We start from the raw sequence: 56569 nt of genomic DNA, 5'->3' as shown, positions 1-56569 counted from the left end.
CCTCACCAATTGGATCGGTGTCGGCACGTGGCCTCCCTTGACGGACAGGCAGAACAGCCAGTCGTGGATGCGGCGATGGATGAGGTCACGGTGCCCGTCCGCCCTGAGCCGGTCGCTCTCCGGCAGCAGTTGTGCCGACCACTGTCGGAAGTCGGCGGGGCCGGACACCTTCATCGCGATGCTGTCCACGAGGGCGACCGCCGCCGTCTTGGAGACCATTTCCATGGGGTCGCGCAGGGTCGTGGCCACGATCGCGCGGTCTCGGTCACGGTCCGCCGAGGCAGCGGTCGCCAACACGACGCGTCGGCACGCGGACGCTCGCACGTGCTCGTCCGTGACGGCATCGTCGACGTCCACGTCGAGGATGCAGGCTTCCGCCAGTAGCTCGGTCACACGCGCATGCAATGCCATGGCCCTGTTCCTTCGCACCGTCGCGCCGTCGCAGCCCGGGGGCGGACCAGCCCGCCCGCGCTCGCGCCCACGCCGTGCCCCTGGTGTCGTCACCTCGATGCGCGTACGTCTGCACAACGTGCCGACGCTGCTGTCCGGCATGGTGCTGTACCCGTGGGAGCAGGCCGGGTCCGTCCTGGCCGGGCCGGCGGACGTACTCGACGGGAGCCCGGACGAGCTGACCGTCCAGTCTGGGCGCGCACGGCGTCGCCGCCCCCATTCTCCAGCGCGGCACCGAAGCCGTGAGGAGCAGCGACCCCACCGGGCTGACGGGAGTGCTCCCCAACGGAGGGGGCTTCCGCTACTGCTCGGTCGCCTCATCCGTGCCGCACGGCTGCGGGAACGCAAGTCGGCCCGCTGACAGGCACGTTCGGTACGGGGCCCGGAGATACGCGGTGCCGGCAGCGGGCCGAGAGACTGGGCCCGGGAGGCCAGGAGCGCCGGCTGCCGCACCGGACGACATGGTGGTCAGGCGGCGCGGGCGTGGAGAATGCCTTCGACGCCCTGGAGGAACGTCTCGGAGACCAGTTCGGGGTCGGAGAGGCAGCCGCAAGCCATGGCACCGTCCCGCAGCATGACGAGATGCCGGCCGGCGGGTCCGGGAGGCGCGGAGCCGGTCTGGGCCAGCAGCTCCGTGACAGTCTCCTGGAACCACTGCCGGTGAGCCAGGACGGCCTGGTGAACCGGGTGCTCCGGGTCGGGGTACTCGGCCGCCGCGTTGAGGAAGGCGCATCCGCGGAAGCCCGGGGAGCGGATTCCCGCCGTGATGGTCCGGCACACGGCGCGGACCTTGTCGGCCCCCGACTCCTCCTCCGCCTGGGCCGCCTCGGCCTGCGCCCGGAGGTCCCGGTCGGCCTGCTGGAGGTAGGCGAGGACGAGGTCTTCCTTGCCCGTGAAGTGGCGGTACATCGTGGCACGGGTGACCTGCGCCTCCGCCACGATGCGGTCGATGCCGACGGAGTGGATCCCCTCCGCGTAGAAGATCCTGGTCGCTGTGTTGAGCAGCCGCGCCCGCGCTGCCGACGTGCCGCCTTCTTTGGTCCTCTGGCTCATGCGCCCAGGTTATCGAAGAGCGAGAGAGAACGATCTGGCTCCTCATGACGATCGGCCGGCTCCGAGAAGAGCCTGCCGGTCGGTCCTTGCCGGAGGCTGCCCTGTTGCTCCGGCGGCGTGCTGGTTGACCCCGACGGTGTGGTGCCGCCGCCGAGCTCCCAGGTGATCGTGCCGTGCCACACCGCCTCGCCCGCGCCCATGAGGATCTGACGGGCAGTCGGCGGATACGGGTGGAGCCACCGACTGCCCTGGATTATCGGCCAGTTCGTCCGCGGGGCGACCGGAATGACACGTAGCTCTCTCGGGGGTTGGGGGAGGTACGCAATGACCCATGGCGCACCGGTTCAGCTGGCTCTCCGAGGGGACCCAACGCTCGCCTCGACGAGTTGAGCGTGAATGCGCCAGTCGGTCGAGTGATCGTCCCCTCGCCCGGGGCTGGGCGGAATGCCGTCATGGCGCTTGCTGCGGGCCGCTGACTGCTGTGCAGATACCCGCGAGGAGGGTAGAACGTTCGGTCTTGACAAATGGCGACGCTCTCGCGAAGCTGTGAACAGAACGTTCATTCTCCCTGGGTGGCGGGCGCGGACCTGTCCAGCACCGGCTTGAGACGTCATCCGCCACGACTGTCCGAACCGGGCGATCGTGCCGGTCCGGGAGATGTGCACCCGGCCTGATCGAGGAGGCCGGGTGCAGGAACCCCTGAACTCGCTCTCTTTTCCAATTTCACACACCACTGAAAGGCATCATCGTGAGCGCCATTGCTGCTCCGTCCGATACCGCTGGGACGGCCTCTGCCCTGCGGCGGCTCTACTTCGTCCGGTTCGCGTTCGCCGTCGTCTGGGCCCTCGTGATGTTCACGATGACCAAGGAGATCACCCCGGTCGGGGCCGTTCTCCTGGTGCTGTACCCGCTGTTCGACGTGGGTGCGGCCATCTATGACGCGAGGGCCTCGCGCAGCACGGGATCGCCGACGCTGTTGTACGTGAACATCGCGGTCAGCCTTGCCACGGCTGTCGGGCTGGGCGTCGCCTGCGCGTCGGGTATTCCGGCCGTGCTGCGCGTCTGGGGTGCCTGGGCGGTCGTGGCCGGTCTGGTCCAGCTGATTGTGGCCATTCCCCGCCGCAAGATGGGCGGCCAGTGGCCGATGATTCTCAGCGGCGGGATCTCGGTCCTGGCCGGAGGGTCGTTCATCGCATCGGCCGGTGCGGACGACCCGTCGCTGACCAGTGCCGTCGGCTATGCCATCCCGGGCGGCATCTTCTTCCTGATCTCGGCCCTGCGCCTGAAGCGCGCCGCCCAGGAGAGCTGACATGGGTGACGACACGTACGACGTCATCGTGATCGGTGCGGGGCCGGGCCGGTGTGTCGGTGCTCTTCGGTCGGGAGGCCGGCGCTGTGGAACCGTGACGACGACGGCACGGTGCACATCACCCTGACCACCGGTCACCTCGTCGAGTCCGACGAGGTCCTCGTCGGCACCGGCCGCACGCCGCACACGCAGGACGTCGGTCTGGACGCCGTCGGTCTGGAACCGGGTGCCTGGCTCCGGTGGACGACACACCGCGTGTGGTCGCGGACGACGGGGAGTTGGTGGGGGACGGGTGGCTGTACGCCGCCGGTGACGTCAACCGGCGCGTGCAGCTGACCCACCAGGGCAAGTACCAGGCGCGTGCCGTGGGGGGGAGGTCATCGTGGCGCGCGAAGGGAGAGGCGATCGACGGCAGTCGGTGGGGCTGCCACGTGGCGGCCGTCGGCGGCGCACCTCCACGGGCGGTTGTGGGCGCCCTTCCACGAGCCCAAGTGCTCGCAGGTCCATCCACGGCGTCCCCAGTGCGGTACTTGAACGCGATCGCGTCGATCACCTGCCGGTGATCACGCCACCGGCCACCCCGCTTCGGCGTCCCGTCCGGCAGCGGCGGCTCGATCCTCGCCCACTGTGCTTCAGCCAACGGAACAGTCTGTGAGTGTGCATGGAATCAGCCGGTCCGCGAGCGGGGACCGGGTGCGATGAACCCGCGCAGGCAAGGAGCAGCGGGAAGCCACTGTGGTGCCGGATCGGCGTGCCTCTCCAAAACCGGCAGGTGCCCCAGAGGCGGATCATGAGAAGGTGCGGTCAGACCCGGCAGAGGGAGAAGAATGGGGCTCATCTACAGCTACGACATATACCTGCGTCCCCGCAACGTCGCCAAGGTGCTGGCACATCTGGCCGAGCTGGCACCACCGGCCCGTCGCGTGCCGCCGCTCGAACTCACTCTGCCCGGTGGTGACCGGCTCGTCCTCCCGTTCACGTCCCACTTCAAGAGCGAGCCGGTCGACTGCTCCACGAGCAGCACGCTCGAGCTCGACACGTCCATCATGTTCGACGTCGATGACGCACTGCGTGCGTACGCGGAGACGGGCGGCCCCGAACCGGAGGCGGACGGGCGCCTCCAGGTCGGGTACATCTACGCGACGATCCGGTTCGAGTCCTTCCTGCACCCTGGTTACGCGTCGGTGAGGTGCTGGGCAGCGACGTCGGGGATGAGCCGCATGTTCGCGCGGTCGACCAACGTCAGGAAGGTGTTCACCGACCTCGCCGCCGCCAGCGGCGGAGTGTGCTGCCTGTTCGACACCGGCGACGGCGGCCCCGTGCACGTGTGCTGGTTCAACGGTGAGACCACCCAGGAGACGGTCCCCGGCCCCCGCTTTCCGGATCGGCCAGCACTTGTGGCGAGTTGGTCCGACCCCGGGGGGTGAGCGCCGGTGTCCCTTGGCCACTACGCCCCCGGACGGATCATCCGAGTGCACTCTTCAGGGGACCCGTGAAGCTGCCGGTGTCGGCTTCGTTGAGGGTGCCGAGTTTGACCAGGCGTTTCAGCTTGGCTCGGGTGCCTTCGATGTTCTCGGCAGCGGTTCGTGGTCGAGGGCCTGGCAGACATAGCCGGCCCCGCAGCGGCCCGGTCGAGTCGCTGAAGACGGCGAGGACGCCGGGGCTGGTCCGGTGCCTCAGGCAGGTCCGATGGACCGGCCTGAAGCCGGTCGGCCGGGGACGTTGTCGGCTGCCCCCTCGCCTGCCGCGCTGAAGGCCGGACCGTACGACGGTGCCACGCAGCCCGTCCGCCCCCGACGGATGCGAGGGCGGACGGGCTCTGTCCAGTCCGGTCACTCGGACCTCGGAGTGCATGGTGCTGCTCCGGTCCGAGTGCGAACGTCAGTCGGAGACGGTGAGGACGAGCTTGCCGCGGGTGCGGTTGGTCTCACCCAGTCGGTGTGCCTCGGCCGCCTCCTCCAATGCGAAGGTCCGCTCCACCTCGATACGGACCTTGCCTGAGTCGACCAGTCCCGCGATCGTCGTCAGCGCGGCGGAGTCCGGCTCCACCAGGAACGGGCTGGTGCGCACCCCGGCCTGGCCGGCGACCGTGGCAAGGCGCTCCGGAACACCGTCGGGAATCGCGACGACCAGGCCGCCGGGACGGGTCACCGACACGGACCGTACGTCGGTGTCGTCCAGCGCGCCGACCAGGTCGATGACGACGTCGACGTGACCGGTGACGTCCTCGAACCGCTGCCGGGTGTAGTCGATCAACTCGTCCGCGCCCAGTTCCTTGAGCCAGGCGTGCCTGTGTTCGCGGGCGGTCGCCACCACCTCGGCGCCGAGATGCTTGGCGAACTGCACGGCCAGGTGACCGACGCCGCCCGCCGCGGCGTGCACGAGCACGCGCTGCCCTGCCTGCACATGGGCGGTGTCGACCAAGGCCTGCCACGCAGTGAGCGCTGCGAGGGGCAGCGCCGCGGCCTCGACGTGACCGATCGAGGCCGGCTTGCGGGCGAAATGGCGCGAGGGCGCTGTGACGTACTCGGCGTAGGCACCGGCCGGCCGGGGGAACCAGGGCATGGCGTAGACCTCGTCGCCGGGCGCGAGCGTGGTGACCCCGAAGCCGACCTCTTCCACGACGCCGGAGACGTCCCAGCCCAGGACCAGCGGCATTGTCTGAAGTCCGGCCATGCCCTGACCGGCGCGGGTCTTCCAGTCCACCGGGTTGATCCCGGCGGCGTGCACCCGCACCAGCACCTCGGTGGGCAACGGCTTAGGCCGGGTGATCTCCTCGTGCGTCAGAACCTCGGGGCCGCCGAATTCCTTGATGGTGACAGCACGCATCGGGCGCTCGCTCATGCTTCCTCACTCACATCTGTTCCGTACGTCTTCCTGCCGGGGTGTGGCCCGGCGGGAACCACTCTGTCGAGGGTGGACGCATGTGTGTGAGTGGCCTGAGAGACGGCAGTCGTGCAATTCCAGCCATGCCACCTCCTGCTCGTGCCGGAGGCGGGGCACGGCTCTGTGACCGCGACCAGGGCGTCCCGTAACGTGAACTGCCCGATTCAGTCGTGACCGGGCGTCACGCATGCTTTGGCTGTCCCGGCCGTCCGCACGGGTTCGCGGTCGGTCGGGATGCGGCCTCGTCGTAACCGCGAACACGCAGGTCAGCATCAGCCCGGCACGCTGACCGAATCGGCGAGGCGCTGATGTCCTCACCCACGCGAGCCCAACTCCCCGGACGCCGGACGTTGGTGTCAACGCGTACACCCAACGCACCCTGGCCGGACGCTGGCTGTCCACGACGGGCATGCCGGCTGTGCGCCGTTGCGCACAACACCCCTGTTCGCATGCCGAGACGGGCGAGCCGGCGGCTTGACGCGCCGGCGGGATCGGTGAAACATCCACCCCATGCGCACCCGCATTCTCGTACTTGGACAGCGCGTCGGCTGAAGCCGGGACCCTCTGCCTCACGGTCACCGCTCGACGCGCTCCCCTCGGTTGCCCACCGGCACGAGGGGTTTTTTTGTTGCCCCGGCCCAATGCGCCTCGGGCAGTCACGCGCCGGTACCGCGTCCCCATGCCCTCAGCAGTGAACAGAGAGAATGCCCATGCCCGAGCACGCCACAGAGCACCGGACTGTCCAGTCCATCCCGCCCGCGACGGCGCACGCCCCCGCCGCGACGCCTCCCGCCGCCCCTCCTGTCGGCGCTTCCGAGGGTGACCCGGTCACCGGGGCGCAGTCGTTGATCCGCTCGCTGGAAGTGTGCGGGGCGGAGGTCGTCTTCGGCATTCCGGGCGGGGCCATCCTGCCCGCGTACGATCCGATGCTGGACTCCCGCAGTCTGCGCCACATCCTGGTCCGCCACGAACAGGGTGCGGGCCATGCCGCGACCGGTTACGCGCAGGCCACCGGCCGGGTCGGGGTGTGTATGGCGACGTCAGGACCGGGTGCCACCAATCTGGTCACCCCGCTCCTTGACGCGTACATGGACTCCGTGCCGTTGGTCGCGATCACCGGCCAGGTCGAATCCGGTCTCATCGGCACGGACGCCTTCCAGGAAGCCGACATCGTCGGGATCACGATGCCGGTCACCAAACACGGCTTCCACGTGACCGATGCGGACGAGATCCCCCGTGTGATCTCCGAAGCCTTCCGGCTCGCCTCGTCCGGGCGGCCCGGCCCCGTCCTGGTCGACATCACCAAGGACGCCCTGCAGGCGGACACCGTGTTCGTCCCCCCGGCGCCGTGGGAGCCCGCGTCCCCGCCGCTGTCCCGGGCGCACGGCAAGCAGGTCCGTGCGGCGGCCCGCCTGATCACCGGCTGCAAACGGCCCGTGCTGTACGTCGGCGGCGGTGTCGTCAAAGCCGGCGCGACCGCGGAGCTGAGCGAGCTCGCCGAGTTGACCGGCGCCCCTGTCACCACCACTCTCATGGCGCTGGACGCGTTCCCCGGCGGCCACCGCCAGCACCTGGGCATGCCGGGCATGCACGGGTCCGTCCCGGCCGTGGCCGCGTTGCAGAAGGCCGACCTGATCGTGGCTCTCGGGGCCCGCTTCGACGACCGGGTCACCGGCAGGCCGGACACGTTCGCCCCGCACGCCAAGGTCGTGCACGTGGACATCGACGCCGCGGAGATCGGCAAGAACCGCGCCGCCGACGTCTCCATCGTCAGCGACGCCCGCACCGCGATCGCCGATCTTGCCCGGGCGGTCCGGCACCTGCGCGCGGAAGGCGAGACCGGGGCCGCCGCCGAGTCCCGCTACACGGGCTGGTGGCGGGAACTGGACCGCTGCCGCGCTTCCTACCCCCTCACCTACGACCGGCCCGCCGACGGCCGGCTCGCACCGCAGCACGTCATCGAACGGATCGGCCAACTGGCTCCCCAGGGAACGGTCTTCACCGCTGGGGTCGGCCAGCACCAGATGTGGGCCGCCCACTTCCTCCCGCACGGGAAGCCCCGCACCTGGCTCAACTCCGGGGGCGCCGGAACCATGGGGTACGCCGTCCCCGCCGCCATGGGTGCGAAGGTCGCACGGCCCGGCAGCACCGTGTGGGCCGTCGACGGGGACGGTTGCTTCCAGATGACCTGCCAGGAACTGACCACGTGTGCGCTGAACGGCATTCCGATCAAAGTCGCCGTCATCAACAACGGCGCCCTCGGCATGGTCCGTCAGCTCCAGAACATGTTCTACGACCGGCGCCACTCCGCCTCCACCCTCCACTCGGCTCCTGGTCGTGAGCGTCCTGGCCAGGCTCCCGCCGGCACCCGCGTTCCCGACTTCGTCGAACTCGCCGAAGCCCTGGGGTGCGCCGCACTGCGCTGCGAGTCGGCCGACGACCTGGACGACACCATCCGCAGGGCCAACGCCATCGACGACCGGCCCGTCGTCGTCGACTTCATCGTCGAGGAGGACGCCATGGTCTGGCCGATGGTCCCGGCCGGGGCGTCCAACGACGCCATCATGACCGCTCTCGACCTGCGTCCCGACTTCGGGCAGCCGGACGACTGACAGGCGGTGGCCGCGGTAACGGGTCCCGCCGTGGACGCGGGGCCCGAGCCGCACCCACGGCTGCTCAGCCCTTCGCCGAGCCCGGCACGACGACGTCACCCCTCCGCGGGCCGGGCTTCACGACGACATGGTCGACTCCTCCGGCGAGCAGCCGACCGTGACGGCCGGTGACGCCCGGCCCGGCGGGATGGGGCACGGATGCACCTGAGGCCAGGGACAGCACCGCACGAACTCCATGCGTGCGCGCGAAGACGGACGATCAGGCCTCACTTGCCCGGGATGCGGGGCAGAGGCGGCACGGAGGGGACTCCGCAAGAACGGGCCGGGTTGCCAGTAGACACCGTGGAAGTGGTGTCATACCCATCATGACAGGTCAGAGCGTGTTCTCGTAGGACGAACGGCACAGGCGACCAGCCTTGTCCGGTCCGCTGCGGGACACCCAGAATCTCCGTCATGAATCGCTCGGGGAAAGTTGATCAGGACGACATCGTGCGGGCGCGGAATACGCTGCTCGCATCGGGACACCGCACGCCGCACGAGGAAGTCGACGCCTACCGGGTGCTTGCCCAGGTCAGCCCCGCCTCGTACCTGCCGCTCCTGTCCAAGGCGCTGCAGCGTCTGAGTTACGACGCCAGCCGCGGCAGGCCGCATCCGGACAGTCTCGCGCTGTGCGAGGAGGCGGTGGCCGTGGCGCGGTCCATGGACATGGCCGAGACCGCCCGTGCGCATGTTCTGTACGAGGCCCTCGACTCGTGCCAGAGAGAGCTGTACGCCGTGGGCCGACGCGCCGAAGGGCTCGCCATGCGCGCCGAGATGCTCGCCATCGGCCGCGCACAGGCCGAACTGTCCGGAGCTCCCGTGGCCGGACTGGACAAGTGGGCTGCAGGCCTTTCCGAGGAGGGCCGGTACACCGAAGCCGCCGATGCCATGACCGAGTTGGTCGCAGCGGTCCTGCCCCTCGGGCCCGCCGACGGGGGCCTCGCGTGGTCACTCCTGGAGTGGATCGCCGCCCTCCATGACGCCGGCCGGTCCGGCGACGCACTCGCCGCGTTCCAGACACTCGTCAGCATGGAAGCGGCCGAGGCCACGAAAGACGGCGGCCCGATGGCCTGCCACCTCTACTCGCTCATCGGATACGCGCAGATGCTCGACAGGCACGGCCGAGGGGAGCAGGCGGCCCTCGTACGGCAAGAGGCGCTCACCTTGCTGACGGGGTGGGCCGATACCGGTGAGCGGAGATCCTGGAGTAGTTATGAGGCGTCGTTCTGGGCGGTGCTGCTGTCCTTCTCCGGCGCCGATGGCGAGTGGCCCGCGTCCGATGGACCGCGTCCCCCTTCGGGGGCGGCGCCCATGACGTGGTCGCCCGATGCCAGGCGGCGCTACTTCGACAGTCGTGATGTCCTCCGTGACGAGGTGGACACCCTTGCTGCGCGAGCAACCGAGGATCCGGACCGGTATCTGGCCGAACTGGTCCGGCTGCATCGGGTCCTCACCGTCCGCTCCGCCGTCTACTGGGAGCATCGCACCCATCTGTTCGTGGAGCGCGTGCGTTCCCTGTTCGACGAGGGAGTGGTACTCGCCCGCCGGCTGTCTCAGCACGACCCGGCAGACGGAACGCGAACACTGGCCAGGACCCTGATCGACCGATCGACCTTCTGCATCGCCGCCTGCGAGTTCAGGCCCGCGCTCGATGACTTCCGGGAAGCGCTGGGGTATCTGGGGGAGGCCAACTGACCCGAGCCGGCCACGTCCTGCCCAGGACTCGTACACACGAGGAGCTCGCGCCAGGCCGCGGAAGACCGGTGAGCCGGGTCCCCCCGGCCTTCGGCGTCGAACAGTGTCATTCTCATCACGGGCCACGCCTCCCGCCTGCGAGGATGCAGCCGCGTGGTGTCCTCCAACTCGCCGCCCAGGCTGTTGGCTCGTGTGCTCGTCTGTGATGCACCATGCAACTGGTGGATTCCCGTTCGACCCGAAGGACTGAGTCGTGGCCGACCGACCTGAGATCGTCTGCATCTGCGGGTCTGCCCGTTTCGCGGGCGAGATGCGTGCGGCGAACCGTGATCTGACCTTCGCAGGTGTCATCGTCGTAGCGCCCGGCGAGGCAGACGAGTTGATCACCAGCGAGCAGAAGACCGCTTTGGACGCCCTCCATCTGCGCAAGATCGACCTGGCTGACCGGGTTCTGGTCGTCAACCCGGGCGGGTATGTCGGCGAGTCCACGCACAGGGAGATCGCATACGCCCACGCCACCGGCAAGCCGGTCTCGTTCACCGATCCCCCAGGCCGGTAGACGCTTCGTGGTGCGCGCGGGGGACGAGCGCGGGGTGTCCTCCAACGGGGTCGACGGAGGGCAGTGCTGCGCTCGTGGGCCCCGGGCATTCCGCGGCGGGATCCGATTCGTGGGTCAGGCCCGCTCCGTACGGACTCGCTCGGATTCGCGCTGCTGGTAGTCGCGCGGAGAGAGTCCGTGGAAGCGGGAGAAGGCGGCGCTGAACGTGGGCAGGTGGGCGTACCCGGTCCTGCGCGCGACGGCGCTGGGCGGCGCGCCTCCGACGAGCAGGTCGCGAGCGATGCGCATGCGGGCGGCATAGCGCCAGCGCCCCAGTGTCATACCTGTCTCGTCGCGGAAGGCACGGTGGATCTCGGCGCTGACATCAACATTCTGCGTCCCGCCAGGCTCGCCGATGCGACGCAGGCACTCCATCGCGACACCACGCGCGCGCGGATTCGTGGGCATCGGCACCGACAGTGCTCGCTGCGCGGCGACCTGTTCCGTGAACAGGTCGAGGATGTGGCGGGGGTTGTGGCCGTCAGGACGCAGTCCGGACCGGGCGCTGATCGAGCAGAACATCAAGTAGTCGTCCCACGCGGGCGAGAACCGTACCTGCAACGGCTCTGTCAGCTGGAGATCGCCGGTACTCGCGTTGCCCAGCGGCAGGGACACGGAGTTCTCGCGGAGGCCGGTGACATGCTCCAGTTCTGCGGGGATCCAGGTCGCCACTCCCCGCTCCCGCTCGTAGTGCTGGTCGCCGATGTCCAGGTACCCGCTGCCCCGATACATCCAGCTGAGGACGTGGATGTCGTTGGTGTGCGACGGCGTGCTGGCCGCGGGCAGCATCTCGGGCGCAGCGGGAGTGTCCGTCCTGCGCATCATGCGGACCAGGTCGTCGGTCTGCCGTGCCGCCGCTGCCCGTTGCGTGAACCCGCGGGCGCCGGGTCGGGCGGAGAGCCTTCGGCCGAACTCGTGGGGGGTCAGTCCGAACCGTCTCTTGAAGGCCCGCGTGAGGCCGTTGCGGCTGGCGAAGCCCACTCGAGCGGCCACCTGGTCCACGTCGTATCCGGCAGCGAGCAACTCCACGGCAGCGCCGAGTCGGCAGAGCAGCCGCCACTGCTCGAACGTGTGCCCGGTGTCGGTGAGGAAGTCACGGCGAAGGGTGCGCGCGCTGGAGAGCACTCGCGAAGCCCATTGCTCGACGGTGAGGTCGAGCGCGGGGTCGCGCGTCAGTTCCTCGGCAACCTCCCTGGCGCCGAGGGCTCGCGGCATCGGCGGCGAGACGAACTCCTCCGAGCCCGGATCTCGCCCGACGTCGACGGGCGCCGGGGGGCGCGAGCCAGGACGCCGAAGGAGCTCCTCGATCGCCTCGAGTGAGTACCCGCTGCCGCTGAAGGGGGTGACCTGCAGGTTGAAGAGCTGGATGAGCCAGTCCTGCCAGCCACCGGGAACGTCGAACCGCGTCAGTTCCGACAGCCCCCGAGCACCGACGCCGGCGTGGGGCCACAGCGGGAAGGCGACAGTGCCCGGCTCAGTGGTGATCGCCCGTTCCGCCCAGCCGTCTGCGGGTATCCAGGCGCCTTCACCGGCCTTGAGGCGGACCACCGGGCCGCCGTCGAGGCACACCTGCGCCACGCCGGTACGAACCCAGAGCAGCAGCGGTCGTACGGGCGAATCTGCCGAACCCAACTGCGCGGCCGGAATCGGCGGCGGGTCGCCGACGCCTGCGGCGAACGAGGAGGTAACCACCATGTCCTAACCCTACGGCAGTCTGCGCACACCACTTCAGGTAAGGTTCCCCTAACTTTAGCAAGGCGCACCCTTCCGTAGCCGGTGCGCGACCCTCTGCCTCGAAGCGACCGGAAAGGTCAGTTTCCGCATGCCCAAAACCTCGCGCCGACTCACCGTGCGCCCGCCGACCCTGCGTGAGGTCGAAGTGGTCCGCACTGTCGACATCACCCCGGGAATGCGACGGGTCACGCTGAGCGGCGAACACTTGCATGCGTTCACCACCGCGGACGGCCTCGTGCGCCCGGCCTTCGAGTCCCCGGGTTTCGACGACGACCTCGCGTTCTACTTCCCGTACCCGGGTCAGCCCGATCCGGTGCTTCCGGTCCAGGCCGAGGCCAAGTTGATCGTGCCCAAGGATCCTCGACCGCTGTCGAGGGTCTACACGGTCCGTCGGTGGGACCCCGAAGCCGGTGAGCTGGACGTGGACTTCGTCAAGCACGGAGTGGGCGCGGGCACGACGTGGGCCTATCGCGCCCGGCCGGGTGACCGTGTCCACCTCAGTGGCCCGAGCACGTCCAAGGCGTTCCCGACCGGCGCCGACTGGCTGCTCGTGGCAGGCGACGACACCGCACTCCCCGCGATCGGCCGCCTGCTCGACGAGCTCCCGCCCGATGCCCGGGCGCAGGTGTTCATCGAGATCGCCGAGGACACCCACCGCCAGGAGCTGCGCGAGCTGCCCGGGGTCGACGTGACGTGGCTGGTCCGCCCCGGCGCAACGGCCGGGACCGTATCGCTGCTCACCGAGACCGTCCGCGGTACGGAGTGGTGGCCGGGCCAGGCGTTCGCGTGGCTGGCCGGCGAGCACACGGCCGTACGGGACATCCGACGGCACCTGGTCGAGGACCGTGACGTCCCCAAGGAGGACATCGACTTCGCCGGCTACTGGCGTCGCTCCGAGGTCGTCGTACTGGAGACCGACGGGGCGGTACCCGACCCGGAGAGGACGGTCACCCCGTTCCAGAAGCTCCACGACCTGACCGAGCTCGTCGCGCCGATCGCGATCCGCACCGCCGTCGAGCTGGGCGTTCCCGATCTGGTCTCCCGCGGCGTGACCAGCGTGACCGAGCTGGCCGCCAAGGCCGGCGCCGACGAGCGCGCTCTGGGCAAGCTGCTGCGTTACCTGCACACCTTGGACGTGGTGACCGAGACGGAACCGTGTCACTACGCCCTGACGCCGGTCGGCGACGTCCTCACTCTCGAGTTCATCGCCGACCGGCTCCACTCCGCCGGGGTGGTCGGTCGCGAGATGCTCGGGATCCACGGCCTCACGGAGTCGGTCCGCACCGGCCGACCCGCCTACGCCTCGGTCACCGGCCAGACCTTTGCCGACGTGCGAGCCGAGCAGGACTACGAGGACCGTCACCTGGAGCGCCTGGCGAAGTTCCAGCCCGCACTGGCCGAACCCATCGCAACGTCCGGCCTGCTCACCGGAGTCCAGCACCTGGTGATCCACTCCGGAGGTGCCGGGGCCCACGCCCGCGAGTACGTCGCGGCCCACGAAAGCCTGCGCGTGACGATCTGTGCCCTGCCCGCCCAGGCCGACTGGCTGCGCCGCGACCTGCCCGCGACGATCCCCGACGAGCGGCAACGCATGCGGGTCGGTGTGCTGGAGCAGTCCGTCTTCGAGCCCGGCCCGGCAGCCGACGCTGTTCTCATCAGCCGCGCCTTCAAGACCCTGCCCGACGCCGACGCCGCTCACGCACTGCGCCGGGCGGCCGAGAACCTCGTCCCCGGCGGACGGGTGCTGCTGATCGAGGACGTCTTCGACACCGGCGAACTCGACGAGCACGACGGCGAGGAAGACCTGATCGGCCTGGTCTGCCACGGCTCCGGCCTTCGCACCGCAGCGGAGCTGGACGCCGTCATCGCCCGGGCCGGCCTGACGCGCAGGGCGGCTCACACCGTCGGTCTGGGCGCCACCGTCCACGAACTCCTCCGCTCCACCGTCGACTGAGTTTCTCCGCTCCACCGTCGACCAGCTCCTCCACCCAGCGAGAAGAAGAGAAATGAAGAGAACGCCCATGAACAACAAGCCCCTGATGAGACGCGGCGCAACTCTTGCCGCCGCGCTGATGAGCGCGTCGCTCGTTCTCACCGCCTGCGGCGGTGACCGCGACGACACCGGTGACAAGGCTGCCGAGACCCGCAGCGACAAGGCGGCCAAGACCCGCAGCGTCAAGGCTGAGAACGGCACGATCGAGGTGCCCGCCGCCCCCCGGCGGATCGTCACGATCGGCAACACGAACCTCCCCTTCATCGATCTGGGCGGCAAGCCGGTAGGCGTCACCGAGGCGTCCGACTCCGAACTCGCCGTGCTGCCGGAGGAACAGAGGACCGCGTACGAGGCAGCCGAGATCGTCGGCAGCAACGGTGGTGAGGTGGACCTCGAGAAGCTCGCCGCCCTCAAGCCGGACCTCATCCTGGTCCAGTTCCACTCGAATGACTGGGGCAAGGTCGGCAAGCGGCTCGAGACGATCGCCCCGACCGTGTACTGGGGACTCGACACCGAGTGGAAGGCCTTCGCCGACGCCATCGCGGTGGCCGGCAACGTCACGGATGAACTCAGCCGGCAGAAGGCGGAGTACAAGGAAAAGGTCACCAAGATCCAGGAGACCTACGGCAAGATCATCGACAGCACCTCGTTCGTCGACGTCTCCCGCGGAGACTGGAGCGATCCCGGAACGTTCTACATCGCGGACATCGGCTGCTCCGAGATCGCCCGGGACGACATCGGCCTGGACCTTCCCGAGGCGGCCGAGGGCAAGGACCCCCTGGCCTACGAGTCCCTGCCGTTCGAGCAGATCGGCGAGCTGTCCGAGTACGACGTGGTCACTTACCCCGTCGACGCGGACGGCCGCCCGGTGGAGCCGTTCGTGCCGGTGATCGGGACCAACACCTGGAAGGCGCTTCCCGCCGTGAGTTCCGGTCGGGCGTTGGGCGTCTTCTGCCCCGGCAACAACTCCTACGGGCCCGTCATCCAGTACCTGGACTCGCTCGACGGTGCACTGGCGACCCTCCCCGGCAAGCAGTGACAGCCCTCGCCCTGCGGCGGGACGGTCCGGGCACCGAGAGGGTGCCCGGACCGCCTCGCCGTCTGCTCGGTCTGGTCGTCGCGCTGGTGGTACTCGTGGTCCTGCTGGTGCTGAGTGTCATGATCGGTTCGACGGTGATCGCGCCGTCAGTGGTGTGGGACGCGCTGTTCCACTCCTCGGCCGGCATCGACCAGTTCGCGATCCGCGACTTCCGGCTGCCGCGCACGATCGTGGGTCTGGTCGTCGGCGTCGCCCTCGGTCTGTCGGGCGCGTTGATCCAGGCGCTCACCCGCAATCCCCTGGCCGATCCGGGTGTCCTCGGTGTCCATGCCGGTGCGTCCTTCGCGGTGACGGTCGCCGTGGGCCTGTTCGGCGTCCGCGATGTCCAGGGCTACATGTGGTTCGCGTTCGCGGGGGCGCTGATCGTCACCCTCCTCGTGCTCGCCTTCGGGTCGACACGGCAGGGCTCCTCGCCGGTGGTCATGGTGCTCGCCGGGGTCTGCGTCGGTGCCGTGCTCGGCGGTGCCAGGGAGGCGCTCCAGTTGACCGACCCGGACGCCTTCGACGCGATGCGGAACTGGAACGCCGGGTCGATCGCGGGCCGCCCGCTCGAGGCCGTGTGGCCGGTCCTGCCGTTCCTCGCTGTGGCACTCGTCCTGGCCTTCACGGTGTCGGGCCCGCTCAACGCTCTGGCGCTGGGCGACGAACTGGCGGTCGCCCAAGGGGTCCGGCTGGTACGCACCCGTGTTCTTGCGGTGATCGCGCTCACCCTCCTCGCCGGTGGCGCCACCGCGATCGCCGGACCGATCGGATTCGTCGGACTGATGGTGCCGCATGTGGCCCGCTGGATCGTCGGCCCCCACCAACGCTGGATCTTCGCCTACAGCATCGTTCTCGCCCCGAGCCTGCTGCTGGTATCCGACGTCCTGGGCCGCATCGTGATGCGTCCCGGCGAGATCCCCGTGGGGATCATCACCGCCTTCGTCGGCGCCCCCGTTCTCGTCGCGCTGGTGCGGCGGAGGAAGTCGAGCGGACTATGAGCACACACATTCCGCGGGTGGAGTTCGGGCGGCGCGTGCTGGTGCTGCGGCGCCGACGGATCGGCGTGCGGTTCCAGTGGCGCTCGGTCGTCGTCTGCACGGTGCTCGCGGTCGCGATCGCCTGTACGGCGGTGCTCGCGCTGATGACCGGCTCGTACGCGCTGAGCTCCGGGCAGGTGCTCTCCGCGCTGACCGGCCAGGAGACCGGCATCGTCCGCGAAGTCGTGGTCGAGTGGCGGCTGCCTCGGGTGGCCGCGTCGCTGGTGTTCGGCGCGGCTCTGGGTGTGAGTGGGGCGGTCTTCCAGTCCCTGATGCGCAACCCTCTCGCCGACCCCGGCATCGTCGGGTTCTCCCAAGGCTCCTACACCGGCGCACTGGTCGTGATTCTGGTCGTCAACGGCACGTACGCGCAGCTGGTCGGCGGGGCGTTGCTGGGCGGGACGGCCACCGCGGTGGCCGTGTACGTGCTCGCCTACCGGAAAGGGGTGCAGGGGTTCCGGCTGATCATCGTCGGCATCGGCGTCTCGGCGATGCTCGGGTCGCTCAACACCTGGCTGATCCTCAAGGCCGATCTGGACCAGGCGATGTCCGCGGCCGCGTGGGGCGCCGGGTCGCTCAACGGCGTGTCCTGGGACCAGGTCGTCGTCGGCGGCGCCTGCATCGCCGGACTCCTGCTGCTGGCCGGGGTGCTGAGCCGGCCGATGCGCCAGATGGAGCTGGGTGACGACGTGGCCGCCTCGCAAGGGGTCCGGGTCTCGCCCGTACGCCTCGGCCTGATCCTGGTGGGAGTCGCGCTGACGGCGACGGTCACGGCCGCGTCGGGGCCGATCGCGTTCATCTCCCTGGTCGCCCCGCAGATCGGGCGCCGGCTCGTCCGTTCCGCCGGGATCACCCTCGTCCCAGCGGCCTTCGTCGGCGCGCTGCTGTGTCTTGCGTCGGACTACCTCGCCCAGCACGTGGCCCCCACCCCGCTGCCGGTCGGCATCATCACCGTCGTGCTCGGCGGCGGCTACCTCGGATACCTGCTGTTCACCGAAGCCAGGAGACGCCTGTGAGCGCAACCCCGACCGACACCGCGCGCCTCCGCCTGGAGTCGGCGACGATCGGCTACGACAAGCGGATCATCTCCGAGCACCTTTCGGTGGCCATCCCGGACGAGTCGTTCACGGTCATCGTCGGCCCGAACGCGTGCGGCAAGTCCACCCTGCTGCGCAGCCTGTCCCGACTGCGCAGGCCCTCGGCCGGGCAGGTCGTCCTCGACGGTGCCGACATCAACTCCTACCAGACCAAAGAGGTGGCGCGGCGGGTCGGGCTGCTGCCGCAGACCTCGACCGCCCCGGACGGGATCACCGTCGCCGACCTCGTGGCCCGGGGACGGTACCCCCACCAGGGGTTCATCCGGCAGTGGACCGAGGACGACGAGCAGGCCGTGCTCAAGGCGATGCACCGGACCTCGGTCGCCGACCTGTCCGGGCGCCTGGTGGACGAGCTGTCGGGCGGGCAGCGCCAGCGCGTGTGGATGGCGATGGCGCTCGCGCAGCACACCGACATCATGCTGCTCGACGAACCGACCACCTTCCTCGACATCACCCACCAGATCGAGCTGATGGAGTTGTTCACCGACCTGCACCACGTCGGCCACACCCTGGTCGCCGTGCTGCACGACCTGAATCACGCTGCCCGTTACGGCACCCACCTGATCGCCATGAAGGACGGCGTCGTGGTCGCCGAAGGCACTCCGGACGAGGTCGTCACGGCCGAGCTGGTCCAGGAGGTGTTCGGACTGCGCTGCCTGGTGGTGCCCGATCCGGTGGCCGGCAGCCCCCAGGTGGTGCCGCTCGGTCGCGAGCGGACCAGACGCGGGTCCGCTGACCACACCGACGTGGAGAGTACGAGAAATGGCTGATCCGTTGGTCGAGAAACTGGCAACCGGTGAGTGGAGTCCGGAAAGGTTCAGACGGCACCTCGGGGAGAAGAGTGCACCGCTCGTCGAGCGGGTCTCCGCGGACGAGGTGGAGGTGACGTTCGTCGACGAGCCCGGTGCCGACACGACGGTCACCCTCTCTGTGGTGATCGGTCCCAGAATCGGATTCAACCCGATCGACACGGAGTTCGCCCCCGTGCCGGGGACGCCGTTCCGCGCTCTCACCCTGCGGATGCGTTCCGACCTTCGCTTCTCGTACGTGTTCGCACGACGTGGACCGACGGGTGAGGACCTACGGGTTCCGGACCCGTTCAACCCGCCACCGAGGTTCTCGGAATGCTCGGTCGATCGGTTCTCCGGGGCCTCGGTGGCGGTACTGCCCGACGCGATGCCGTTGCCCTGGCTCGAGCAGGCCGAAGCGCGTCCGGCCCCGGCGGTGGAAGCTGCCGTGCTGGCGAGCGAGCTCCTGGGAGACGAACGCCGTATCTGGGTCTCGATGCCCCCGGGAGAGTTCCCGGACGGGAGCGCACTGCCCTTCGTGATCCACCTGGACGGGACACCGGACCACAGCGCACCGAGCGTTCGTGACGCCCTGGTCCGGGCAGGACAGATCCGTCCCTGCGTGGTGGTCCTGGTCGGTCAGCCCGCACCGCAGCGCGACAAGGAACTGCTCTGCAATCCGGCGTTCTCCCGGATGCTGGTTCAAGAACTGCTGCCGTGGCTCCACCGGCGCTATCCGCTCTCCCGGGACCCCGGTGACGTCGCGCTGGCCGGCGAGAGCTTCGGCGGTCTCTGTGCCGGCTGGACGGCGCTCCACCACCCGGCGACGTTCGGCAACGCCATCCTCCAGTCCCCGTCCTGCGGTTACCACCCCGACCTCAGGTGGGGCACCGGCTCAGGTGAGCTGCTGCGCCGCACCTCCGTACCGACACTGATCTCCGACTACCTGGCAGCGGAAACGGAACCGATCCGCATCTTCCACGACGTCGGTGAGCTGGAGGGCTCGAACACCCACAGTCGCTGGCTGGACCACGTGCTCACGGGGAAGGGCTACGACACCCTCTACCGAGAGTTCCCCGGCGGACACGACTACGCGTGGTGGCGAGGGCTCCTCGCCGATGCCCTGCTCTGGTGCTTCCCACTCCGGAGCAGGGATCGGAGCCGGGCATGAGGAACTCCTGGCGTTCCTCGGGCGCCGACACCGCAGGACTGGGCCGGGGACCGTTGACGCGCCGACTGCCCGTGTTCCTGCTCGCTCCCGCCCAGCCGCTCGGTACTCAGGCTTTCGAGTGCGGGCCGGGCACCACCCCGGGACGGTTCCTGCTGCGTGTGATCCTCTCGGTGAGGCGGATCAGTGTTCCCGCGATGCTGCTGGCGATCGTTTGGCAGGTGGGCGAGTCCGCGGTCCCGGTGGTGATGGGACTCGCGATCGACCGGGCCGTTGCGACCGGGGACGAGGGACAGCTGGCCCTGTGGATCGGCGTGCTGGTGGCCCTGTACGTCGCGCTGACGTCCGCGGCGAGGCTCTCGCTGCGGCTCACCGCCCATGTGGTGCAGCTACTGCAGCACCGACTCCGCGTCACCCTCTCCCTGGGCGTGCTGCACCCGGTCGGCGGCACCGGCCGAGCGCCGCAGGGCAACGTGGTCTCGGTGATGACGAACGACGTCGCACGCCTGTCCAACGCGGTGATCCTGACGATCATCCCGGTCTCGAGGATCACAGCCATCGGCTTCATCGCCGTATCGCTGCTGGCGACCCACTGGCTGCTCGGACTCGTGGTGCTGCTCGGGGCGCCGGTCGCGGTCTGGTCGATGGGGGTGCTCAGCGAGCGTCTCGCCCGGGACACCCGCGAGTACCAGGAACTGCTGGCCTCCACGGTCGGACAATCCACGGACCTGGTCGCCGGCTACCGCGTGATCAAGGGGATGCGTGCCGAGACCGAGGCGACCAGCCGGTACCGGCAGGCAAGCCAGAAGACCCTGGTCGCCGCCAGGCGCAACGCGGGCCTGCTGGGCAGGTTCCTCGTGGCCTCGGGCGCGGTCAGCGGCGCGTTCGTCGCCGCCGTGGTGGGGCTGGCGGGCTGGTTCGCCGTGGACCGACAGCTCAGCATCGGCGGGCTGATGACCGCCGTCGGCCTCGCCCAGGCACTGCTGCCGCAGATCCAGGCGATCGCGAGCACGTCCATCCCCAACCTCGCCGGCGCCCGCGCCTCGTCCGTGCGTGTCCTCGACGCGCTGCGGGACAACGCCACGTCACCGGCTGAGCCCGATGCCGCGACCTCACCGGAGGCCACCGCACTGCCGGAACTGGACGTACTCGTGCCGAGCAACTCCGGGCCCCGCGTGACGATCCGGGTCGAGCGCGGCGAGCTCGTGGGCGTGCGCACCGACGACCGGACCGCCGCCCGTGTCGTCGAGGCGCTGCTGGACCCGCGGGCCGAAGGAGAGATCGAGGTGCGTCTCGACGGGATCGCGGCGCAGAAGCTGTCCCCGGCCGAATACCGCTCCCGGGTCACCGTCGCGCCGCACCGCGCCACGCTGTTCACCGGAACCCTCCGCGACAACGTCACCGTGTTCGCGGGCGCGCCCGAGCGGGTGGACGCCGCGGTGCGGGCCGCCGCTTGCGACGACTTCGCGGCCGACCTCGACGTCCCGGTCGGAGAAGGCGGCAACCGGCTCTCGGGCGGCCAGCGCCAGAGGGTCGCGCTCGCCCGCGCCCTGGCGAGCGACGCGCCGGTGCTCGTGCTGCACGACCCGACCACCGCGGTCGACTCGGTCACCGAGCACACGATCGCGAGCCGACTGCGCGAGGTCCGGGCAGGCCGCTCGACGCTGCTGATCGCCTCGGCCCCGGCGCTGCTCGTTGCCTGCGACCGCGTCGTCGAGCTGTCCGAAAACGTACCCGCGACCTCAAGGACGGCGCAGTGAGCGACATTTCCGCCGTACCAGGGACCGCGGCTTCTGATGCCGGGCTGCCGGTCGCGAGCGGCCGCGAGACGGTCAGAGAGGTGTGGCGGCTCAGCCACGGGTACCGGTTGCGGCTCGCCGCGACCGGGGTCCTGGGAATCGCCGGCACCGGCGTCACCCTGATCGTCTCCGTGGCGATCGGATTCCTCGTCGACCGCGTGCAGTCCGGCACCGCGGACCTTGGCACAGTGCTGACGGTCACGGTCGTGATGACGCTTGCCGCGGTCCTCGGTGCCGCGGGCACCGCGTTGACGATCGTGCTCGCCACCCGCGTCTACCACTCCATCCTCGCCGCACTGCGCGAGCAGCTCGTGAGCCGCGCCATGACGCTCCCACAGCACCTCGTCGAGCGCGCCGGCACTGGAGACCTGATATCCCGGTCCAGCGACGACGTCACCGCAGTCGCCGACGCCGCCCCCGCCGTGATCCCGGTACTCACCGTCACCACCTTCACCATCATGGTGTCGCTGGGCGGGCTCGCCGCGCTGGAATGGCCCTACGCGGCCGCCTTCGCCGTCGTGCTGCCGGTCTACATGCTGGCCGTACGGTGGTACCTGCGCACCGGACTGGGGGTCTACCGCGCCGAACGCACGGCGATGAGCTCGCGTACCCAGCAGATCCTCGAGTCCCAGCGCGGCTACGCCACCGTGCTCGGCTTCGGGCTCGCCGAGCAACGACACCGGGCTGTGATGACGGACTCCTGGCGCGTCGCGAGGCAGTCGCTCCGCGCACGCACCGTGCTGAGCATGCTCAATGCCCGGCTCAACCTGGGGGAGTGCCTGAGCCTGGCCGCTGTACTCGTGGTCGGCTTCGTCCTCATCGACCACGACGCATCGACCGTCGGCGGCGCCACCACCGCCACGCTGCTCGTGCTGCGCCTGCTCGGACCGGTCAACCAGCTGCTGCTGGTCATCGACACCCTCCAGTCCGCCCTCGCATCGCTGAGCCGCATGATCGGCGTCGTCACGATGCCGCTCATCTCGTCGGATGTCCCGGCGCAGGCCACGAGCACCGCCGTACACCTCGACCAGGTCTCGTTCCGATACGGCCAGGGGCCACGGGTGCTCGACGGCATCGCCCTGGACATCCCGTCCGGTCAGCGCGTGGCCGTCGTCGGTGTGTCCGGGGCAGGCAAGACCACGCTCGCCGGCGTGGTCGCAGGCACCCACCTGCCCGAGGCCGGGAGAGTAACTCGCCCCGGCCGTACCGCGATGATCACCCAGGAGGTCCACGTCTTCGTGGGAACCCTGCGCGACAACCTCACCCTCGCCGCGCCCGGGACCACCGACAGCGACCTCCGTGCAGCGCTGGAAGCCACCGGCGCCGCACCGATCCTTGATGCGCTTCCCGACCGGCTGGACACCCTGCTGGGTGTCGGCGGACACCCGCTCACCGACGCACAGGCGCAGCAACTCGCCCTCGCCCGACTGCTCCTCGCCGACGCTGATCTGGTGATCCTCGACGAAGCGACGGCCGAGGCCGGCTCCACGTACGCCGGACAACTCGACCGCGCCGCTGATGCCGTTCTCGCCGGGCGCACCGCAGTCGTCGTCGCGCACCGTCTCTCCCAGGCTGCGACCTGCGACCGGATCGTGGTGATGGAGCGCGGCCGGATCATCGAGACCGGCACGCACGGAGAGCTGGTTGATGCCGGTGGTGTGTATGCCGGGCTGTGGAATGCCTGGGAGGCCGCTCGGTGAAGCGGCCTGGCCGGGCCGGGAATTGCCGTGGCCCGGGAAACGTGTCGCGCGGGATGAGCCGGTCGGGGTGGTGGGGCGGCCGGGCGGTGACTTGACGCGATCACGGCTGCGCATCTTCGCGTGAGTCGATCCACGCGAAGATGCGCATGCGGCGGTCATGCCTGGTCCGGGTGCAGCTTGTGCAGGGCGGCGCTGTCCAGGATCAGTTGTCCTGATCAGTAGGCGGGGGGCCTGCGTTGATCAGCGAACGAGCCGCTTCGGCGGTGGATCGGCATCCGTGGTGCGCCCCCTCGTCTCAGGAGAAGACGACGGAGCGTGCGAGCAGGCGGTCGGAGGCGCCCTTGCCCGGCGGCAGGACGTAGTAGGTGTCGCCTTCGCAGTCGGTGTCGAGGAAGACGATCGCGGTTGCGTCCGTGTGGTTCTTGGGGGCTCGTGAAACAGCGCCGGGCTCGGCGGCCGGGGTAGCGAGGTTGACGCATTCGCCGCTGGTGGGATCGTTCAGGAAGCCGACGGCCTCGTATCCGTCCGCAGTGGTGTAGGAGTAGCGGAACTGGCCGTTCGCGGCGAGGGCCGAGCTGGGCACGGCCACGAGCAGAGCGGCCGCACCGGCTGCGGCGCCGACGGCAACGGTGAGGGAGCGAAGAGACACGGTGGACCGTCCTGTTTCTGGTTGATCATCTGGGCGGTGCCATTGATGCCCCAGCTCTCAACGGCTGAACATGGCCTCCCTCGATGGGGAACCATCGAATCGATTCTTCTTGAGCGAATGGCTCAACGTCGCCGGGAAGGGTGGCAGCCGGGGGTGCCGTACGCCGTACCCGAGAAGATGCCGAGACAGCCAGGGAGCGAATGGAGACGAACCGTAAACCCGGGGCAGTGCTCGGAAGTACCATGGGCACGTCCTCGGCCGGTACTTCTTCCTTCTGCCGGAAGCGCCTGGGAAGCTGCGGCCCCTTCGTTCCTGGACCAGCCCGAGCAACCCCGAGCCGGCCGCCTGCCGGGACATCGTCGGAAGTGCATGGCCGTGGCCTGGCCTCGTCCGTGTGAAGCGCAGGTGGGTCCGCCGGTGCCGGTTGGACGACCGGGAGAGGCTATCGCCGTGACCACGACGTGGTCACACGAGCACGAGGTACGCACGAATACGACCGGGAGCCCTCATGATCGATCCGACCCAGCTGACCGACCCCACCGTTCGCGCCTTCGTCACGGCCGTCAACGCCGGGGACAGGACCGCCTTCCACGCCGTCGTGAGCCCCGGTGCGACCATGGCCGACGACGGCTCGGACCGGGACATCGACGATTGGACGGACCGCGAGATCTTCTCCTCAGCAGGTCACATGTCTGTCGAGAGCGAGTCGGATGAAGGCCGGTCCCTCGTCGTCGACTTCCGCAACGACACCTGGGGTGAAATGCGCACCGCCTGGCGGTTCACGGTCTCCGACGGCCACGTCGACCGCTTCGAGACCGGCCAGGCGTGACGAAGGGGGCTGAGCCCCGCGAGGCGCCCGTAGAGGCGTGGGCGGACCCAGCGGTGGCGAAGGTTGCGGCGGCCATGGTGACCGCGGCTGTGCGGAGGAGGGACCTTTTCCAGCGGTTCCTTCTCGTGAGTGAAGGAGTGCGGGCGGCCCGGCTGGTACTCCGTCCCCCACGCGCAGGGTCCGCTCTGCTCGCGGTTCCACCCTGACACAGCACGTGGCCCGGGCAGCGGACCATGATCCACAAGTCGCTCGCACATGCCTGGACCTGGACGGGCCAGTGCGGCGACTGCGCGGTGGGGGATAGCGAGTGGGCGTCATCCGGATCGCGTGCAGACCAGCAGCGCCCGCCCGAGCACTGCACTGACTGGGCAGGTCGCCCCGAGTCCACCACGTGAGAAATCACAGACATCCCGCGGCTGTCCCCGCGTGGACAGTCGCTCCCGCGGCGCTACGCCGGGGGCGTGCGTACGGTTCACCAACATCACTACGTGGGCACGGTCCTGGCCACCGGCGAGGCATACACCGGTCCCGCTCACCACGCAGTGGGCACCAAGCCCCACCGCGCAGCATGAACCCGTAGTGCTGCAGCTATGACCGATGCGCCTCCCACCAAGCAGAATGAGCGGCATGGTGAACGACGGGACCACCAGCTTCGTGCTGCCGCGGGGGGCGACAGGCTTCCTCCCGCCGAAGGAGGGCCCACTCCCGAAGACTGACCTACGGGCGTTCCGCGCCGCTCTGTATGCCGCTGCCCGCGTCGCCGAAGGCACAGTGAGTGAGGTGGAGGAACAGGCGTACCCCCGGACCTTCCACACCGCGACAATCATCGGACGCGCAGGCGAGAGCATCGTCCTGTGCCACGCTCACCACCCCTGGGTCGCCTTCGCTCAGACGCAACGAGATTGGTACCGGGAGGAGTTCGCCGCGCCGCCGTCCTGGGCTCAGGTCTTGACCGACCTGGACTTCGTGGTCCTGAGCAACGAGCAGCTTGTCACACCGCTTTCCGACGTGGACACCTCAGTGCTCGGACCGGGCGAGTGGCGTGAAGTCCGCCACTACGGCATCAGCACGTTGGGCGGAGTCCTCTTCAACGCATGGGACTGACAAGCAAGCAGAGTCGTTGACAAGGTCAGCGTCAGGAAGGTCAGCGTGAGGTGTCGGAGACCTCCGACAGAACGCTCCGCACCGGTGGATCGGGGCGGCGCGGGAGGACGCCGGGTGGGGCGGGTGCGGTAGGCGTAGGTGGTGTTGCCGCGGAGGGAGGCGGCGATGCGTACGGGAGCGACGCCCACACAAGCGGCAGGGAGTGGCTACGGGGTCAGCACGATCCTGCCGAAGACCGCGCCCGCGTCCATCTTCCGGTGCGCCAGCACGGCTTCGTGCAGAGGCAGCGGCTCGTGCACAACCGTTTGGATCTCGCCGCGAACAGCTGCGGCGAACTGCTCGCTGCGCACGGCGTGCCGGTCGGATCGGGTGACGGTGGCTGCGCTGAAGGTGGCGAAGGACATCGACTTCTGGAACGCCGTCATGATCCTCGTGCCGAAGTCCGCGGGCGGCTGACCCGCGACAGCACCCACCGCCACCATGCGGCCGTTCGGATTGAGCAGGTCGAGGAACAACGGCAGGTCCGCACCGGCCACGACGTCGATGATGACGTCGTAGCCCGCAGGGGCGTCTTCCCCTCCCTCGCCGGAGCGATTCAGCACGTGGGTCGCGCCGAGGCGGCGCAGGCGTTCGCCGCGCTCGGCCGACGAGGTCGTGACCGCCACCGCGGCGGCACCACCGCGAGCGGCTAGCTGCACGGCCATGATTCCGATGCTGCCGGCCGCTCCCCGCACCAGGACTGTCTCCCCGCGAGCGAAATGGGCATGGCGAAGCCCGAAGTGGGACACCACCCCGGCACTGCCGAGCGTCACCGCGTCGACGGCGGACAGACCGCTGGGCAGGGGAAGGACCTCCTCGACGGGTGCGACGGCCTGTTCGACGTAGCCTCCTCCGGTGCCGGTGGAGGCCCACACCCGCCGGCCGATCCACGAGGCGTCGACGCCCTCGCCGATCGCGGTCACCGTGCCCGCCACCTCGCCACCCGGGATGTGGCCCTCCTTGAAGCCGTAGGCGGCCAGAGCTCCGCTGCGGATCACTGTGTCGACGCCACCGACGCCCACCGCCTCGGTCGTGATCAGCACCTGCCCGGCAGCGGGTGGCGGTACGGGCAGGTCGACAACGGCCAGACCTTCAGGACCTCCGTACGTCTGGATCGCGATTGCCTTCAATGTCATCTCCACGTTCTCGGACCGCTGGGCAGGCTCCAACCCGTCGGACGGTAACGGACGCCCCCGTCCGCTTGGATAAAGTGAGAGTGTGACCGACCGTTTGCCTCATACTCTGCGTTCGGACGCGCTGGACAACCGCGAACGCATCCTCGACGCTGCGCGAGTGCTGTTCTCCGGGGAAGGCCTGGACGTGCCGATGCGGGAGATCGCGCGGCGTGCCGGGGTCGGGCCCGCCACCTTGTACCGTCATTTCCCGACCAAGGAGACGCTGGTCGCCGAGGCCTTCGCAGACCAGCTGAACGCCTGCCGCGCCATTGTCGACGAGGGGTGCGCAGATCCTGATCCGTGGCGTGGCCTGTGCCTGGTGATCGAGAGGATCTGTGAGCTGCACGCCCGCGACCGGGGCTTCACCGAAGCATTCCTGTCGGCCTTCCCCAGGGCGACGGATGTCGCCGCCGGTCGTGAGTACACGGTGCGAGCGGTCGCCGGACTGGCCCAGCGGGCGAAGGAGGCAGGGCATCTGCGGTCGGACTTCGTCCTGGACGACCTGATCCTCGTGCTCATGGCCAACCAGGGGATCCGCGCCGCGTCGACGGGCACTCAGGTCATGGCCTCCCGGCGCTTCGCGGGGCTGGTGATCCAGGCGTTCGAAGCCTGCCCTCAGCACGGACCACTACCACCGGCTGCACGCCTGTGATCCGCCGCAGTGCGCGACGTGCCGTGGTGGAAGCCGGAGTCGGTGCGGTGCGCAAGCACGATGTCAAAGCCGCACGATGACGGGTGCGTGGACCACAGCCTCGTGATCGCCGCTTCCCAGGCCGCCGGCCCTGCCCGCCCGGCGAGAGGTCGCCCGAGGTGTTGAGTTCTGGCGGTCGCTGGTCGGTCCGGTCCTGGTCGGGGGATCCGACGAAGCGCGAGTGGTTGCTGCCGGAGTCCCATCTGCCACCCCTGGGTAGCCGAGGAGCGTTGTAGGCACACTTCGCACAGCGTCACCACGGCGACCGGAGCCGTCGGCCAGGCCCGTAACCAGCCCTGATCCGCATCCACAGGACAAGAAGTCCGCCGGCGACCAGAGCGATCACGGCCAGGTGCTCGAGTGTTCCGGTGTCGGTGCTCCACCAGTGGCGTTCGCCGCAGGCCCTCTTGGCGGCCGACCGGGGAGCGGGGTGCCCCCGGGAACGCGTGTCGGCCTGGAGCACCTCGTGGGCGATGCGCTGCCACACGCGTTCGGGCGGAGCGGACGGCAGGTCCGAGATTCTCGCGCCGCGCGCAACAGCCACCACGCGGGTCATCTGCGCCAGTTCGCTGCTGCAGCGCGGACACGACGCTACGTGCCGCAGGGCGCTGACGTACGCGTCGCCGGTCGAGTGACCGAGTGCCAGTTCCACCAGGTGATACGGGTCCACGTGGTCCACTGCGCCCTCCTGGGTTCTGGGCTCGGTCGTCCCCGCGGCCTTGCGTGTACACGCCGATCGCCGGCGCGGAGCGCTGTCACTCGCACACCGGCTCCGCTGTTACGACGAGGCCTGCCAGGTAGCCTCCGCGCTCAGGTTCGATCGCCGGCGCTGCCGCACCGGTGTCGGACCCGGCCTGCCTGCTGCTGGGCAGTGGGGCCGTCGCCGCCGCTGTACTGAGGGGACGTGAACCCGAAGCCGGGCGGTGCAGGTGCGGGTCCCCGGCGGTCCGCCCGACTTCGGCGAGGACGGCTGCCGGAACGGCAACCGCCGTCGCCGTTCCGGTGAGCCGTCGCGTGGTGTCAGCCACGCCGGCCGGCGAACTGGCGGGCCACCAGGACGCCGCTCACCGTGATCACCCCGGTCGCGGCGGCCCAGGCCAGCCACTGGTCGGGGGAGTTCGGTGCGGCGCCGCTTGCGCCGGCGTGGACCGCGTTGGACATCGCTTCCGTGCCGCTGAACGTCTGGGTGGCCAGGGCCAGGTTCTTGTCCTTGGCGCTGCCCCAGGCGTAGACGACGTTGCTCGTGCCTTCCTTCAGGTTCAGGTCGGCCGGTCCGATGGCCGTGGTGTCCGTGCCGGCGAGGACGACGTCCGCGTTCACGGTGCCCGCGTCCACCGTGGCGGTGTCCTCGTTCGGGTTGGTCAGGTCGGTGAAGACGGGCTGTCCGTCGGCCCGTACGTCCACGGCGGGCGCGGCCGCGACATGGCGGACGGTCAGGCGTGCCTTGTCGGCGTCCACCTTCGAGACGTCGTTGGTGAACGCAGTCAGCTGGGGTTTGCCGTCGGCGGAGAGGTGCGCGGCGACGGTGGCGTTGCCGTCCTCGGGTACCTCGACCTTCTTCTCCAAGGCGGGTGTGCCGTCGGGGTTCTGGCCGGCTTCGAAGATCTGGATGTCGTAGGTCCCCGCGTCGAGGGACTGCGGCTCGGTCACCGTGCCCGGCTTGAAGTCGCTGAGCAGCTCGTCGCCGTTGGCGTAGACGTCGACCGTCATTCCCGGGATGCCGTGGAAGACGGACACCATGGCTTTGTCCTGCGCCTGGGCGGGGGCCGCCATGGCGGGTGCGGTCATACCGAGGGCCACGGCGCAGGCCCCGGCCGAGGCGGCGACGGCGATGGTGGTCCGGGAAGTCATGGGGATCATTCCTTCGGGGGAGCTTCATCTCGCTGCTGTGTCTTGTAGGTGTTTCGTGCGTGGGCGGCGACGTGGATGCGCCGAGGCGTCGAAATCTCGACGCGGTCAGTGCATACCGTGGGTGTCGCCCTGGTCGATGGCCGTCCGCAGCCGATGCAGGCCGCGGCGGATGTGGCTCTTGACCGTGCCCAGGGGCACTCCGGTGCGTTCCGAGATCTGGACCTGCGTCAGGTCCTCGTAGAAGGCCATGCACAGCACCTCGCGCTGAGCGTGGGGCAGCCTGGACAAGGCCTCGATGAGCAGCACGCGGTCGAGCACCTCATCCGGTCCCGCCTGGACGAGCGGTGCGGCCGGGGCCTCGTGGGTGGCCGAGTGGACGAGGGTGAGACGCCTCGTCCTGGCAGCCAGCGCATCGACGATCTTGCGGCGCGTGATGCCGACCAGCCAGGCGCCGAGTGCGCCTCGCTCCGGCCGGAAGCCGTGCCGCCCGCGCCAGGCGCCGATGAAGACCTGCTGCGTCACGTCCTCAGCCTCGTCGGCGTCGCCCAGGGACCGGGCTGCCATGGTGTGGACGAGTGAGCCCCAGTGTCGGTAGATGGCCGCGAACGCCGCCTCGTCCGCGGCGACCAGGCCACGGGCCAGGTCTTCCTCGTACCGCGTCTCCTCCGAGGGCGGGACGAGGGCCGTGATCGATCGCGTGCTCATGACCTGCTTCCTTCCACCGTGCGTCCCACGGGGCGGAAGGCTGTCCGCCGGACGGCGAGTCCGCCGGACCGGCATGCCGGCCGCCGTGCGCATGCCTCCAGTCTTGGACGCACAAACGACGCAGGCAACATGCGTCGTTTGTGCGTCGTAGGGTGGTTTTATGAGTGCGCTCGAGGGAAGCGGTGAGGACCGGAGTGGCGGGGGCGGTCCGCCCGGTGGAGGGCTGACGACCGGCGAGGTGGCCCGGCGTCTGGGGGTGGCCCCCACCACGCTCCGCACGTGGGACCGCCGGTACGGGCTCGGCCCCGACGTGCGCGCCGATGGGCGGCACCGGCGCTGGACTCCGGGGGACGTGGCGAGGCTGGAACGGATGTGCGCGCTGACGGCGACCGGGCTGCCGCCGGCCGAGGCAGCACGAATGGCGCGCAGCGAGGCACCACCGGCTGCGGCCCCGCCCGGGCGGACGGTCGTCGGGGCGCAGCGGTCCGCGGCCCGTGGTCGCAGCCGGGCGGGGAGCGGGCTGCTGCTCCGTGACGTACGACTGGAGTGCAGGGGAGTCGCCCGGGCCGCCCTGCGCCTCGACGCCGCCGCCCTGGACGACCTGCTGCTCGCCGCGATCGCCGAGCACGGACTGGTCGCCGCCTGGACCGAGGTGATCGTGCCGACGCTTCAGGCGGTCGGCCGGAAGTGGGAGACATCGGGCGAGAAGTACGTCGAGGTCGAGCACTTTCTGTCCTGGCACGTCTCCGGCGCGCTTCGGCGCGCTTCGCCCCGCACGGTAGCGGACCGTCCTGGCGCCACCACGTTGCTCGCCTGCTTGCCGGGGGAGACTCACACACTGCCGTTGGAGGTGTTGTCCGCCGCACTGACGGAGCGAGGCGTTCCGGTGCGCATGTTCGGCGGTGCCCTGCCCGTCGAGTCGCTCATCGCGGCGGTGCACAGGACCGGCCCGGCCGTGGTGGGGCTGTGGGCGCAGTCCCGTACCACCGCAAGCAGGCCGTTGGCCCTGCACGTGGCCGCGATGGAGTGGGGAGTGCGTGGAGCCCGCCGCAGGCCGGTCGTCCTGACCCTCGGACCCGGGTGGGCGGGGCAGGCGGTGGCGGGCTTGGCACACCCCTCGGGGCTCGCCGAGGCCGTTGCCGCCATGGAGTCGCCGACGTCTGCGTGACGCGTCGTCCGGTACGACATTCGGTCGTGGCGTCCGGCATCGAGGGAACATGGCCCACTGACGTGACGCTCGTGCGTCGTTGCGTGGTCGGGTGCGGCACGGAGCCTGCTGCCAGGACTGATTTTGACGGCCCGGGATCGGGCCACGTCCCTGCGTGTGCCGGCGGAGGGCATCGGCGCCGTGCCGGCCCGACTCGCCGATGGCCTGCCCGACGGCGTCCTGCGACGCGGTTCGCCCGTCGCTCCGCGCCGGGCGCGAGCCGCGCGAGAGGCCATGGCCGAGATTGGGCCGGAAGGGTGACGCCAGGATCACGTGGTGTCCGGCCGCATCCGGGGAGGGCCCTGGTCCCGAAACAAGGACGACGGGACAGCCGTTGTCCGTATCAAGGAGTGCAGCGTGGAACTGAATGGTGCCCGTGTCCTGGTGGCTGGTGCCACCGGCGTGCTGGGTGGTGCGATCACTGCCGAACTGGCCGGCCGGGGCTCCCGTGTGGCCCTTGCCGGACGTGACCGCAGTCGCCTGGACCGCGCCGCACAGGTCCATCCCGGTGCCCCGGCCGCCGGCTTCGACGCCTACGCTCCCGAGTCGTGCGTTCGGGCCGTGCGTGAGACGTCAGCTGCCCTCGGGGGTCTGGACGCCGTCGTCGTGGCGTTCGGGTCGGTGGCTTTCGGCGCGGCCCAGGACATCGGTGACGAGGTCGCAGAGCACCTCATGGCGGTCAACTACCTCGCGCCCGCAGCGTTCTTCCGCGCCGCACTCGGCATCCTGCGACCCGGTTCGGCGATCGCCGCCGTCACCGGCGCGGTGGTCGATCGTCCGCAGCCGCGGATGTCCGACTACAGCGCCTCCAAAGCCGCGCTGACCACATGGCTGAACGCCGTCCGGGGCGAAGCACGGAGCGCTGGTGTCGCCGTACTGGAGATCCGGCCGGGTCATCTCGACACAGGCTTTGCCGATCGTCCTGTCGTGGGCACCGCCCCACCCCTGCCCCAGGGCGGCGACCCGCGTCACGTGGCGGGCGCCGTCGCGGACGCGCTGGAGGCAGGCGCCGAACTGCTGCGCTCCGGCCCTGACGGGAGCACCGTCGTCGAACGGCGCGCCCGGTGACCCTCGTGCGCTGCGCTGCCAGCGGCACCCCGCTCCACGCGGCCTACTCGGCAGGGCGCGCGGACACGCCCGTGGCGCGTCGGACCAGCGTCGAGAACTCCTGGCGTACGGCCGAGGGAGCGCCGGTGCGCCCGAAGTGACCGAGGCTCATGTCTGCCAACTCCTCGATCTTCGCCTCCACGAGAGCCCGGGCGCCGGTGCGTTCCAGTGCCGCCCGCACCCGATGCACGGCGTGCTCGGACCGCAGGTCCGCGTCCAGGGCCACTCTCGCGGCGGCCTGGTGGTCGTCGGAGGCGTCGGCGAGGTGGAGGGCGACGGCGAGAAGGTAGGTGAGCTTGCGGGAGCGCAGATCGTCACCGGCCGGCTTGCCGGTCCGCGACGGGTCTCCGAAGACGCCCAGCACGTCGTCACGGAGCTGGAAGGCCAGCCCGGCGCACCGGCCGGCCGCCCGCAGCGCGTCCAGCAGGTTTGCGTCGGCTCCCGCCAGCGACGCCCCCAGGGTCAGGGGCCGGGCAACGGTGTACAAGGCGCTCTTCAGGGTGGCGATGGCCAGCGCCTCGTCGACATCGGACGAACGGGTTGCCTGGGCATGGAGGTCGCGGTACTGCCCGGCCACCATCTCGGTGCGCATCGCCCGCCACTCCTCGTGCAGGCGCCGGCCGTGCGGCGTACCGAGTGCCGTCTCCGTCAGCAGGTCGTCCGCCCAGGCCAGCGCCAGGTCACCGGCGAGCACGGCGGCCGACGTTCCGAAAGACTCCGCCGAGCCGTGCATGCCCGCGGCCCAGTGCCTGCGGGCAAGTTCGACATGGAGGGCAGGGGCACCCCTGCGCAGCAGGGACTGGTCCATCACGTCGTCGTGCACGAGGGCGCACACCTGGAGCAGTTCGAGGGCGGCTCCCGTTCGCAAGACGTCGGTGGCGTCTCCTGAGCCTCCTGCGGCACGCCAGCCGCAGTGGGCGAACGCCGTGCGCAGCCGTTTGCCTCCCCGTTCGGCCAGCGCGGCCAGGCGGTCGGCCAGCTCCCGGGCAAAGACGGGATCGACGGAACGGGCATGACGAAGTCGTTCGCCGAGGACCTGTCCGAGGACGACGCCGGCAGCGTCGGTGGCGCCGGGCGCGGCGAGAGGAGCGCCGACGAGTTCGGTCGGTGGGGCCACGATCGGCGGCAGTCCAGACATGCGCAACCCCTTCTCGCACTCTCGGTCATCCGCACGACAGTGCTTCCGCCGGGTGCCCTGATACGGATGCGCTGATTTCTGCCCGCCATCGCACTGTTGCTGTCCGAACTCACCTCAGCGGCGCAACGGCGCGCGGGTCATGGCGGCGTGTCACCCCGCGCGTCCTCCTGTTCGCGCACTTCCGCGAGGTCGGTCAGCCGATCGAGCTGCCGCACCGGCCGGGCGACTCGGTGGTTGCCGGCCAGCCGTTCACGGTGCCGGTCGAGGAAGGCCCAGTAGCCGGCCGTGAACGGGCATGCGTGCTCGCCGGTCCGGTCGCCCGGCCGGTAGACGCAAGGACCGCACAGGTCGCTCATGCGGTTCACGTAGGCGCCGCCCGACGTGTAGGGCTTCGTCGTCATCCGGCCGCCGTCGGCGTACTGGGACATGCCGACGACGTTGGGGAGCATGACCCAGTCGTAGCCGTCCACGAAGCAGCGGTGGAACCAGTCCGTGACGGCGGCAGGGTTCCAGCCACGCTGGAGTGCGTGGCTTCCCAGGATCATCAGCCTGGGGATGTGGTGCGTCCATCCTGTGTCCCGCACCTGGGCGAGGACGGTGCGCAGGCAGTTCGCCCGGACGGCGTCCGCGTCGAGTTCGCTCCACCAGCCGGGCAGCGGTGCGGTGTGCCCGAGCGCGTTGGAATCGCGGTAGTCCTCTCCGAAGTACCAGTACAGCTGCCACACGTACTCGCGCCAGCCGGCGATCTGCCGCACGAAGCCTTCCACACTGTTCAGTGGCGCCCGGCCTTCGCGCCACGCCCGCTCGGCCTGCTCCACGCACTCGGCGGGGTCGAGCAGGCCGAGGTTGAGGGATGAGGAAAGCAGGCTGTGGCTCATGACCGGATCGTCGGCGAGCATGGCGTCCTCGTACGGCCCGAACGTGGCGAGCCGCTGCTCGACGAAGCGTCGCAGCGCCCGTCGCGCCTCCGCGCGGGTCGCGGGGAACAGGCGAGGCCCGTCCCGTCCGACGAAGGAGACGTCGCCGTCGCGCTCCCAGCGGTCGAGGTCGTGACGGACCTCTGCGTCGATGTCGTCCTCCCGGGGCCGGTAAGGACGGCCGACCTGGAGGGAGGTCGTGCCGCGGGGCGGGGGTTCCCGGTTGTCGTGGTCGAGGTTCCACCGGCCCGCCGCGGGCCCGCCGCCCTCCATGAGCAGGTCGTGCTCGCGACGTACCCAGTGGTAGAAGTCCTCCTGCCGCAGCCGCTTCCCGCCGTGACCGTCCGCCCACGCTGCGAAGTCCTCCATGGGGACCAGGAAGCCACGCGCGGGACCCACCGTCACTTGAGGGAGGGCACGGACCAGGCGGAGGGCCGCGTGCGAGGTGGGGTGGTGGACGCTCACTCCGTCCCCGCGCGCCGCGCGGTCCAGGCCGTCCCGGTAGGTGTCGGCACGTACGTAGGTGACACGGTTGCCGAGTTCGGCCGCGCGATGGCGCATCGCCGAGAGCACGAGGTGGGCCTTGGCCCGGTGGAACCGGCGCCGCCGGAAGACGGAGCGGGACTCGATCATGAGCAGGGGCGTGTCGTGCCCGGGCCCGTCATCTCCGGGGGTCAGGAAATGGGGGCCGAGCTGATCGCCGAAGAGCCAGTGCACGACGGGTGTCCTCTCAGCCGCGGTCAGGAGCGCGCTCGGAGCGCGCGAGCCCGTCGGCGAGGTCGGTGTTCGGCGTACAGACCAGCACAGCCCGGGAAAACCATCCGTCAGGCCACGCCGAGGCGAGGCGGACCATGTGCGCGGGACGGGGGAATCTTCCGCGGTCTCCGGTTCGTGTCGCCGCCGGGTCGGCGAACCGGCGCCGGTTCAGTCCGAGAGCGACGGGGCTGCGGGGGACAGGGCGAGGCCGTCACACGAGCACGTCGTGTCGCACATCGGTGGCCACGTTTCGGTTGACGGCCCAGACAAGCAGCGCACAGAGGGCGAAGGAAGCGCCGAGAAGGCTGGATCCAGCCCACCCCGCGGCCGCGTACACCGCGGTGGTGCCGGTTGCTCCGACAGCGGAGCCGAAGGAGTAGAAGAGCATGTAGCCGCCGATGACGCTGCTCGTCCGGTGTGAGTACGCGGCCGTGAGCAGGTGTTGATTGCTGACGTGCACTGCCTGCACGGCGAAGTCGAGAACGATCACGCCGATGATGACGGCCCAGAGAGACCAGGCCGCTTGTCCGTTCGCCAACCACGAAGCGATCAGGAGCACCAGCGCACCGCCTGTGATGACGTTGGCGCGGCCGACGTCGGCCCCCTGCCCGGCCCGAGAGGCGCCCAGCGCCCCGGCGAGCCCGGCGATCCCGAAGAGACCGATCTGGGCCGTGCTCAGACGCCACGGCTCGGCCGCGAGTGGCAGGGCCAGGCCGCTCCACAGCGTGCCGAAGGAAGCGAACAGGAAGAACGCGATCAGTCCACGCGAGACGAACAGGCGATCACGGAACATGCGACACAGCGAGACCAGCACCGCGCCATAGGTGGCCCGGGCGTCGCGCGGATCGGATGGCAGGAGCCTCAGCACGAAGCAGGTGAGCGCGATGAGGAGCAGCGCGAATACGACGTAGACGCTTCGCCATCCCCAGAGGGCAGCGAGACCGCCGGCGAGCACGCGCGCTCCGAGAATGCCGATGATGACACCGGAGGTCACGGCTCCGAGTGTGCGGCCTCGTTCCGCTGCCGTGGCCAGGTCGGCGGCGAAGGCGACCGTGGTCTGAACGACGACCGCGAACAGGCCGGCAAGGGCCAGCCCGGCCAGCAGGAGCCACAGCTGCGCAGCGACCGAGGCCAGAGCCATGCCGGCCGCAGCGAGGAGAAGATGTCCGGCAATGAGCTTGCGCCGGTCGAACATGTCTCCCAGAGGGACAAGCAGGGCCAAGCCGACCAGGTAGCCGAGCTGCCCTGTGGTGACGATCCATCCCAGGTCGGATTCCGGGATGCCCAGGTCACCGCCGATCTGGGCCAGTACGGGCTGCGCCACATAGATCGTGGCGACCGCGACCGCGCAGATCACGGCGAACAGCATCCTCCGGCCAAGGGCGAGACTCACTGACACTCCCCAATGAGTAGCTAATTGCAACTAAAATTAAGGTACGGCAGAATGGTTTCGATCCGCAACTTTTCAGGAGGAGTGATGGCTCGCGCAGTGCCCCGTGCCGGGGAGATGTCCTGGACCGACCCCGCCTGCCCCGTCGCGCGCACGCTCGACCTGGTCGGAGATCGTTGGAGCCTGCTGATCATTCGCGACGCGATGGACGGTGCGCGAGCGTTCACCGACTTCCAGCACCGCACGGGAATCGCGCGAAACATCCTCACCGACCGCCTGCGACGCCTGATCGAACGAGGGATCCTCGATCGGCAGACCGCCCCGACAGGGCGGCGACAGAACTACGTCCTCACGGAGGCGGGCCGGGACCTGTTCGCCGTCATCGTGGCTGCGCGTCAGTGGGGCGAACGGCACGCCTTCGCGCCAGATGAGACTCGCTCAGTTCTCGTTGACGAAAACGGTCTGCCGCTCCCGGAGCTGCGCCCCACCGACGCGCACGGCAGTCCCGTGGACGTCGATACGACCTCCGTGCTGCACGAGCGCTGACCGCAGGGGAAGCCACCGGACGCTTCCAGCCACCCGCGCCCTCTACGCCATCAGCGCCGGGGCAACCGCGAGATGGTGGGAGCGGCAGAGGGCCACAGCGCCCCTGCCGCGGAGCACGTCGAAGCGTTGCGGGCCCACACCACCGGTCGCGACAACCTCCTGGCCCGCAGCATCAACCGCAGTTCATCCCCGCTCCTCTGATTCTTCTGGAGTCACCCGCATGCCGATATCCGTACACGCGCTCGCGCACCGGCCGTTGACCGCGGCTGTGGTCGCTGAGTTCCTTGCCCTGCCGACCGCGTCCGTCCCGGACACCGACGACGCGATGGCTGCCGAGATGGAGCGGCGCGGATGGAGCTGGGAACACGAGCTGGTCTGCGACTCCGTCAGGACCGGATGCGGGCACGTCGTGTGCACCGACGACTATGACCCGTTCGGTCGCCCTGACGCCCGGCGCTTCCTCGTCTTCGCCGAGTTGTATCCCGTCGATCCAGAGGACGACGACATGGACAACGGCCCTTGGCTGTACGGCATCATGGACAACTGGCAGCAGCTGCCCGGCTGGAGTGGCCGCCGTCCGTGCACCGACGAGGACTGCGAGGCCGTTCTCACCGAAGCGGCACAATCGGTGGCCGAACACCTCGGGTCGGCCCCGGAGAGGACGCTGCTGTCCTCCGCAGCCGTTGTCACCGGCCCACCCCTGACCCACCGAATCTGGCGCACTCCCACCCACGCCGTGGTTCTCGGGCCGGCTGCCGACAACGGCCCCTACGCCTATCTCACCCACTTGCAGCTGTCCCTCACACCGCTTGCCTGCGGCCCTGACCTCCCGCCCGCTGACGACGAGGACGGCCTGACCGCTTGGATCAGGACCCACGTCGACTGGTGACTTCTCTCTTTCGCGAAGGTGGCAGCACCGTGCTGGTGGCGTGAGGTCCGTCCCGAGTGCCCGGAGCGGTGGGCTGGGACACCGGGTCAGGTGCGATACCAGGCATGGACGAGACGCCGGCGACCTCCTGCTGGCAGCGGTGCTGTGGGGCAGCGAGTTCGACCGGCCGGCGGGCGCTTGCTTTCGCCGTTCGGGAGTGTGTACCGGATGTGGTTGCTGCCGAGTGTATGGACCCGTTCGCGAGGGCGGTGATCTACTGCGTGCCATGACGATCGTGACGAAGGTTCAGCCCGGCCGTGTCATCGAGGAGACCGCCCGGCTCCTGACCGAGCACTACGTCTTCCCTGAGACAGCCGGGCAACTCGCCGAGCTGCTGCGACGACGTCATGCCGAGGGCGCCTACGCCGTTCACGGCGCCGAGGAGCTCGCTCGTGTGGTCACCGCGGACCTGCAGTCCGTCAATGGCGACCGGCATCTGAGCCTGCAGTACCACGCCGGTCAGGTGCCTGAGAAGCAGGGAGCGGCGGTCCTGAAGTCCATCCGCGGGGACTTCGACACCTCGCTCGGCGGAGTGCCTCGGGTCGAGCTCCTCGACGGAGGGGTCGTCGTACTGGAGCTGGCACCGATGCTGTTTCCGCTGGAGTGGTCAGCCGAACCCCTGGCCGCCGCACTCGCCTTGACCTCCCGTGCCCGGGCACTGATCGTGGACGTCCGGGCCAACCGGGGCGGCGACCCGGACGCGGTCGCCTTCGTCTGCAGCCATCTGCTGGACAAGCGCACCCATCTCAACTCCATGTACTGGCGCGACGGCGAACGCACTGAGCAGTCCTGGAGCCAGCCGCACGTCCCCGGTGCCCGCTTCGGCGGCAGCAAGCCGGTGTATGTGCTGACCAGCAACTACACCTTCTCCGCTGCCGAGGAGCTGGCATACGACCTCCAGCAGCTCGGGCGCGCGGTGGTCGTCGGTGAGCGTACCCGTGGCGGCGCGCATCCTCGGGAGGGCTGGACGGTGCACCCGCATCTGGAGGCCTCGATCCCCATAGGCCGTGCCATCAACCCCGTCTCCGGCACGAACTGGGAGGGCACCGGTGTGCAGCCGGACGTCTCCTGCGATTCTTCTGCCGCACTCGATCGCGCGCACACTCTGGCCCGCGCCCAGCTGACAGACTGAGCCCTCCGGCAGGGCCGACGGAGTCCAGATGACGGACCCGGAGCGCTTCTCCAACGGACCTGGAGCGCTTCTCCATGGGGCTTCCGGAGTGGGCGATCGTCTCCACCGCAGTGCGTGCCGAAGCCGTCTCGTCCAGGGAGCCGGACCGGCACCACGAGACGAGCCACGGACGAGGGGTGTACCCGCGGTGCATCCGTGACGGGCCCGCACGGTCGTAGCGTCGGGGCTACCGGAACATGGATCGCGTGTTCCTGAAGCCGACGCAGAAGAGGGTGCGGTAATGAGCCGGATCCTGGTGACAGGTTCCACCGACGGGCTCGGCCGTGCGGCAGCGGATGCGCTGCTGTCCCGCGGCCACCAGGTGGTGGTACACGCCCGGAGCCGTCAACGGGCGGAGGTCCTGGACGGCTTGGTGGCCCGCGGCGCTGAGCTGGTGGTGGCCGACTTCACCGACCGCGACGCCGTACGACGCATGGCCACCGCCCTGAAGGAGGCCGCACCGCTCGACGGGGTCATCCACAACGCCGGCGTGTGGAGCGGACCGGCCGTCATGCCGGTCAACGTCATCGCCCCGTACCTGCTCACGGCCCTGACGCCCACGCCCGGCCGGTTGGTGTATCTGAGCAGCGGCTCCCACTTCAGCGGCCGACCCGCCCTCGACAGAGTCGACTGGCTGGGGCGGAGCCCGGGATCGTACGCGGACAGCAAGCTGTTCGTGACCGCCCTGGCGGCCGCGGTGGCGCGGCTGCGGCCCGGCACGTCGAGCAATGCCGTGGACCCGGGCTGGGTACCGACGAAGATGGGCGGCCCGAGTGCGCCCGACGATCTGGAACTCGGTCATCAGACCCAGGAATGGCTCGCTGCCAGTGATGACCCTCAGGCGAGGGCCACAGGTGGTTACTGGTACCACCGGCAGCGGCAGCAGCCCCATGCGGCCGTGCACGACAAGGCGTTCCAGGATCGTCTCCTGCGGGTGCTCGCCGAGGAGACCGGCGCCGAGATCGAGGTGGGTCCTTGATCAGTCGGTGGCGGGGGCGGCTGCGTACTCCTCGTCGGTGACGGGGGTCAGCCAGTGCACGACGTCGTGGTCGGCGTCCGCTTCGTTGATGGCCAGGTGGACCATGAGACGGTTCGGCGCGGCGCCGTGCCAGTGCTCCTCGTCGGCCTCGAACAGGACGCGGTCACCGGGCCGGATGACCTCGATGGGGCCCCCGCGGCGCCGGCACAGGCCGACGCCCTCGGTCACGAAAACGGTCTGGCTCAGCGGGTGACGGTGCCAGTGGGTGCGGGCGCCGGGCATGAAGTGCACGAGGTTGGCGCTGACGCGCGAGGGCTCCGGGGCCGCGGCGACGGCGTCGATGTAGACGTCGCCGGTGAACCAGTCCGCGGGGCCCTTGGCGGTGTTGATCGAGCTTCGGGTGATCTGCAAGGTGTGTCTCCTCTTTCTGGAGGTGGATGAGGCTCAGGGCTTGAGGAGGGTCTTGACGGCGCGGCGTTCATCCATCGCCCTGTAGCCCTCGGCGACCTGGTCCAGCGGGAGGGTGAGGTCGAAGACCTTGCCCGGATCGATCGCACCGGTCAGGACGCGCTCGATGAGGTCGGGCAGATAGCGGCGCACCGGGGCGGGGCCGCCGCGCAGGCCGACGTGGGAGAAGAACAGTTCCTGTCCGTCGACGGCGACCTCGTGCGGGACACCGACGAAGCCCACGTTGCCGCCGGGGCGTGCGGAGCGCAGCGCCTGGCTCATGGCCAGGGCGGTGCCCACGCACTCCAGGACGGAGTCGGCGCCGATCCCGCCGGTCATCTCCTTGATCCGGGCCACGCCGTCCTCGCCACGCTCGGTGACGATGTCGGTCGCACCGAATGCACGCGCCAGCTTCTGCCGGGAGGCGTGGCGTGACATGGCGATGATCCGCTCGGCGCCCATCGCCTTGGCCGCGATCACGGCGCACAGGCCGACCGCGCCATCACCGACCACGACCACGGTGGAGCCGGGCTTCACCTCGGCCGCGTCCGCGGCCCACCAGCCGGTGCCCATGACGTCCGAGACGGCCAGCAGGCCGGGCCAGAACTTCTCGTCCGGCACCCCGTCCGTGGCGACCAGGGTGCCCTGGGCGTTGGGGATGCGAACGTAGTCGGCCTGGCAGGTCGACATGAACTCACGGTTCAGACAGTTCGACGGGAAGCCGTTGCGCAGTGGGCGCAGGTGTTGTCCGAGGTCGCGAACGAACCGACGACGAACTGGCCCGGCCTGACCGCACTGACCTCGGATCCGACCTCCTCGACAAAGCCGACGTACTCGTGGCCCATGGGGTGGGCCTGCTCGGTCGGCTCCGCGCCGCGATAGGGCCACAGGTCCGAGCCGCACACGCAGGTGACGGCAGTGCGAATGATCGCATCGGTCGGCTTGAGGATCTTCGGGTCGTCGAGGGTCTCGAAACGGATGTCGCCGGGGGCGTGGATCACTGCTCCGCGCATCAGATTGGTTCCTTACATGCCGTAATCACAGGGGCGTGGTCCGGGCGGCAGTCCGGCCGCCGCGGGCCAGGGCAGGCAGTCGCCGGCGCAGACACGAGAACGTACTGCTGCGGTTACCGGCGGTGCTGCCCCTGAGGGCGCACCCGCCGCTCGGGGGCTGCCTGCTCTCAAGGAAACCGCCCTTTCGCGTACGCAGCGAGTTACCAGTGAGAGGTGTACTGCCAGTGCATCCCTCTCATACCGGTCACGCCGTAACGTGAAGGGCATGGACAACCGTGAGGAAGTCCGCGAGTTCCTCACCTCGCGGCGAGCGAAGATCAGCCCCGAGCAGGCCGGGCTGCCCACCGGCGCCCGCCGACGCGTCCCCGGACTGCGCCGCAGCGAGGTCGCGGCTCTGGCGGACATGAGCGTCGAGTACTACGCCAAACTGGAGCGCGGCAATCTCGCCGGCGTGTCACCCGCCGTCCTCGAAGCCGTCGCCCGCGTCCTGCAGCTCGACGATGCCGAGCGCGCTCACCTGCTGAACCTGGCCCACGCCGCCGACGGCACCGACGTCCTCACCCGCCCCCGGCGCCGCACCAAGGGCCGAGAGCAGGTCCACCGCAGCCTTCAGTGGACGCTCGACGCCATCACGGCCGGGCCAGCAGTGGTGTGCAACGGCCGACTGGACATCCTCGCCTCGAACCCACTCGCCCGCGCCTTCTACACCGACCTGTTCGCGAACCCGGCCAATCAGCAGAACCTCGCCCGCTTCCAGTTCCTCGACCCCGCCTCACGCCGCTTCTACCCGGACTGGGACCTGTTCGCCGACATGGCCGTCGCCAACCTCCACGCCCAGGCCGGCCGCAACCCCTACGACAAGGACCTGCATGACCTTGTCGGCGAGCTGTCCACCCGGGTGGAGGAGTTCAGCACCCGCTGGGGCGCCCACAACGTCCGCCGCCACGGCACCGGCACGAAACGGTTCCAGCATTCCGCCATCGGCGAGCTCATCCTCGCCTACGAAACCCTGGACCTGTCCGCCGACCTCGGCCTCCACATGACCATCTACACCGCCGAACCCGGCTCACCCTCCGAGGAAGGCCTGCGGCTGCTCGCCTCGCTCGCCGCCACCGAGGACAACTCCCCGACTGTGCGGGACTCCGCCGGCCCGAATTCCGGATCCGCGCCTTCGCCGAGTCCGGGCACGTGACGGAACTGCTGCACGACGGCCGCGAGCACCGCGGATCTGGGCACATCAAAGGATCGCTGCTACTTGGAGCAACTACGTGCGGGCACGTGGGACACGGCTTCGGGCGTGGACGATCGCATGGTGGTCAGAGCTCTCAGTCCGCCGAGGCGAAACGCGGGACCGCCGACGCGTCCCGTGAGCCAGGCCTGCGGCGGCCCGTGGTGGAGTTCAGGTGCCCTGCGCTGCCGTGACGTTCTCGAAGAGGGTGGAGATGACTGCCTCGGAGGCGGTCTCCTGCCGCCCCGCCGCAGCAAAGGGAGCCTCGAGGTCAGGAATGATCGGCGTGTGAGAGGCTCTGCCCTCAGGCGCGCTGTGGGGACGGCGCGGTGGGGGAGAGGAAGCATGTCGATCGATCCTGCGGATTTCGCAGCCCGCCTGCGCGCGGAGCAGAACGCTCCAGGCCGTGAGGAAACGCTCAGGCGGGAGCGGGCAACCCGACGTCGCAGGGCGATACTCGGGGCGGCACGATGACGTACGAGGTCACACCGTCGGGCGAGCTATCGGTGCAGGCCGACTACACCCTCGTCCACGCGCTGGTGAAGACGGGCGGTGCCAAGCAGATCAACCCACATGGCCTTGAGGTCGCCAGGGTGGTCGTCCACCGGCAGCTCGACACCCTCGTCCGTGACGGAAAGCTGCACCCGCAGACACACACGACGGCGATAATCAACGACGATTGCACCGCACCTGCCGACGGATTCATCCATCCGCTCTTCTACGAGGACCTGAAGAAGACCAAGAAATGGGCGTCAGTCGACCCCTACGCCGAGAAGCACATCACCGCTGCGGCTCCAGGCGCATGCGTGCGCCCGACCCGGGCCTGACACTCAGAACCTCTCACGGAATGACCCTCAAGGCCTCGTTGGGGTTGGACGGTGTCCAGCGGCCGCGTGCGAGGATGCTGCCGTGCTGGATGAGATCGACGCCGTGGACTGGGGCTCTGTACCGGGCCATCCCGACTGGTACGAACCGGAGCGTGTTGCCCGTGGTCTTCGTGCCCTTTTCGAGGCCGCGAACTTGGTGCAGGCGGCCGAAGCCGGTTCGCAGCTCGGCGGCGGTGGAATTGTTCATGGGCACAGCGGCGCGGTGTTCCCAGCGGCTGTGATGGCGACCCCACTTCTCCTGGACATCGCCCAGCGGGGTCACCCGGCGGCACAGGACACCGCGTTGGGGCTGCTTGATGAGGCTCTGTCGTGCCATCCGCATGCCGGGTACACGAGGGTGGCGGTTCCTGGCGGCACCGCGGTGCCCATCTGCTGTGCCATCGCCCACCATCTGCGAGATCGCACCGACCTCCTTGCCGGGCTGGGCAAAAGGGGCAAGGCCTTACTGGCCGACGCGGCATCCCACTGGAGCTTCGAGATCGGCGAGTGTGTCGCCGAAAACAATGACACAGCAGCCTTCGGTATCTTGGCCGGCTGTCTCCCCGGCGGCGTGCACGCTGCGGAAATGCATCTTGCTGGCGACATCACCATGCTGCGCGAACTCACCCTTGAGTACCCACCCGCGGACGGCTCTCGGGAAGCATGCTTGCGGGTGATCGCACGTCACCCGGGCGAACTACCGCCAGGTGCCTTGCTGTTTCCGGCGTCGTGTGGGGATCGCGTGCACTGACGGGCTCCCGTACATCACGGATCATCTCCTGCAGGTACCGGCCACGGTCGTGCTGCGGCAAGACGCCTCCAGCAGATGAGCGCGTATCCGGGGGTGAGGAAGGCTTCGTGGATGTCGTCTGGGAAGGGAAGGAATCGACGGGCTTCCGGAGAACAGGGGGCGCGGAGTTGAGTCAGAGGGTCGTCTTCCTGTGAAAAGACTATCGCGGAAGACGGACTACGAGCGGAGGCGCGACGCCTTCCCGCAGGCCGAGGATCTCAAGGTGCCGCGTTGGTCGCTGCGCACAAGGGCCTCACTCGCAGGCGCCGCGTTCGTGACCCTGCTTCTGTTCACCTTCTGGACCTCCGTCCAGGTGGTCTTCCTGCGACAGGAGTAGTGGACCAGCGGCGGCTCATCGTGAGCGGCGCGTGGTGCTGTCTGGTGCTGTGGGCATTTATGGGGGCGCCACGGGGCCAGCTTGTGCGACGCTGCTGGCCGATGCGTCGTGACCGGTTCGCGGCGTACTACCGCCGGCTCCCGGCGCACCCGGTCGAGGGGCCGTCAGCACAGAGAAGCGTGACCTGCTGGACCTGGCGCAGCGAGTACGAGCCAAGGACGAGGAGACGCGGATGGACAGCGGAGGCGGGTTCTGATGACGGAGATGCGGGGGAGTCGGAGCGACCAGGGCACGTCTGAGAAGCAGCGCACACCGCGGCGCAGTGTCCGCACCTGGCGGGTCAGGCGCCGTTTCCGGCACGGGGAGCGGCCGGAGGCCCGGCCTTGGCCGGACGTGCACGAGGACGTCGCGTACCTAACCCGGGAGTTGGGCCGCTGGCACCCCGACACCCTCGCCGTCCGCTCGATGGTCTTGACCTGGCTCCTCCACGAAGAGCGGCACCCCGAGATCCTGCGGCTGGCCGAGGCGGAAGTGGCTGAACGAATCGCGGAGTTCGGGGCCGACGCCCCCGATACCCTGGGGTGTCGATCGTCACTCGCTTGGTGCCGCCGCAGGGTCGGTGACCTGGACGGCGCCGTCGCCGAAGCGCGGGCAGGAGTGGACGACTCCGCCAGGGTGCTGGGCCCCGACCACGTCAGCACCCACCGCTGGCGGGCGAGCCTGGCCCAGTTCCTCGCCGAGAACGGCGAAGCGGCCGAGGGAGTGCGCCTGCTGCAAGTCTTGTATGCCGAGTCCCAGGCCCTGGGCCGGCAGCGGAGGGACCAGACGCGGTCCATACGCACGGACCTGGTCCGTGCGCTGGAGTTGAACGGCGACTTCCAGGAGGCCCTGGACCTCCTGGAGGAGGAAATCGAAGCCGAGCGGGGAACGCTCTACGGCATCGACGAGAACCTTGGTGACTACACGATGAAGCATCTGGAGGAGGTGCGCACCCGGCTGGTCGCCGAGGTGGCCCTGGAGGGCTGGAAGCGGCGGAGGGAGCACGAGAGGAGCGAGGACGCTCCCGGCCCGTGACAGTTGTGGACCGGAGACCTGCAGAGGACATCTGCGTGCATGTCGACTGCACTACCACTGCGGCTGGAAGGCGCACCCTGCGCAGTGCAGGATCGCGGCTGGTCCGCGGGGTGAAGCTTCCCCTTGATCGTGGACACCTGGAGGCTGTGATCTTGAGGTTCCAGAGGAAGTAGCACCTGGTGGGAAGCAAGTACACGAAGCGGTACACCGAGAAGTTCAAGTGGGACGCGATCGCACTCGTCGATTCCTCGGGCAAGACGGTCACCGCTGTTGCCCGGGAGCTCGGCATCAGTTCCGAGTCCCTGCGTGGCTGGTACCGACGGGCGAAGGCGGACCGGGGGCGACGGCGCGTCCGGTGGGCTGACCAGCGCCGAGCGCGAGGAGCTGAAGGCGGTGCGCAAGGAGGTGCGCGAACAGCAGCAGACGATCGAGATTCTGAAAGAAAGCGACGGCCTTCTTCGTGAAGGAGAACGCCCGGTGAGCGAGCTGTACCGGTTGATCCATGCGGAGAAGGCGACCTATCCGATCGTCTTGCTGTGCCGGGTGCTGGAGGTCGCCCCGCGTTGCCCGCGTGATGCGTGAGCACTCCATCCGCGGCGTCAGCCGGCGCAAGAGGCGAAGGCAGCTTGTCGTCGGGTCCGCGCCGTCTCAGTCGGCGGCCGGGAACAGGGGTGGGCGTGGCCAGCCCTTCGACGTGTGTCACGATCTCCCCAACCTGTGGGGGGTGTTGCTGAATGGCGCAGGACATTGCGCTGCGGCCGGTGGTGGATCCGGACCTCGATGACGCGGAGCGCGCGTTGCTGGAAAATTCCGCCGACGGGCTCTTCCCGGCCACGTTGCCGCTGCCCGAGGAGCCGGGGCTGGGCGGCCGCACCAAGGCGGACATCTGGACGGCCCTGGGGGTCTCCGCGGTGTGCGCGCTACTGCCGGTGACCATCCTGTGGACGCTGATCGGCGTGTGGCTTGGCCTGGCCGTCGGACTCGCGGCGCAGGCGGGGCTGATCTGGGTCGGGGTTCAGTTCGGGCCCACGACGTTCATCCTGACCGTCGTGGGCGTGCACCTGCTGGCCTGGCTGCTGATCGTCGTCCTCGGCTGCGGGACCGACGAGCGGCAGCGGGTGGCCCGGCTGCGCCACGGCCGCTACTACCTGGCCGAGGACTTCGGCGACGACTCCCTGCGCGAGCTGCTGGGCCACTCGCCGCTGCGCCGGATGGAGCGCGCCCAGGCCGCCGTGACTGCGGTACTCCAGTCGCAGGTCGACCGGGAGGGGCTGCTGGACGACATCGCCAACGACGTAACACTGCCGGCCCAGCAGTACGAGATCGCCCAGCGCCTGGCCGAGCTGACCCGGCTGGCGCGGAAGGTGCGCACCGCTGCCGGGGACGCCTCCGGCTCGCGGGTGGAGGAGGTGCTGCGGACGCAGCGGCAGGCGCTGCGGTTGTCGTCGAGCGCGCTGGAGGAGCGGGTGGAGGCGCTGGAGCGGTACGCCGAGAACACCCGCGCGGCGGACGCGGCTTACCGCGAGTGGGAGGCCGTAAGAGAGCTGGAGCAACTTGGCGAGGACATGCACGAGCTGGTCGTGAACACGGTGCGGGACGAGCTGGCCGTCGCCGAGATCGAAGGGCTCGCCGACCGGTCCCGGCTCCAGGACCTGCACCGGATGCTGGACGAGGCACGGGAGGCGGGGTTGCTGGCCACGCGGTTCGCCGACGAGCCGGCCGACCGCCGGTCCGGCGACAGCGGCCGGGCGTGAGGGGGAGGACGACATGACGCAGACATCCCAGCCGAGACGCGAGTTCCACTCCGGCCGCGGCAAGAAGACCTTCGACCGGATCCCGGGCGGGTTCTACCTGGTCGGCGCCCTGGTGATCCTCTTCGAGGTGGTCATGCTCGGCGCGGTGGGTCTGGCCCTGGCCGTCGGCGACCCGAGCGACGACGATGCATCCCCGGACAAGGAATCCCGGCGGGTCGAGGTCACCTACATCGCGACGGGCGACCACCCCTCGGTGAACCTCACCGTCGGGGAGGCGAACGGCAACCACGAGCCCCACGGGGTCGTCATCCTGCCGTACCGCAAGACCGTCGAGCTGGCGGCGGGCGCCGACTTCTATCTGGACGTCAGCAGCCGCGAGGACCAGGAAGGGGGCACTCTCACGTGTACCGTGCTGGTCGGCGGCAAGGTGGTCCAGCAGGAGCACAGCACGCCGGACTCCTCGTCCGCCACCTGCGCGGGCAGCACCGCGGATGCCCCGCAGCGGGGCATCCCCGTGCCCACTCTCACCCCCGGCGCCTCCCCGCTGCCCGAGGAGCGGCGGCTCACCGGGACCGTCGAGGTGCCCGACTACCCGGGCGAGGGCTCGCCGGTCATCGGCACCGTCACGGACTCCTCCCTGGAGTACGCGGAGATGGGCGGCACGTGGGACCGGAGCAAGACGCTGGATCCGGTCTTCGACGGCTTCACCCGCAAGCAGGAGGGGCGCCAGCGCGCACTCGTGAAGTCCACGCAGGTCGACGAGGACATCATGGCCGCGGCCGGCGGCACCGGGGAGCTGCGGGGCGTGGCGGGCGCGGTGATGGACGAGCGGCGGCGCTACGAGTACCCCCGCGACCAGGCGATCCTGGTCGACGTCGCCTCGCAGCCACTGAAGGTCGACGGACATGACGCCTGGCTGCTGGTCAGCGAGATCCACTTCCACAAGCGCGGGGTGCCCTCAACGATGGACCTGAACGCGGTCCTCGTGGTCGACACCGGGCGGGTCCGCCCCTCGGTGCTGTGGGTCGTACTGCCGGAGACGAACAAGAAGCTCTGGCCGGACCTCAACACTCTGGTCGCATCCGTCCAGGTCCGCTGACCTGCATCGGTACGGGCCGGGCCCGGGCGCGCGACGCGTCCCGGGCCCGGCCCGTAGAGCGCGACGCAGGCCGGGCACGGCATCGAGTCGGCGGCGACCAGGTCGACGAGCGTGCCCGACGTACGGGTGCGGTGCCAGACGATCGTGCAGTAGCCCGAGCGGAGCCAGTGCTCCACGTGCTCGTACGTGGTGGCTGTGGCTGGCCGTCCGGAGAGGTGTGCGACGTTCAGACGCAGCACCTCGCGGTCGCGCCGGGTGGGGACTGCCGCGGGGATGTCGGGACGCTGCGGGCCGAACCCGGCGTGCTCGGACCGGTGGCCTTCGACCCCACGGTCTCCCGGCTCGTCGACGTCCTCGCCGCCGTGCTGGAGTTCCAGCGCGTGGCTTTGTTCATGAGAGGGGTTCTGGCTCACTTTCCGTGAAGCGTGCACCCTGAGTGACGTTTGCGCTGGGTGCGGCGGCCCACCACGGCTCCTGTCTGCGTCTTCCTGCCGCCGTGCCCAACGCCGGCAGGCGACCTGGCTTGTGGCACGTCTCGGGACGCGTGCGATCATGCTGTTTGCCGACGGGCAAGGAGGGGTGATGGCCGGCGTATGGGTGACGGTGTGTCTTCCGGGCGAGGCCGCAGGCGACATCGAAGGGGCGCTCGGAGAGGCTCTCGCGCCTTTCTACCTGGATACGGATGACAACCCCGTCGACCGCGGCATGTGGGACACACGCCATATTCGTGGCGGCAGCGACGGCATGGGCTTCGCGGTCGCCCCTGGATACCGGGGCGACCCCAGACTCATCCATGATGACCCTGGATACGACGGTTCGCCCCGCCCCAGCGCCCCGGGCGTCTGCGCCGGAGGACCGCGTGCCCTGCTCGATTTCTCGCAGCCGCACCTCGGCTCCGAGCGCGCGGTTGCCGCTTCCTGGGACCTGTGGCACAGCCTGTCCGCCCTCCATCCTCCGGCCGTTCGCCTCGCGGTCTTCGTCGACCGCTGGTGGAACGATCCGGACGCATTCCCTGGTGACCGGTGGGGAGACGAGATGCTCTCCGCCTATCGGGCCCAGCCGCTGATCGGGGCCTACCTCGACCACCCCTTCAGTCTCAACATGGGGTATCTCGGGTTCGTGGGCCCTGCCGATCCCCAGGAGCACCCGGTGGTCGGCTACGACGGGACCCGTGCCGAGTACATCCGTGAACTCACTGCGTCACACCCGCCGAACACGGACGTGCTCACGTTGGACGGTTGGTGGTTGGAGGGCGGCATCAACGCCGTCCACGCCTCCTGCGATCCTGGCTCTTGCCCTCACGCCCCTCCGAAGCCCACCGCATGGCGAGGCAGCGAGGCGTACCTCGCGGACCTTCCCGGGGACACAATCCTCGTCCGGCTCCACTGCCACGCCTGATGTCACTCACGGTGCACGCTTCACGGAAAGTGAGCCAGACCCTGAGAATGGACAGCATTGTTCACCACTCCGGGGCAGCAAGAGCGCCGGAGGATTCGAACGGCGCAGCAGCCGAACTTGCTCTTCGGCAGCTACGACGGCACCCAGTTCGAGATGACTCTGCCGTGACTCAGGCAGGTTGAGTTGGCGGGACCTGCCACCGCCCTGAGTGCCCGGGCGGCAGCTCCATGTCGCGCCGGATCGCCGTGTAGTACTTCTCCCGAGCCGCTCGCTGCTTCCCCATCTGGTCCGACCACGCGTCTGCGGTGCAGCCAGGAGTGTGCAGGAGATGCTCGACCTCCATCACGGTGAGCGCCCATCCGTGTGCAGCCTCTGCGACCTCCGGAGAGCCGAGTATCAGCAGCCCTTCGCCGGCCGCGGACCGTGTGTCGGCGGCGTCGACCAGGAGGGGAGTTACCTCTGTGAGCGGGAGGGGGTGTGGATAGGCGTCGAGACCAAGATGCGCTGCCACGCGGCGATGGAGAGTAACGGTCTTCTTCAGCGTGAGCGCGTAGTCGGTGTAGGCCGCGAGCTGCCGCTCCTGCCATCGGGCTGCGTGCTCGCGACGGAACCTGGCCCGATCGCCGCGCATGACGACCACGTACGAGCCGAAGGCTCCGATCAGCACCCCAAGCAGGGCGGGGAGTTGCTTTATGAAGTCTGACATCGCCGCATGGTAGTGGGCCGAAGGTGTCACGGTGGCTACCGTCCCGACTCTTGCCCCGTGCTCCAGACTGACCAGCGAGAGGAAGCACCCATCATTTGCGAAGAATCAAACAGATTCTTCGTACCTCCTCCGGAGGTGATGATCATCTGCTGTCCGTTCTCATGAACAAAGCCAAGCGCGACATGATCAGCGAGAGTACCTATGAAGGCGTCGCCGCCACCGAACCCTCCGGCAAGACCCTCGGCCGCCCCGCCCCGCTCGACCTGGACGAGGCCGCCGACGTCGTCGAGGCGTACAGCGAAGGCGCCGCCGCCCCCGGCCGGACCATCCGCCGAGGCCAGGGCCGTCAGCCTGGCAGTCGTGGGGCCAGTTCAGAGATCGGCTGGGGGCGTGGGAGCCGGCTCAGGCGGCCGACTCCCATGCTTCGCGCAGCTGCGGCAGCGGGGTCAGGCCTGCGTCTGCCGGGCGGGAAGGGTGTGCGACAAGAGGAACTCGGTTGCCCCGGCGATGGCCTCGGCGGAGGAGGCGTGGACGGCTTCGGACTCCTTCTCCTGCTGGTCCGCGGCGGTGGCGGTGAACCACCAGGCGTCGGCATCCGGGTCATGGTGGATGACGGCGGCGCCGCCCGCGTACTGAAGGGGGACGGACTTGCCGGCAGCCTTCTTGGCCACTGCGTGCGGCCACTTGAGGCGGGCCGACTGGCGTTTGATGCCGCCCCAGGCCGCGCCCAGCTGCGCGTAGTTGGCTCCGCTACGGCCGGCGACGGTGGCGGCGCTCTCGGCCAGTCGGTCGACGGAGAGTTTGGCTTCGTACAGCGACCTCAGCATGGCCAGCTGCACATCGGGAGCGGCCATGAGCCCGGTGTCGAAGGGCTTGTCGGCGGCGCGATAGGCCAGAGCTCGGGTCGAGATCCCCTTGGCCAGCTCCCGGACCGCCTCCAGGACCTTGTCGTCCATGGCGAACGAGTCGCCCTCGGTGGGCTCAGACCAGGCGGGCTCCGCCAGAGTCATCACGGTGGTCCAGAAGTTCTCGTCGTTCCTGTCAGGGGTCGGGATCACATCGTTCATGCGACAAGATTACCTGTCGCCATCTTGAGTGACAAGAAGAACTGTCGATGATGGTTGCGGGACGCTCGGGTGGGTGCCCTGGCGGCGGCGACCCGCCTTGGCGCGAACCTCGGCGAGGCCGCGGAGCGGCGTGCTGGTCCGGCCTCGGGGGGCATCGGGACAGCGGTTGGCACTGAGAACGATCTTGTTCAGGGGCTGAGCGTGCTGACCCGGTTCTCGTACTCTCGGCGGGCTTTGCCCTGGTCCGGCTTCGCGGGGAGGCCGTGGCCGCCGTCGAGCGGCTGGCGGTGGATGAGGAGCTGGCGGTACGTAGGGGATGGTGCTGACGCGCAGGATGTAGCCCTGGTGGCGCCGTACCGGCGTTCCCTGGTCGAGCGCGGCGGCCTCCGGATCGGTGGTGCGGAGGTGGTCGGCGACCTTGCCCGGCATGTCGAGCGTGACCAGCGGATGTGCGGGCGCGTCCCCCTCGATGGCGGCGTGGTTGGGCAGGAGGTCGGCGACGGCGGTTCGGATCGCGCCGCGGCTGACCCGGTGGTTGCGGGCGGGGCCGCGATCGAGCGGCCTTCGAGGTGCGCGGTGCGTACGTCGGCGGCCGTCGCGGACTCTCGCACCGCGGGCTGCTGCTTGCTGGTCGTTGAGGGTGCCTTCAGTTAGGGGACCGAGTCTCACGCCTCTTCGGGCAGGTAGGTGGCCATGGCCCGCAGGCCCGCCAGCACCTCGTCGGCGGTGGGTGCGGACTCGGGGTCGGTGAGATGCTGCATCATCAGGCCGCTGACGAGGGCGAGCTGCACGGAGCCGACGGTGCGGATCGTCGCTTCGGGGAGCTCGGTCTCGGCGGTTCCGGTGACTTCTCGCGCCATGCCACTGCGTCCCTGCCGCAGCCCGGCGGCCACTTGCTCGCGTAGCTCCGGATCGCGCTGCGCTCGCAGGACTGTCTCCAGATTGGCGAGCCAGAAGGTCTTGTTGTTGACCGAGAACGCCTCGATCAGGCGACGCCACAACGCGTCAAGGTCGGCAGCGCCCGTCGAGGGCCCCAACGCCTGGTCTCCCGAGTCGAGAGCCTTGAAGAGTGCCTGGTTGAGCAGCGCCTCCTTCGAGCCGAAGTGATAGCTTCTTTGACCGTCGGGAGCGGATCGGTTGCAGTGTTCACCGCCGAGTCGCCCCGGAGCAGTTCAAGCGCGCCGCCCATCTTGTTGTCCGCGACGGTGGCGAGCGGGCGGCGCCCTTGTCGACCCGCTCGGCGAGGGCGCAGGCACTGCAGGCCGTCCCCAGAGGTGATCGCCGGACTCACGGCTCGCTCTGCTCGCTCCGGGAGGCAGCAGTCGCTGAACGGCTCCTGCCCGGGCGGGCCGGCTGCGCAGGAGGGCTGCGCAGGCTGGGGAAACAGGGACCGGGCCTGCTCGGGGTCCGGTGCGACGAAGACTCCCTCGGCCGCCGCCAGGACTGTTGAGAGGTCTTCCCTGGTGGTGATCGAGCCGGTCACGTATATCTTGCGACCCTCAGTGCCCGTGACATGGCGACCAAGCGGCGGGCCTGGGCGGGAAGGCCGTGGTCGGCACCCGCGCGGCTCCCTGTACGTCGTGGACGTCCTCTGCGACCGCGACGGCGGCAAGCGCCCCGAGATGATCGTTGCCGACACCGGGGCCTGCAGCGGCATGGTGTTAGGGCTGGTGGCCTTGGCCGGGTTCGCCTGCGCCTCGCAGTTCGGGGACCTGCCGGGCCGGTAGGTGTGGCGGGTCGGCCGCATGGCCGATGATGGCGCGTTCCGTGATGCAGCTTGCGGCTGGATCGATGTGGGTTTGGATCGAGTGTCACCGGGAGGTCGTTCTGCGGGTGGTCGGTTCCATCCGTACGGGAGTTGTCCGTGTCTGCGGCGTCATCGGGGTGCTTTCCCGGGGTGGGCGGCCCATCCTGCTGGGCGACGCGATCACGCAGTACGGGTGGGTCGTGATGGCTCTGCGCATCCTGCGTTTCACCGAGGAGCCCGGCTGTCGGCGGCAGACCAAGGTGCAGGCCGGCCTCCGGGATGGCCGCTGCGCGTTCGCCCGGAAGATCTTCCGCGGGTGGGCGGGGCAGCTTAGGCAGTGTTGCCAGGTGCGGCATGGAGGACCTGATCGGGGTGCTCGGCCTGGTCCTCGACGCGCTCGTGTTGTTCAACGCCCGTTATACGGAAGCCGTTTTCGCCCGGCTGTGCGCCGACGATTTCGAGGTGCGTGAGGAGGGCATTGCTCGGCTGTTCCCGTTCGTGTGCCACCACATCAATGTGCTGGGCCGGTGTTCTTTCCGGCTTCCCGGCCGGCCTGGTGGATTGCGTCTTCTGCGTGCTCCGGGCATCGGCGAGGGTTGGGTCCCGTGCCACGTTCGCCGGTCGGCCGGCGAACGTGGCCGACTCGGCGGCAGGCTGATGCTGTGGGCAGTGGTGTGTTTGAAGCCTGTCGGGTCAGGGGGCGGTGGTGTGTTCGAAGTCTGTCGGGTCAGGTGCTGAGTGCGTGTCCGGTCGTCGAGTCGACGTGCTCTGGGATTTCGTCGTGGCGATCGCCCACGGTGGGTGTTCCGGTGGGCTCGAACATGAGGATTGCGGCGCCGGTTGGAGCGTACGGCTTGTGCTCTGTGCCTCGGGGGACGGTGAACACCGCCCCTTGTGGGAGCAGGACCGTGCGCTCCCCGTCGGGCTCGCGCAGGGAGATGTGCAGCTCGCCGTCGAGGACCAGGAAGAACTCGTCGGTGTCTTCGTGTACGTGCCAGATGTGTTCGCCCTCGACCTTGGCGATACGAACGTCGTAGTCGTTGACGTGCGTGACGATGCGGGGGCTCCACAAGGCGTCGAAGGAGGCCAGAGCCTTGGTGAGGGTGATGGGTTCGCTGCTCATGTGTTCATCCTGAGCAGTTTTGCTTGGCTGCTGTGAGTGCTAGGAATTGCACATGACGAAAGAATCCTCGCACAGAGGTCGCGCGGCGGGCGTGCACCGTGTCGTCGTGATCGTGGATGAGAACTCAAACCCCTTCGAGCTGGGCTGCGCGACGGAGGTTTTCGGTCTGCGCCGGCCGGAGATCGGCCGTGATCTCTATGACTTCAGGCTCTGTTCGCCCGAGCCCAGCACACTGATGCGGGACGGATTCTTCACGCTCACGGGAGTCGCCGACCTGGAAGCGGCCGACGCGGCGGACACCTTGATCGTTCCTAACCGGCCGGACACCGATGTGCCCCGCCGTCCTGCTGTGCTCGACGCCGTTCGCCGGGCACACGCGCGCGGTGCGCGTCTGGTCGGCTTCTGCAGTGGTGCCTTCACCTTGGCCGAGGCCGGAGTCCTGGACGGGCGGCGGGCTACCGCGCACTGGCAGTGGGCGGATTCGTTCCGGGCCCGCTTCCCTTCTGTCCGGCTCGAGGCGGATGTGCTGTTCGTGGATGACGGGGACATCCTCACTGCTGCGGGCAGTGCGGCTGCGCTCGATCTTGGGCTGCATCTGGTCCGCTGTGACTATGGTGCGGAGGTCGCTAATTCTGTGAGCCGACGGCTGGTTTTCGCGGCGCACCGGGATGGTGGGCAGCGGCAGTTCGTGGAGCGTCCCGTGCCCGATCTGCCGGACGAGTCCTTGGCGCCTGTCCTGGCCTGGGCCCAGGGGCGGCTGGACTCACCGCTGCCCGTGGCCGGCCTTGCGGCGCGTGCGGCGGTGAGTCCGGCGACGTTGCATCGCCGCTTCCAGGCGCAACTGGGCACGACGCCGCTGGCGTGGCTGACGGGGGAACGGCTTGCTCTGGCCTGCCGGTTGATCGAGCGAGGTGAGTCCCGGTTCGGGGTGGTCGCGCGGCGCAGTGGGCTGGGCACCGCTGCCAATCTGCGCGCGCTGATGCGCCGCGAGTTTGGCATCACACCATCGGCGTACGAGCGCCGGTTCGGGCCGGAGGCGGACTGAAGGCGAGCATCGCTGCCAACGAACCATGTGTGCTTCATTGTCTGCTGTCGCCAGGGGCGAGGAGGCTTGTCGGCTCCGAGACCGCCTCGGGAGAGGACTTGACGGAGCGGCGGACGTTCTCCGGCTTCTCGTGCCGGGACTGCGCCGTCGGCATCAGCGGGGAGGCGCCCTGCCCGCCGAGGTGGGTCAGGGCGGAGTGACGGTACTTGTGCAGGTCCCAGCCGGTCCCGGGGCGGGGTACGGCGGTGTGCTCGTCCGGCACAGCGGGGGCCTGGCCGTACAGGAGAGGGGCCAGGCCGGTGTCCGGGCACATGTCACGCGGTGAAACGACCTTGCTGGGCCGGGGCCGGGGCGGTGGTGGGTGACGAACACGCGGCCGCGCGGCAGCCGGGGCAGGAGCCGCGCGGTGCCGGGGTCCCCGGCGTGGAAGTCGGTGCCGACGACGATCCGAGCTGGTCGGCGCGGCCGGTGGCCTCGACGGTGGTAGACCGTCGTGGGGCGGGTCGCTCGCAGTTGTGGAACTCCGGAGTTGTCGAGGGTGATGTCAGCCGGATCAGGATGCTGGAGCGCCAGATGTTCGGCCGCGCAGGTTTCGAACTCCTTCGTAAGCGCGTCCTTCTCTGGGCATTGATCCTGGGCGCCGTCGGCGCCGGT

At 69.5% G+C, this 56569-nt stretch carries 53 protein-coding genes and 4 pseudogenes (1 of these 57 cut by a window edge); 37 read left to right on the top strand and 20 right to left on the bottom strand.

Annotated elements, in window-relative coordinates; translation table 11 throughout:
• Together AMK10_RS20850 and AMK10_RS20840 are read right to left on the bottom strand one after the other, a co-directional pair.
• Positions 1 to 411, bottom strand: partial view of a hypothetical protein gene (locus tag AMK10_RS20850; protein WP_073749415.1) — the 5' portion only. Its footprint begins 144 nt before the window's first position; the window shows 411 of its 555 coding nt (coding positions 1-411); the start codon lies at positions 409 to 411; its stop codon lies off the left edge, out of view.
• A 507-nt stretch (positions 412 to 918) separates the two neighbouring features.
• On the bottom strand, positions 919 to 1503 hold the full coding sequence (locus AMK10_RS20840) for a TetR/AcrR family transcriptional regulator (RefSeq protein WP_073749414.1): 585 nt from the start codon (positions 1501 to 1503) through the stop codon (positions 919 to 921).
• 748 nt (positions 1504 to 2251) lie between these two features.
• Here AMK10_RS20840 and AMK10_RS20835 point away from each other — a divergent pair.
• The 3 genes from AMK10_RS20835 (at position 2252) to AMK10_RS20825 (ending at position 4239) form a co-directional block, all read left to right on the top strand.
• On the top strand, positions 2252 to 2812 hold the full coding sequence (locus tag AMK10_RS20835; RefSeq protein WP_073749413.1) for a hypothetical protein: 561 nt from the start codon (positions 2252 to 2254) through the stop codon (positions 2810 to 2812).
• A 111-nt stretch (positions 2813 to 2923) separates the two neighbouring features.
• Entirely contained in the window at positions 2924 to 3148 is a 225-nt protein-coding gene (locus AMK10_RS37720; protein ID WP_198959759.1) for a hypothetical protein, read from the top strand.
• Between the two features lie 491 nt (positions 3149 to 3639).
• A complete protein-coding gene (locus AMK10_RS20825) occupies positions 3640 to 4239 on the top strand; it encodes a hypothetical protein (protein WP_073749412.1) in 600 nt (199 codons plus the stop codon).
• A gap of 454 nt (positions 4240 to 4693) precedes the next feature.
• Here AMK10_RS20825 and AMK10_RS20820 read toward each other — a convergent pair whose 3' ends face one another.
• Positions 4694 to 5656, bottom strand: coding sequence for an NADP-dependent oxidoreductase (locus AMK10_RS20820; RefSeq protein WP_073749411.1), 963 nt, complete (start codon positions 5654 to 5656; stop codon positions 4694 to 4696).
• Between the two features lie 746 nt (positions 5657 to 6402).
• Between AMK10_RS20820 and AMK10_RS20815 the strand changes: the two genes are divergently transcribed.
• On the top strand, positions 6403 to 8310 hold the full coding sequence (locus AMK10_RS20815; RefSeq protein ID WP_382564426.1) for an acetolactate synthase large subunit: 1908 nt from the start codon (positions 6403 to 6405) through the stop codon (positions 8308 to 8310).
• Positions 8311 to 8374: 64 nt separating this feature from the next.
• Here AMK10_RS20815 and AMK10_RS38530 read toward each other — a convergent pair whose 3' ends face one another.
• Positions 8375 to 8506: a hypothetical protein gene (locus AMK10_RS38530; RefSeq protein ID WP_274535352.1), complete on the bottom strand. Its 132-nt coding sequence runs from the start codon at positions 8504 to 8506 to the stop codon at positions 8375 to 8377.
• A gap of 257 nt (positions 8507 to 8763) precedes the next feature.
• On the opposite strand from AMK10_RS38530, the gene AMK10_RS20810 reads away from it, so the two are divergent.
• Positions 8764 to 10044 carry a hypothetical protein gene (locus AMK10_RS20810; protein ID WP_107428468.1) on the top strand — a complete coding sequence of 427 codons (1281 nt, stop codon included), beginning with the start codon at positions 8764 to 8766 and terminating at the stop codon, positions 10042 to 10044.
• Positions 10045 to 10297: 253 nt separating this feature from the next.
• Entirely contained in the window at positions 10298 to 10603 is a 306-nt protein-coding gene (locus tag AMK10_RS20805) for a hypothetical protein (RefSeq protein WP_107428467.1), read from the top strand.
• A gap of 114 nt (positions 10604 to 10717) precedes the next feature.
• Here AMK10_RS20805 and AMK10_RS20800 read toward each other — a convergent pair whose 3' ends face one another.
• Positions 10718 to 12337, bottom strand: coding sequence for an AraC family transcriptional regulator (locus AMK10_RS20800; protein ID WP_079180809.1), 1620 nt, complete (start codon positions 12335 to 12337; stop codon positions 10718 to 10720).
• Positions 12338 to 12464: 127 nt separating this feature from the next.
• On the opposite strand from AMK10_RS20800, the gene AMK10_RS20795 reads away from it, so the two are divergent.
• From AMK10_RS20795 to AMK10_RS20760, 8 genes are all read left to right on the top strand, one after another.
• Positions 12465 to 14330: a siderophore-interacting protein gene (locus AMK10_RS20795; protein WP_073749410.1), complete on the top strand. Its 1866-nt coding sequence runs from the start codon at positions 12465 to 12467 to the stop codon at positions 14328 to 14330.
• Positions 14331 to 14397: 67 nt separating this feature from the next.
• Complete coding sequence (locus AMK10_RS20790) at positions 14398 to 15408, top strand: ABC transporter substrate-binding protein (protein WP_073749409.1); 1011 nt, start codon at positions 14398 to 14400, stop codon at positions 15406 to 15408.
• Entirely contained in the window at positions 15405 to 16448 is a 1044-nt protein-coding gene (locus AMK10_RS20785; protein WP_198959758.1) for a FecCD family ABC transporter permease, read from the top strand. Before AMK10_RS20790 ends, AMK10_RS20785 begins: the two co-directional genes overlap by 4 nt.
• On the top strand, positions 16445 to 17503 hold the full coding sequence (locus AMK10_RS20780) for a FecCD family ABC transporter permease (protein ID WP_073749408.1): 1059 nt from the start codon (positions 16445 to 16447) through the stop codon (positions 17501 to 17503). Before AMK10_RS20785 ends, AMK10_RS20780 begins: the two co-directional genes overlap by 4 nt.
• The gene (locus AMK10_RS20775; RefSeq protein WP_241839617.1) at positions 17500 to 18354 is read left to right on the top strand and encodes an ABC transporter ATP-binding protein; all 855 of its coding nucleotides are present in this window, start codon (positions 17500 to 17502) and stop codon (positions 18352 to 18354) included. Before AMK10_RS20780 ends, AMK10_RS20775 begins: the two co-directional genes overlap by 4 nt.
• Complete coding sequence (locus AMK10_RS20770) at positions 18347 to 19543, top strand: alpha/beta hydrolase (protein WP_073749407.1); 1197 nt, start codon at positions 18347 to 18349, stop codon at positions 19541 to 19543. The genes AMK10_RS20775 and AMK10_RS20770 overlap by 8 nt, the downstream gene beginning before the upstream one ends.
• On the top strand, positions 19540 to 21300 hold the full coding sequence (locus AMK10_RS20765; RefSeq protein WP_079180808.1) for an ABC transporter transmembrane domain-containing protein: 1761 nt from the start codon (positions 19540 to 19542) through the stop codon (positions 21298 to 21300). The genes AMK10_RS20770 and AMK10_RS20765 overlap by 4 nt, the downstream gene beginning before the upstream one ends.
• Positions 21297 to 23039, top strand: coding sequence for an ABC transporter ATP-binding protein (locus AMK10_RS20760; RefSeq protein ID WP_241839616.1), 1743 nt, complete (start codon positions 21297 to 21299; stop codon positions 23037 to 23039). Before AMK10_RS20765 ends, AMK10_RS20760 begins: the two co-directional genes overlap by 4 nt.
• A 295-nt stretch (positions 23040 to 23334) precedes the next feature.
• On the opposite strand, the gene AMK10_RS20755 is transcribed toward AMK10_RS20760, so the two are convergent.
• The gene (locus tag AMK10_RS20755) at positions 23335 to 23688 is read right to left on the bottom strand and encodes a hypothetical protein (protein WP_198959757.1); all 354 of its coding nucleotides are present in this window, start codon (positions 23686 to 23688) and stop codon (positions 23335 to 23337) included.
• Between the two features lie 508 nt (positions 23689 to 24196).
• Here AMK10_RS20755 and AMK10_RS20750 point away from each other — a divergent pair.
• Positions 24197 to 24517 (top strand): hypothetical protein, encoded by a 321-nt coding sequence (locus AMK10_RS20750; protein WP_073749405.1) that lies wholly within the window; start codon positions 24197 to 24199, stop codon positions 24515 to 24517.
• Positions 24518 to 25144: 627 nt separating this feature from the next.
• Positions 25145 to 25621, top strand: coding sequence for a hypothetical protein (locus tag AMK10_RS20745; RefSeq protein WP_073749404.1), 477 nt, complete (start codon positions 25145 to 25147; stop codon positions 25619 to 25621).
• Positions 25622 to 25827: 206 nt separating this feature from the next.
• On the opposite strand, the gene AMK10_RS20740 is transcribed toward AMK10_RS20745, so the two are convergent.
• The gene (locus AMK10_RS20740; RefSeq protein ID WP_073749403.1) at positions 25828 to 26790 is read right to left on the bottom strand and encodes a zinc-binding dehydrogenase; all 963 of its coding nucleotides are present in this window, start codon (positions 26788 to 26790) and stop codon (positions 25828 to 25830) included.
• A gap of 88 nt (positions 26791 to 26878) precedes the next feature.
• Here AMK10_RS20740 and AMK10_RS20735 point away from each other — a divergent pair, with 88 nt between their 5' ends.
• Positions 26879 to 27487, top strand: a complete 609-nt coding sequence (locus tag AMK10_RS20735) for a TetR/AcrR family transcriptional regulator (protein ID WP_073749402.1) — start codon at positions 26879 to 26881, stop codon at positions 27485 to 27487.
• 292 nt (positions 27488 to 27779) lie between these two features.
• Here AMK10_RS20735 and AMK10_RS38105 read toward each other — a convergent pair whose 3' ends face one another.
• The 3 genes from AMK10_RS38105 to AMK10_RS20720 all read right to left on the bottom strand — a co-directional run bounded on the left by AMK10_RS38105 (position 27780) and on the right by AMK10_RS20720 (position 30082).
• Entirely contained in the window at positions 27780 to 28205 is a 426-nt protein-coding gene (locus AMK10_RS38105) for a hypothetical protein (protein WP_073749401.1), read from the bottom strand.
• Between the two features lie 341 nt (positions 28206 to 28546).
• Entirely contained in the window at positions 28547 to 29377 is an 831-nt protein-coding gene (locus AMK10_RS20725; protein WP_073749400.1) for a DUF4397 domain-containing protein, read from the bottom strand.
• A 105-nt stretch (positions 29378 to 29482) separates the two neighbouring features.
• Positions 29483 to 30082: a sigma-70 family RNA polymerase sigma factor gene (locus AMK10_RS20720; protein ID WP_073749399.1), complete on the bottom strand. Its 600-nt coding sequence runs from the start codon at positions 30080 to 30082 to the stop codon at positions 29483 to 29485.
• A gap of 160 nt (positions 30083 to 30242) precedes the next feature.
• Here AMK10_RS20720 and AMK10_RS20715 point away from each other — a divergent pair, with 160 nt between their 5' ends.
• Both AMK10_RS20715 and AMK10_RS20710 read left to right on the top strand, forming a co-directional pair.
• On the top strand, positions 30243 to 31250 hold the full coding sequence (locus AMK10_RS20715) for a MerR family transcriptional regulator (protein WP_073749398.1): 1008 nt from the start codon (positions 30243 to 30245) through the stop codon (positions 31248 to 31250).
• 396 nt (positions 31251 to 31646) lie between these two features.
• Positions 31647 to 32357: an SDR family NAD(P)-dependent oxidoreductase gene (locus AMK10_RS20710; RefSeq protein WP_073749397.1), complete on the top strand. Its 711-nt coding sequence runs from the start codon at positions 31647 to 31649 to the stop codon at positions 32355 to 32357.
• 43 nt (positions 32358 to 32400) lie between these two features.
• Here the strand turns inward: AMK10_RS20710 and AMK10_RS20705 are convergent, their stop codons facing one another.
• From AMK10_RS20705 to AMK10_RS20695, 3 genes are all read right to left on the bottom strand, one after another.
• On the bottom strand, positions 32401 to 33534 hold the full coding sequence (locus AMK10_RS20705) for a polyprenyl synthetase family protein (protein WP_073749396.1): 1134 nt from the start codon (positions 33532 to 33534) through the stop codon (positions 32401 to 32403).
• A 137-nt stretch (positions 33535 to 33671) separates the two neighbouring features.
• The gene (locus AMK10_RS20700) at positions 33672 to 35168 is read right to left on the bottom strand and encodes a cryptochrome/photolyase family protein (RefSeq protein ID WP_073749395.1); all 1497 of its coding nucleotides are present in this window, start codon (positions 35166 to 35168) and stop codon (positions 33672 to 33674) included.
• Between the two features lie 250 nt (positions 35169 to 35418).
• Positions 35419 to 36576, bottom strand: coding sequence for an MFS transporter (locus AMK10_RS20695; RefSeq protein ID WP_073749394.1), 1158 nt, complete (start codon positions 36574 to 36576; stop codon positions 35419 to 35421).
• Between the two features lie 108 nt (positions 36577 to 36684).
• On the opposite strand from AMK10_RS20695, the gene AMK10_RS20690 reads away from it, so the two are divergent.
• From AMK10_RS20690 to AMK10_RS20675, 4 genes are all read left to right on the top strand, one after another.
• The gene (locus AMK10_RS20690; RefSeq protein ID WP_073749393.1) at positions 36685 to 37143 is read left to right on the top strand and encodes a winged helix-turn-helix transcriptional regulator; all 459 of its coding nucleotides are present in this window, start codon (positions 36685 to 36687) and stop codon (positions 37141 to 37143) included.
• Between the two features lie 220 nt (positions 37144 to 37363).
• A complete protein-coding gene (locus tag AMK10_RS38100) occupies positions 37364 to 38032 on the top strand; it encodes a hypothetical protein (protein WP_241839615.1) in 669 nt (222 codons plus the stop codon).
• Between the two features lie 265 nt (positions 38033 to 38297).
• Positions 38298 to 39203 (top strand): S41 family peptidase, encoded by a 906-nt coding sequence (locus AMK10_RS20680; protein WP_073749392.1) that lies wholly within the window; start codon positions 38298 to 38300, stop codon positions 39201 to 39203.
• Positions 39204 to 39483: 280 nt separating this feature from the next.
• Positions 39484 to 40221, top strand: coding sequence for an SDR family NAD(P)-dependent oxidoreductase (locus AMK10_RS20675; protein WP_073749391.1), 738 nt, complete (start codon positions 39484 to 39486; stop codon positions 40219 to 40221).
• Here the strand turns inward: AMK10_RS20675 and AMK10_RS20670 are convergent, their stop codons facing one another.
• Both AMK10_RS20670 and AMK10_RS20665 read right to left on the bottom strand, forming a co-directional pair.
• Complete coding sequence (locus tag AMK10_RS20670; protein WP_073749390.1) at positions 40222 to 40632, bottom strand: (R)-mandelonitrile lyase; 411 nt, start codon at positions 40630 to 40632, stop codon at positions 40222 to 40224.
• 33 nt (positions 40633 to 40665) lie between these two features.
• Positions 40666 to 41681 (bottom strand): annotated as a pseudogene (locus tag AMK10_RS20665) (zinc-dependent alcohol dehydrogenase family protein).
• A 265-nt stretch (positions 41682 to 41946) separates the two neighbouring features.
• Here AMK10_RS20665 and AMK10_RS20660 point away from each other — a divergent pair.
• The 11 genes and pseudogenes from AMK10_RS20660 to AMK10_RS20615 all read left to right on the top strand — a co-directional run bounded on the left by AMK10_RS20660 (position 41947) and on the right by AMK10_RS20615 (position 50227).
• Positions 41947 to 42873 (top strand): helix-turn-helix transcriptional regulator, encoded by a 927-nt coding sequence (locus tag AMK10_RS20660; RefSeq protein ID WP_073749389.1) that lies wholly within the window; start codon positions 41947 to 41949, stop codon positions 42871 to 42873.
• A gap of 506 nt (positions 42874 to 43379) precedes the next feature.
• A complete protein-coding gene (locus tag AMK10_RS20655; RefSeq protein WP_143194973.1) occupies positions 43380 to 43736 on the top strand; it encodes a hypothetical protein in 357 nt (118 codons plus the stop codon).
• Positions 43737 to 43818: 82 nt separating this feature from the next.
• Positions 43819 to 44526, top strand: coding sequence for a hypothetical protein (locus tag AMK10_RS20650; protein WP_073749387.1), 708 nt, complete (start codon positions 43819 to 43821; stop codon positions 44524 to 44526).
• Positions 44527 to 44716: 190 nt separating this feature from the next.
• Positions 44717 to 44902, top strand: coding sequence for a hypothetical protein (locus tag AMK10_RS20645; protein WP_073749386.1), 186 nt, complete (start codon positions 44717 to 44719; stop codon positions 44900 to 44902).
• A 471-nt stretch (positions 44903 to 45373) separates the two neighbouring features.
• Positions 45374 to 45976, top strand: coding sequence for a hypothetical protein (locus AMK10_RS20640; RefSeq protein ID WP_158070889.1), 603 nt, complete (start codon positions 45374 to 45376; stop codon positions 45974 to 45976).
• A gap of 179 nt (positions 45977 to 46155) precedes the next feature.
• A pseudogene (locus AMK10_RS38710) lies at positions 46156 to 46263 on the top strand (transposase); the annotation flags it as partial.
• A gap of 19 nt (positions 46264 to 46282) precedes the next feature.
• The gene (locus AMK10_RS38095) at positions 46283 to 46558 is read left to right on the top strand and encodes a hypothetical protein (protein ID WP_241839614.1); all 276 of its coding nucleotides are present in this window, start codon (positions 46283 to 46285) and stop codon (positions 46556 to 46558) included.
• A 152-nt stretch (positions 46559 to 46710) separates the two neighbouring features.
• Complete coding sequence (locus tag AMK10_RS20630; protein ID WP_073749383.1) at positions 46711 to 47730, top strand: hypothetical protein; 1020 nt, start codon at positions 46711 to 46713, stop codon at positions 47728 to 47730.
• A gap of 13 nt (positions 47731 to 47743) precedes the next feature.
• The gene (locus AMK10_RS20625; protein WP_073749382.1) at positions 47744 to 48829 is read left to right on the top strand and encodes a hypothetical protein; all 1086 of its coding nucleotides are present in this window, start codon (positions 47744 to 47746) and stop codon (positions 48827 to 48829) included.
• Between the two features lie 215 nt (positions 48830 to 49044).
• The gene (locus tag AMK10_RS38525) at positions 49045 to 49251 is read left to right on the top strand and encodes a hypothetical protein (protein ID WP_073749381.1); all 207 of its coding nucleotides are present in this window, start codon (positions 49045 to 49047) and stop codon (positions 49249 to 49251) included.
• A gap of 160 nt (positions 49252 to 49411) precedes the next feature.
• A complete protein-coding gene (locus tag AMK10_RS20615; RefSeq protein ID WP_073749380.1) occupies positions 49412 to 50227 on the top strand; it encodes a hypothetical protein in 816 nt (271 codons plus the stop codon).
• 169 nt (positions 50228 to 50396) lie between these two features.
• Here AMK10_RS20615 and AMK10_RS20610 read toward each other — a convergent pair whose 3' ends face one another.
• From AMK10_RS20610 to AMK10_RS20595, 3 genes are all read right to left on the bottom strand, one after another.
• Positions 50397 to 50933: a hypothetical protein gene (locus AMK10_RS20610; RefSeq protein WP_073750113.1), complete on the bottom strand. Its 537-nt coding sequence runs from the start codon at positions 50931 to 50933 to the stop codon at positions 50397 to 50399.
• Between the two features lie 446 nt (positions 50934 to 51379).
• Positions 51380 to 52000: a hypothetical protein gene (locus AMK10_RS20605; RefSeq protein WP_073749379.1), complete on the bottom strand. Its 621-nt coding sequence runs from the start codon at positions 51998 to 52000 to the stop codon at positions 51380 to 51382.
• A 665-nt stretch (positions 52001 to 52665) separates the two neighbouring features.
• On the bottom strand, positions 52666 to 53037 hold the full coding sequence (locus AMK10_RS20595) for a TetR family transcriptional regulator C-terminal domain-containing protein (protein ID WP_274535351.1): 372 nt from the start codon (positions 53035 to 53037) through the stop codon (positions 52666 to 52668).
• Positions 53038 to 53518: 481 nt separating this feature from the next.
• Here AMK10_RS20595 and AMK10_RS38705 point away from each other — a divergent pair.
• A pseudogene (locus tag AMK10_RS38705) lies at positions 53519 to 54323 on the top strand (Tn3 family transposase); the annotation flags it as partial.
• A gap of 151 nt (positions 54324 to 54474) precedes the next feature.
• Here the strand turns inward: AMK10_RS38705 and AMK10_RS20580 are convergent.
• Positions 54475 to 54870: a cupin domain-containing protein gene (locus AMK10_RS20580; RefSeq protein ID WP_073749376.1), complete on the bottom strand. Its 396-nt coding sequence runs from the start codon at positions 54868 to 54870 to the stop codon at positions 54475 to 54477.
• A gap of 52 nt (positions 54871 to 54922) precedes the next feature.
• Between AMK10_RS20580 and AMK10_RS20575 the strand changes: the two genes are divergently transcribed.
• Positions 54923 to 55915 (top strand): GlxA family transcriptional regulator, encoded by a 993-nt coding sequence (locus AMK10_RS20575; protein WP_073749375.1) that lies wholly within the window; start codon positions 54923 to 54925, stop codon positions 55913 to 55915.
• A 34-nt stretch (positions 55916 to 55949) separates the two neighbouring features.
• Here the strand turns inward: AMK10_RS20575 and AMK10_RS20570 are convergent.
• Positions 55950 to 56332 (bottom strand): annotated as a pseudogene (locus AMK10_RS20570) (site-specific integrase); the annotation flags it as partial.
• Between AMK10_RS20570 and AMK10_RS38085 the strand changes: the two are divergent.
• Positions 56273 to 56569 (top strand): hypothetical protein (locus AMK10_RS38085; protein ID WP_443333124.1); only part of this gene is annotated, 297 nt, incomplete at its 3' end. The pseudogene AMK10_RS20570 and the gene AMK10_RS38085 overlap by 60 nt on opposite strands.

The organism is Streptomyces sp. CB02058, assembly GCF_001905505.1.
Lineage (GTDB): Bacteria > Actinomycetota > Actinomycetes > Streptomycetales > Streptomycetaceae > Streptomyces.
This window is presented reverse-complemented; position numbering and strand designations above follow the sequence as displayed.

What these genes read in the sequence shown, in the direction of transcription:
- AMK10_RS20840 (WP_073749414.1), bottom strand. Translation starts at nt 1,503, where the DNA reads ATGAGCCAGAGGACCAAAGAAGGCGGCACGTCGGCAGCGCGGGCGCGG.
- AMK10_RS20825 (WP_073749412.1), top strand. Translation starts at nt 3,640, where the DNA reads ATGGGGCTCATCTACAGCTACGACATATACCTGCGTCCCCGCAACGTC.
- AMK10_RS20820 (WP_073749411.1), bottom strand. Translation starts at nt 5,656, where the DNA reads ATGAGCGAGCGCCCGATGCGTGCTGTCACCATCAAGGAATTCGGCGGC.
- AMK10_RS20815 (WP_382564426.1), top strand. Translation starts at nt 6,403, where the DNA reads ATGCCCATGCCCGAGCACGCCACAGAGCACCGGACTGTCCAGTCCATC.
- AMK10_RS20810 (WP_107428468.1), top strand. Translation starts at nt 8,764, where the DNA reads ATGAATCGCTCGGGGAAAGTTGATCAGGACGACATCGTGCGGGCGCGG.
- AMK10_RS20800 (WP_079180809.1), bottom strand. Translation starts at nt 12,337, where the DNA reads ATGGTGGTTACCTCCTCGTTCGCCGCAGGCGTCGGCGACCCGCCGCCG.
- AMK10_RS20795 (WP_073749410.1), top strand. Translation starts at nt 12,465, where the DNA reads ATGCCCAAAACCTCGCGCCGACTCACCGTGCGCCCGCCGACCCTGCGT.
- AMK10_RS20790 (WP_073749409.1), top strand. Translation starts at nt 14,398, where the DNA reads ATGAACAACAAGCCCCTGATGAGACGCGGCGCAACTCTTGCCGCCGCG.
- AMK10_RS20780 (WP_073749408.1), top strand. Translation starts at nt 16,445, where the DNA reads ATGAGCACACACATTCCGCGGGTGGAGTTCGGGCGGCGCGTGCTGGTG.
- AMK10_RS20770 (WP_073749407.1), top strand. Translation starts at nt 18,347, where the DNA reads ATGGCTGATCCGTTGGTCGAGAAACTGGCAACCGGTGAGTGGAGTCCG.
- AMK10_RS20765 (WP_079180808.1), top strand. Translation starts at nt 19,540, where the DNA reads ATGAGGAACTCCTGGCGTTCCTCGGGCGCCGACACCGCAGGACTGGGC.
- AMK10_RS20750 (WP_073749405.1), top strand. Translation starts at nt 24,197, where the DNA reads ATGATCGATCCGACCCAGCTGACCGACCCCACCGTTCGCGCCTTCGTC.
- AMK10_RS20745 (WP_073749404.1), top strand. Translation starts at nt 25,145, where the DNA reads ATGGTGAACGACGGGACCACCAGCTTCGTGCTGCCGCGGGGGGCGACA.
- AMK10_RS20725 (WP_073749400.1), bottom strand. Translation starts at nt 29,377, where the DNA reads ATGACTTCCCGGACCACCATCGCCGTCGCCGCCTCGGCCGGGGCCTGC.
- AMK10_RS20720 (WP_073749399.1), bottom strand. Translation starts at nt 30,082, where the DNA reads ATGAGCACGCGATCGATCACGGCCCTCGTCCCGCCCTCGGAGGAGACG.
- AMK10_RS20715 (WP_073749398.1), top strand. Translation starts at nt 30,243, where the DNA reads ATGAGTGCGCTCGAGGGAAGCGGTGAGGACCGGAGTGGCGGGGGCGGT.
- AMK10_RS20705 (WP_073749396.1), bottom strand. Translation starts at nt 33,534, where the DNA reads ATGTCTGGACTGCCGCCGATCGTGGCCCCACCGACCGAACTCGTCGGC.
- AMK10_RS20695 (WP_073749394.1), bottom strand. Translation starts at nt 36,576, where the DNA reads ATGCTGTTCGCCGTGATCTGCGCGGTCGCGGTCGCCACGATCTATGTG.
- AMK10_RS20690 (WP_073749393.1), top strand. Translation starts at nt 36,685, where the DNA reads ATGGCTCGCGCAGTGCCCCGTGCCGGGGAGATGTCCTGGACCGACCCC.
- AMK10_RS38100 (WP_241839615.1), top strand. Translation starts at nt 37,364, where the DNA reads ATGCCGATATCCGTACACGCGCTCGCGCACCGGCCGTTGACCGCGGCT.
- AMK10_RS20680 (WP_073749392.1), top strand. Translation starts at nt 38,298, where the DNA reads ATGACGATCGTGACGAAGGTTCAGCCCGGCCGTGTCATCGAGGAGACC.
- AMK10_RS20675 (WP_073749391.1), top strand. Translation starts at nt 39,484, where the DNA reads ATGAGCCGGATCCTGGTGACAGGTTCCACCGACGGGCTCGGCCGTGCG.
- AMK10_RS20660 (WP_073749389.1), top strand. Translation starts at nt 41,947, where the DNA reads ATGGACAACCGTGAGGAAGTCCGCGAGTTCCTCACCTCGCGGCGAGCG.
- AMK10_RS20655 (WP_143194973.1), top strand. Translation starts at nt 43,380, where the DNA reads ATGACGTACGAGGTCACACCGTCGGGCGAGCTATCGGTGCAGGCCGAC.
- AMK10_RS20630 (WP_073749383.1), top strand. Translation starts at nt 46,711, where the DNA reads ATGGCGCAGGACATTGCGCTGCGGCCGGTGGTGGATCCGGACCTCGAT.
- AMK10_RS20625 (WP_073749382.1), top strand. Translation starts at nt 47,744, where the DNA reads ATGACGCAGACATCCCAGCCGAGACGCGAGTTCCACTCCGGCCGCGGC.
- AMK10_RS20615 (WP_073749380.1), top strand. Translation starts at nt 49,412, where the DNA reads ATGGCCGGCGTATGGGTGACGGTGTGTCTTCCGGGCGAGGCCGCAGGC.
- AMK10_RS20610 (WP_073750113.1), bottom strand. Translation starts at nt 50,933, where the DNA reads ATGTCAGACTTCATAAAGCAACTCCCCGCCCTGCTTGGGGTGCTGATC.
- AMK10_RS20605 (WP_073749379.1), bottom strand. Translation starts at nt 52,000, where the DNA reads ATGAACGATGTGATCCCGACCCCTGACAGGAACGACGAGAACTTCTGG.
- AMK10_RS20580 (WP_073749376.1), bottom strand. Translation starts at nt 54,870, where the DNA reads ATGAGCAGCGAACCCATCACCCTCACCAAGGCTCTGGCCTCCTTCGAC.
- AMK10_RS20575 (WP_073749375.1), top strand. Translation starts at nt 54,923, where the DNA reads ATGACGAAAGAATCCTCGCACAGAGGTCGCGCGGCGGGCGTGCACCGT.